Here is a 57,671-nt window from a genome sequence, read left to right on the forward strand (position 1 = left end):
TACTCAACTCAACTGCACGTTCTTTAAAGGTGCGATCATATTTTTTACGGATTTTAGTCATCGTTTCAAAATTAAGATATTTATTGTTCTTAACTTACACTGCCGACTAAGTTAGCAACTCCACATATTATTAGTTGACCTTACAATGCCGGGGCTACCTGGCGATCAATTAATTAAAAAAGTAAGGCATCATAACATTTTGAATCATTTGTTTATCATTTGTATGTCGGCTAATCTGGATGGAAAAGAGATTGCTATTGCTGCTGGAGCCAACATCTTTTTATCAAAGCCCTTTGACCTTGATGAACTTATTGATGCAATATATGGGTTTGAAACTTATAAAGAAGAAAAAGGAATTTCAATTTAAAAAGTTGCAGTTTATTTTAGTGATCAATTAAGTGGAGAAATTTGTTCGGTTACTTAAACAGGCCGTCAAAACGAAAATTACTTTTGACGGATAGAAAAGTATTATATTGATGGATATGCTTAATCTTTATTTACTTTCAATATTACTATTAAAATATTAATTAGGCACTTCAAAAGATGATACTATTTAAAACTTATGTTTTGCTTTAATTATTTCAACTTTTATTTTTTAGTCTTCATCTTGATGGTTCGCTACGTTGCATCACTTCGAATAAAAAAGAAATAAAAAGCCCTAAATTCCCATATTGTTTTCTTATTTTAGAGTCTTTTCGAAACTATCAAGACTATTAAATTATGCAGCAACTCATTGATCTTATCTATAAAATTGTTTGGTCAAACGCCTTAGTATGCCTTTGTCTTTTAACGGGTGTCTATTTTACGATTCGATTTAAATTTCCGCAGTTACTGTACTTCAAACAGATGTTACAGCTATTATTTGTTAAGAATAATGAAAAAAAAGGAATTTCGTCTTTCCAAGCTTTTTCACTAGCGATATCGGGTAGGGTTGGCACTGGCAATATTGCTGGTGTTGCCACAGCTATAGGAATGGGAGGGCCAGGTGCCATCTTTTGGATGTGGGTTATTGCTTTTTTAGGAAGCTCATCAGCGATAATTGAAGCTACTTTAGGACAGTTGTATAAAGAAACTAAGGATGGAGAGTTCCGAGGAGGCCCTGCTTATTACATTGAAAAAGGGCTGAATAATAAAATGTTTGCATGGATTTTTGCTTTAGTAACCATCATCAGTACAGGTTTTTTACTGCCAAGTGTACAGAGCAATAGCATTGCTGTAGCCGTAAAAAGTGCCTTTAACTTATCTCCGGTCGTTATTGGTATATTCATCAGTTTTGTTTTAGGAATAATTATTATAGGGGGGGTAAAACGAATCAGTAAAGTAGCTGAATATGTTGTACCGTTTATGGCCGGACTTTACATTTTGATGGCTGTAGTTATTATAGGTTTAAATTTTCAGCAGATCCCTGGTGTTTTACGCCTTATTTTTTCATCTGCATTCAGTACAGATGCAACCTTTGGTGGAATTGTAGGCGCAGCTATATCTTGGGGAGTGAAGCGTGGAATCTACAGTAACGAGGCTGGACAAGGTACAGCCCCTCACGCAGCTGCTGCGGCCCAAGTATCTCATCCCGTTAAGCAGGGTTTGGTGCAAGGGTTTTCAGTTTACATAGATACGCTGTTTGTGTGTACTGCAACTGCATTTATGATCTTATTCACCGGAATGTATAATGTACAAACAACTGATGGCTCTTTTATCGTTAACAATATCCCCGGAGTGGCTATAGGTGCCGAATTCACACAGTATGCAGTGAGTGCTCATTTTCCCTTATTGGGTAGCGGTTTTGTAGCAATAGCACTTACTCTGTTTGCTTTCACTACGATCATGGCTTATTACTACATCGCAGAAAGCAATCTTAGTTTTATGTTGCGTAGTAGAAGATCAAAAACGCTATTGTGGTGTCTTCGATTGATGATTTTGTTTTCAGTCTTTATAGGATGTTTAACAACAGCAAAAATGGCCTGGGATCTAGGTGATATTGGTGTCGGTCTTATGGCTTGGCTCAATCTTGTAGCAATTATACTGCTACACCATAAAGTGTTGTTGCTATTTAAAGATTATGAAGAACAAAAAAAGAGGGGTAGAGATCCTGTTTTTGATAATACAAATTATAAGATGGAAAATGTCAGTGAATGGGATAAGTAATTTTTTTGTTTTTCATAGACATAGTTTTTTAAAAGATAAGCGCTAAAGACTGGAAAATTAATGTAGAAAAAAATTCGGTCTACGCTTCTGCTATTAGAAACATAGACCGAGATAATAATTTTAAATGGATTGCCGTCTTATTGTCTAAGATGTACATCCTGTTGCGGATACGGTATTTCAATACCTTCTTTATCAAGCGCGTCCTTACAGTCGATGATTAATTGCTCCTGCATCGCCCAAAAATTCTCATTGGAAGTTGTTACCCTTATGGATAGATTAACAGCCGAGTCTCCTAAATTTGTCACGACAACATCTGGAGCCGGTTCAGAGTAAGCAAATTCATTATTACGGATAACTTCCAGTAATAGAGTTTTTGTTTTTCTCAGATCGGCATTGTAAGAAATTCCAATATCAAACCAGGTTCTGCGTGTTTGCAGTTCGGTATAATTGGTAATATTACTATTGGAAAGTTCTCCATTTGGTATAACAATGAGTTGGTTTTGAGGAGTTATCAACCTAGTGTTAAAGATGTCTATTACTTTAACTGTTCCCGATACCCCAGTGGAGGAAGAAATATAGTCACCAGCTTTAAAAGGTTTGAAAAGTAAAATCAATACTCCTCCTGCAAAGTTCGAAAGAGAACCTTGTAGCGAAAGACCAATAGCTAGACCTGCAGCTCCAATAACTGCTATGAAAGTTGAAGTTTGTACGCCCAATTGACTTACAACTACTATAAATAAGAGAATTTTTAATATCCAATTGACAATGCTCCCCAGGAATACTCGAATACTTGGATCTACATTTCGTTTGATGAAAATTTTATCGATTAATTTTTTAATCATTTTGATTAACCATAGACCTAGGAAAAGAATTAGGACTGCCGATAGTATAGCACTTATGATGCTGGGAGCATAGCTGATGGCACTATCAACAAATTTTTCTGCTTTATTTTCAAAAGTATTTAATTGTTCGTTTTGCATAGTTTATATTATATTTTTAATGTTCACCGAAAGAGCGATCCTTACTGGACGACACTTTTCTCTAATTCTTTGACAAAGTCATTACCCCAATAATGTATATCATAGTACTTAATTTGTTCGAGCGATCTGCTAATTCGTAACCTTGCTTCTTCTTCATCCATCATCAGAGCTTTTAGAAGTGATTCGATCAAACTTTTTCTATCGTACGGATTGGTAAATATGGCATAAGGTAATTCTACGGATGCTCCGGCAAATTCCGACAGGACCAATATGCCACTACCTTGGAGTATTCCCTGTGTAGCGACATATTCTTTCGCGACCAGATTTAATCCATCTCGGAGCGGGGTTATCCAAGCGATATCACTAATTGCGTATTGGATTAGAACTTCTTCAAACGGTAATGCCTGAAAAAAATACTGGATAGGAGTCCATTCTAACGTGGCATATTTACCGTTGATCTCACCTATCGCTTGATTTACTTTATCACGTATTTCATTATAGATTTTCATTCCTTGAGACGGTGGTGTACATACGTTGATCAAAGATACTTTACCACGGAATTCTGGGTAATTTTCTAAAAATTCGTCAAATGCCTGTATTTTTTCCAACGGTCCTTTGACATAATCTAACCGCTCGATAGAAACAATCCTTTTAATCTTATTTTTCTGTTTTTCCTGCAGGTATTTTTCAATCTTCTCCTTGACAGGTTCTCGGTTTAGTGTGTTTTTGATGTGATCATAGTTCACACCTACAGGTTGTGCTCCTAAACGAATCTGACGACCATCAACTTCAATAATTTTTGTCATTTGTTCAATACCCAGCGCACAGCTATATGTCAAGAATTGCTTAGCCACATTTATTTTCTTGATGACCTTAAAAGGAGTATGACTTCGTAAAACATCAATAAAATTTTCTACATAACGAGGAATGTGAAAGCTAATAAAATCGCAGAGTAAAAGGCTGCCAATAATCTCTCGACGCCAGGGAATGATATTAAAGATATCAGCGGCAGGAAATGCAGTATGGTGGAAGAATCCGATTTTTAGATCAGGTCTTAAAGGCTTCAGGTAGGCAGGTACCATCCACAGGTTATACTCATGAATCCATACCAATGCACCCTCATCTGCCTCTTTCGCAATTCGCTCCGCAAACATTCTATTGATCTTGAGATAATGATGCCAGTCAGCATGATTAAATTGTGCTTTATCAATAAATGAAAAAATAGTAGGCCAAAAGGCCTCTTTACAAAATACCCTGTAAAAGCGGTCGATGTCTTCTTTAGGTAAAGAGATAGTGGCTGCGACCAAGTTTTTATAACGCTCAGCGTCTATTAATTCGTTCTTAACTTCTTGACCGTCTCCACGCATAATCTCTTCTCCGATCCAAATCCCCGAGCGACCCTCTTCAAATAATCCTAAGAGTGAAGGGATGACACCATTGGGACTAAGAGGTTTGGTTCGGATCACTTTTCCATTTATTTCCTTAAAATCAAATGGAAGTCTATGATACACCATTACCAATTGGTTTTTATTCTCTCGAGCCTTGATTTGCTCCAAGGGTTCTATATTGTTTATGTAGCGTTTAAAATGGCTGATTTTTGACATGCACTCAAGAATTCCTCCTGCGCCCGCACTTTCGGCCTGATATACCAGTATATTCGATTTAGTTGCTTCTAATAAGCTCTGTTCAGACCTGCCAACAGCAACTGCCTGCGAGCCTATCTCTAATAGAGACAGGTCGTTCATTGTGTCTCCGGCCGCTAAAACTTGATCTGTTTCTATATTAAGATACTGGATTAGCTTAAGCAAACTGGTCCCTTTATTGACTTCGCGAGGTAATATATCTAAATATTTATCTACAGAAGTAATGATATCGCATGAGAATTCTTCTGCAATAGCAGTTACCTGATCTAGATCCGTGTCTGTTCCGTAATAATAAGAGCATCTTCGTTGCTGAGGCACACGTTGATATTCTATATGTTCGACTTTTGAAATCGCTCGTTGGATATCATATATGGAGGGCCATTTTTTTTCAATTTCTCCCTGTAATGGTTCAATAGATTCTAATGTATGTCCATTGACGATAGTTGCACCTACATCTGCGATAATGTAATCTGGACGCGGTATAATCGGATCATTCAATAGTGGGATGACAGATTCTAATCCGCGACCAGTTACAAATACTAATTTGATTTTTTTTTGATTCTTGATGATTCGATATAATTTCAGCCTATCTGCCATTTTTCCACCTAAGAATGTGCCGTCTAAGTCTGTTGCTAATAACATCATTTTATATTTCTTTCTAATAATTTAAATTCTGTCTCTACCGGCATGTGTAAAAAGAGTATCCGGTATGACGTGTAAAGTATTGGCATCATTAAATTGATGCTTTTGGACAGTTGATAGAGTCCTTGAGTCGCAGTATATCCTTCAACAACCATAGACATTTTGTTCATGGCTTGTTCAACTGATAAGCCTTTTCCGATCAATTCTCCAAAAGTCCTATTTCTGCTGTGATCTGAATAACCGGTAACCAGCATATCTCCTAAATAACTGGAACTCGCTAGATTTTCGGTGGCTATGTTTATATTTTTTAAAAACATCTGTAATTCATTGATCGCATTGGACATTAAAACAGCGATGAAATTATCACCATAGTTTAATCCTTTGGCAATACCAATAATGATTCCGATAACATTTTTATATATTGCGGCATATTCAATACCTATTAGATCTTCACTTGTACCTACGCTGACATAAGATGTAGAGAAATAGGGAATCAGCTGTTTTATTATAGGTTGATTTTTACTGCATAATGTCATGTAGGTTCGCCTATTGTTTGCGATTTCTTCGGCGTGACATGGGCCTGCTATAATTCCGATATCGATTTCCGGAATTGCAAAATAGTTACTCAGAAATATACTTGGTAGAACTTTGTCAGTACCTACAAGACCTTTAATGGAAGTAATTATGAATTTGTTTTTTAGATTTTTGATTTCTATTTGCTGGGACAAATGTGCGAGTTGCGAGCTCGGGACCAAAAAGACAATTGTTGCAGAACGTTTAATGATTTCATTCAGGTCTGTACTGATATATATGAAATCACCCCGGAGTTTGACAAAACTTAGATAATCTGGGTTTATGTCTTTTTCTTTGATATGATCAGCTTGGTTTATGCGCCTGACATACCAGTTTACCTGGACTTTGTTTTCTGTTAAAATTTTGACAAGAGCGGTTGCCATACTTCCGCTCCCAATAACACTTATTTCTTTCAAATTTTTTTGTGTTTTTTTACAGAATATGAGTTTTATTCTGCCTTTTGAAGATGTTTATATCTCAAATATACATAAAAATAAACCATTAAGCAAATTTATGGCGTAATTTTTTGTTTTCTGACTGTCGTCTAAAGCCCATATCAATAGCTTTAGCGCCATAACAGGACAATAAATACGACTGTACAAGAAGATTTTTCTATTTGTTAGACTGAGTTTACTAAATTCTCTTTTGTGATTTTATAAAAATGGTTGAAGATTATCATTTCTTGTTAAGAATATATGATTATATAGTATTATTAACAAATTGTATCACATGATATCTTTTTAAATATTATCCTACTGTTGTCTGGACTTTTTCGCCCGTGATTAAATGCGTTTGTTTTAATTTAGTTGCTAACTACTAGCGTGTTTTCTACTTTTTAAACTGCCCGTTTCATATATTTTTAATGCCTGTTGTATGATATCATCAATTGTTTCTTTGGGTATATCTATATTTGGATTAATACGTAAAATCTTCATGCGACTTCGGTTGCCTGTTTCCAGCTCAGGGTGTTTAAAATATTTTCCTTCAGCAAAAAGAATATAGGGTTCGTCTGTTTTCTTATCTGTCCATAAAAAACAGACTATTTTTTGTTTAAAACAGAAGCAGGGCATTCCCCACTTCTGTGTTTCAGTTATATTTTTATGCTGATTAAGTATAATATGCCTTAGTGAAAGTAAACAGCCCCTTATTGGTTCTGCTTTGGTCAGATAGTAGTTATAAACATGCTCGATCATACGCCCTATTTTACTGCAATAAAAAAGTCAATTTCTGCATCAGTTGGATCTAGTGCCTTTTCTCCAAAGATTTCAAAATCTGTTGTAAATGCTCGATCTAAATCTAAATTCCAGATTTCCTGCCATTTGTTGACAATCAAACCCTTCATTAAATTTCCTTTGGCAGTTAATTTCAGATACTTTCCGCCTTCAATTGATTTTCCTATCATTCCTTCCGGAATTGTCGATAAATTTTTCACTTTACATCCCAGTACTGCTGTATATGGTTCAGTATGGTCACTTACATAATTTGTGTATACAGAATATATCGTGTCGTCAATCTTATTTGGAATTGCCTCCAACACATTCTCCTTGATAAATCTATTCCATAAATCGGTAATATCTGTAGCGGCCAGATTGTTTTCGTTTGTTGTTCTGATAGAAATGCCAATTAATTTAAAGGGCTCGGTAGTAATTTTTTTCATGTATTAATTATTTGGTACGTTACAAAACTACTATGGTCCTGTGACAGCCTTATGTCAAGGGCTATGAATAAGATTTCTTTTTGCAGCTTTCAAAATATTGTTGCAGAGTTATGTCATGTGGCTCAAACTGTTCGTTTAGCGTTAACAGATCTAAAATTCTATCAAGACGGAATGCTCTAAAATCTTTTCTTAAACGGCAGTAAGCAATAAGTAACCAGTTTTCCTGTGTGCTGTAGATTGCAAAAGGTTCAATAGTTCTTTCAGTAAATTGTTTGTTTTCTGAAGAAAACCGGTATTTGATTTTTATAAGTTTAAAATTCGTCATAGCCAGCTGTATTGTTGACAGATAATTACTGGTACTGTCATTGTCGGAATTTATTCTGAATACCACGCGATCGGAAAGTAAGTTTGCTTTATCTTTCGTATTATTTCTAAGTACAGATTTAATTTTATTTATTGCTTCCGAATACTCCTTAACGAAGGAACTTTCTTTATTTTTTAGGATCAGCTGTTCTGCCGTAATCAAAGCATTGGCTTCACTTTCAGTAAACATTATAGGTGAAACCCGATAGCCCTCCATTAAAGAATAACCTTTTCCCTCCTCAACCAGAATAGGTACACCAGCCATTTCTAAAGCTTTTATATCCCTATATATCGTCCTTTTTGTTACTAGGAATTTTTCGGCTAATTCAGAAGCTGTAATAAGACGTTTGGTTTGCAATTGGGTCAGGATCGCCGTTAGTCGGGAGAGTCTTTTTATATCTTTACCATTATCCATTTCTAATTCTGAGCTTACTATTATTAATTTGTCAACATTCATCTATGATTAAATCAAAAATATACAATAGAATAATTGAAAAAGTATAGATTCAAATTAAATTTAAGTACTGAATTTTTTATGAGAATAATGTAACGTTTCACTGTCAAAATTTTTAAAACAATGTTATCCTGATATTGTTTTAAAAATAAGATTACATTTTTGATAAACCGATTGTATAATTTAATAACATGGAAACAATTATATTTTTAACCGACTTTTCTGTTGCTGCACGTCACGCATTTGATCAGCTACTTACCATCGCAAAACGGACAAAAATTAAAAATGTGATCATTTATCATTCTTTGGCCTATTTTAATAGCAAATTTTATAATACCGGAGACTTCATGCTTCCTCCTCCGGTAATTGATGAAATGGAAATAGACGATGTGAAAGGAAAATTGCGCCTTCTGAAACAAGAACTTTCGACAGTATCTCCGATGACAGCGATAAGTGCACATTACGACTTATTGACCGTTATGGATGGTGTTCTGCGAATTTCTGAAAATGAGAAAATAGACCTTATCATTGTTGGTTTGAGAGGAAGTGACGATGGCGGGAAAAATAGTGTAGGATCAACAACCGTTGATCTTATCGAATCGCATGCCTTTAATCTGTTACTAGTTCCAGAAATGAATCTGGCACATCTTTATAAAAAAGTACTTTTAGCTGTAGATTTATCACATTTGCATGAAAGGCTACCTGTAAAAATGATATTTCAGATGCAAGAACTCCTTAGTTTAGAATGGCATGTAGTCAATGTTAGTATCCAAGGTCAGCATTCTGCCGCTCAACTTATAGAAGAGCAGTCATTTTTACATTCAAGTTTAGACAGTCTTGAGCCGACTTATTCCTATCTGGAGGGAGAGGATATAGTTGAAAAGATTAACACCTATGTAGAAGATCATCATATAGACCTCTTAGTTACAGCACCTCGAAAATTAGGCTTTTTAGCCACTTTATTTCGTAAAAGTGCTTCTAAAAAGTTAGCTGTTCACACCAGAGTACCAATATTGATGTTGTTTCCATAGAGGTCGCATTACCTACTGGAGGTTTGGCTACGTGTATTAGTCTATTCTTTAGTGTTTATTATATTTGATTTACTATTATTAGAGACTAATCTCGCTATCACCACTGCAGGGTATAATATCCCAATAACAGATAACATAACTGATAGCATTCGGGCCGACATTCCATCTGGATAGATATCGCCATATCCTACAGTGGTAAGGGAAACTAAACTGTAGTAAATATACACAGAATAGTCCATGTCATTATTTACTAACAGCACATTTCCTGTAATAGATTTTCCAGTCTGTATGTTTAAAATTTCAAAAGTAAAAGCTCCCATCAAAGCAAATAATAAATACACATTTATAGCACCAATAATGCGGTACTTATTGGTATTACTGTCTCTGAAAAGTAACCTGATATTAATGAGTATAAATTGACTCATATTGATAAGCCCTGCCAGTCGTTCGATCAGGTAGTATTCCTTTGGTGTATCGTCAAATCTGATCAACTGTAGGATTAAATGAGCACAAAACAAGAGTGATGATAGGTAAATACTCCACTTTTCTTTACTGGAAAAAATTCCAATAAAATACAATACCAAAAATAAAACATTTAAGATGATGATATTTGCAAAACCTTGCTCCAAGAGAACAGGCATTACAAATACCATAAACATCAACATCACCAGCAAGGTGACAAAACTAGCATCAGAAAGCCAGTAGTTCTTTATTTTGCGTAGCGTATGTTTCAAAATTAAGTAGTGTGATTTTTTTATAAATATCGTCTCAGTCAAATCATGTATTAAAGCTGTTAAGCGGCTCTTTTATTGCTTAAGCTTTTTAATAAAAAATATCCAAGTAATCCAGCTAAAATTGAAGAGATCAGTATAGATAATTTTGCTTCATTAACATATAAAGGGTTATCAAAAGATAGTATGGAAATAAAGATAGACATTGTAAAACCAATACCCGCTAATAATCCAATTCCTATTATGTGTTTAAAATTACTACCTTCGGGTAGACTGCTAATTTTTAATTTAGAGCAGATGAAAGCCATTAGAAATATCCCTAAAGGTTTCCCTAATAAAAGTCCAAGGCTGATACCGAGACCCAAAGGAGCTATTAAGCCATGAATCATTTCACTTTCAATAGTAATATTGGTATTTGCAAAAGCAAAAATGGGAATAATTAAAAAATTGACAGGTTTTACCAGAGCATGCTCTAATCGCTCTAAAGGCGATTCGATTGCCGTATCGTTGGTCGGTATCGTCATAGCAACCAATACTCCGGCAACAGTAGCGTGAATACCAGAATGGTGTATGAAATACCAAATAAATATACCTGGTATTAGGTATAAGTAAGGATTTAAGATATTTAATCTATTCATGATAACTAGAATAGCAAGACCAATTCCTGCATATATCAGATAAGTTATTTCAATGCCAGAGGAGTAAAATAACGCAATTACTAAAATTGCGATCAAATCGTCTACAATTGCAAGAGCTGCCAAGAATATTTTTAAGCTTGCTGGTATCCTGTTTCCAAGAAGCGTTATAACAGCTAAAGCAAATGCGATATCTGTAGCCATCGGAATGCCCCAACCCGAAACAGTGTCTGTTCCTGCATTTATACTTAAATAAATCAGAGCTGGAATAACTGCTCCACCTATCGCGCAGAGCATTGGTAATGAAGCCTTTTTAGGAGAGGACAATTCGCCTTCAACAATCTCTCTTTTAATTTCTAAGCCTACCAGTAAGAAGAAGATCGCCATTAAACCATCATTAATCCAAAGGAGCACGCTATATTTCAAATGGATGGCAGTTGATTCATATCCCAGTTCCCAATCTAAAAGAGCCTGAAGAGATGATCCAAGTGATGTGTTTGCAATGATTAATGAAATAATGACACAAATAAATAATAGTATTCCGCCAGCATTACTAGATTTGAAAAAATCTTTAAAAACGTTTAGATTAATTCCTTTTTCCATAATTTCAATTGTAAAAGTTCAGTACAAAAATACAAATCAATGGAACCTATAACTAGTAAAAAAGAGACATAAATACAACCATATCGTTTCTTAATTTGCTTAATTAGTTCCAAGAATAATGCTTAGGAGAAACACCTAAATATTGTTTGAAATCCTTAAAAAAATGATTGTAATCATAATATCCTCCCTCAAAAGGTACAATATTTAATGGAGTAGGCATTTCTTTTTCATACCTTTCATAGGTGTATATGAAGCGTTGAAGTGAGATGTATTTCTTTGGTGTAATTCCAAAATATCGCAGAAAATTTCTTTGTAACCATTTTTTATTTACATTTTCACCTAATAAACTTAGCAGTTGAGAAACAGTTACATTGCCCTTATATGTGTCTATAAAGCCTATTGCAGATTTCAGAATAGGCGGTAAAAAATCATCTATTTTTACTTGTTCAAGGGCGCTATTCCAGACTTGAAGTTTATCTTCTACTTTATTCTTGGTATACATCTCTGTAATCACAGAAGACCATTTCGTATCGGCGACATCTTCAAAACTGCAAACAGTATTATTAATTAGCGCGGTGCTATCGATATTAAAGATGGAATAAAATGATGCCGGATCAAAACGAATAACAGTAATATATGCTAAACCATCTGGTATTTCCCACTGCATATCTTTAATTATTCCACAACATAACCAAACGGATTTTAATTTAATGAGGTTGCCATTTTTTCTTAGTATAGTTTCACTCGATAAGCTAGGCATAAAAATAAGCGAAGGAATACCATCATTGAATAAGGGCTGGTTTTTTTCTAGATCTTCGCATGCAAATACATATATTCCTAATATATGTTTATTAGAGCAATTTTTAGAAAGTAAGCTGTCATTTAAAGAATGTCGTTGACTTAGCTCATTTTTTTTGATTCGATTTAATAATTTTATTGGCATATATATACGTTTTATCAATTGCTCGCTTACTTTGGTAGGTTCGATATTTACTGCTTATTTATAGCAATAATCATACCTATAAATGAGTATCCAACTTATATTTTAACAAGGTTTATTATACTACAGTTGTAAGTAATAAGAGTATTACAAAGTAATTTTTGTGTCCTTAATATAGTCTGTAATTCAGTATATTAATGCTTAACATGTTTATTAAATTTAGACCACACATGCTTCTATAAGTCATAATTTACGATACTTGAAAAAAAATATGGTTAAATTGGAACCTTAATTAAACAAAAGGCATGATGAGTGAATCGATCAAATCTATCATTGTTGGCATTGTACAAGGATTAACAGAATTTTTACCCGTTTCATCTTCCGGGCATATTGTTATTGCCCAACAGTTACTAGGTTTACAATTTGATCCTGAGGAGAATTTATTGTTCGCTATTGTATTACATTTAGCTACAGCTTTGAGTACTATTGTAATCTTTAGGAAGGACATTTTGAAAATAATAAAAGGGATATTTCAATTTAAATGGAATGAGGAAACAAAATATTCTTGGTACATCGTACTTTCAATGATTCCCGCGGCATTGGTGGGAGTTTTTCTAAAAGATATGTTAGAAGAGTTGTTTTCCAATTTATTAATTGTGGGAATGATGCTTTTAATTACAAGTTGTCTTCTATTTTTTGCAAATAGAGCTAAAAATACAACTAGGTCGATAGGTACTAAAGAGGCCATCCTTATAGGACTTGCTCAATCGTTCGCTGCACTACTTCCTGGTTTATCCAGATCTGGCTCTACTATTTCAACATCTATATTATTGGGGGTTGATAAGTCTGCAGCTGCACGTTTTTCATTTCTTATGGTTTTGCCTTTGATACTTGGAGCTTCAGCCAAGATGGTATTAGATTTAAATGTTGAATATCAGTCCTTAGCATCTTTAACGATTAAACCATCTTCATTGTTATTAGGGTTTATAGCGGCATTTTTTTCTGGATTGTTTGCGTGTACGTGGATGATTAATATTGTGAAAAAAGCTAAATTAACCTATTTTGCTATTTATTGCTTTACAGTAGGAATTACAGTCATAACTTATGCGTTTTTTTATTTGTAATATTTATACCTGTAATTCAGTGGTCGGGTATGACTTCGCGACGTAATTCACTCCAAATAAGAATTAAAAGACAGTTAATAACCGTATTGAAAATGGATATTCAAGTTATAAAGTAGGATAGGGGATTGTATGGGGGAATTATCATCTGAAGAAACATTAAGTGTCAATTTGTTTTATCGAATTAAAATCAACAATGTAATGCTAAATGAACCAAATTCCCGCTTAGCGCCCCCAAATTTAGTTCATTTAGCAAAGGCTTATTTTATTTATTTGTCATCACTTTGTATGTTGGATCATCCAGAATATTGACGACGATAACGCTTTCTGCATTTTTTAATAATTTAATACAGTCCTGGCTCAAATGGAGAAGATGAATTTTCTTTTCCAATTTATGGTACTTTTCTGTAATCTTATTCAATGCATCGATAGCAGACATATCGACTACCTTGCTTTCTTTAAAATCAATAATAACCTCCTCCGGATCATTCAAGGTATCGAATTTCTCTAGAAAGGCTGCTGTAGAACCAAAAAATAGAGGGCCGAATATCTCATAATGTTTTATACCGTGTTCGTCTACATATTTTTTTGCACGGATACGTTTCGCACTTTCCCAAGCAAACACTAAAGCTGAAATAACCACACCGATCAAAACTGCGAGGGCTAGATTATGTAAGATAATAGTTATTAGCGCTACAAGCATTCCAATAAAAATATCGTGAGGCGGCATTTTATTTATAATTCTGAAACTTACCCATTCAAATGTACCAATGGCTACCATCATCATGACACCTACCAACGCCGCCATTGGTATTTGTTCAATAACAGGTCCAGCGACTAGAATGACGATCATTATAGCAACAGCTGCTACTATAGCAGAAAGCCTTGCGCGACCACCTGCACTGATATTGACAAGCGTTTGTGCTACCATCGCACAACCTCCCATTCCTCCAAAAAAACCATTGGTTATATTAGCAATACCTTGAGCAGCGGCCTCGCGGTTCGATTTACCCTTTGTATTGGTTATTTCATCGACCATGTTAAGTGTTAATAGAGACTCAATTAAACCGACTCCAGCCATTACCAGAGCATATGGAAAAATGATCTGCAAGGTTTCAAGACTGTATGATATCTCGGGTATATGAAATGAAGGGAGAGAACCGCTTACCGATGCGATGTCAATTACTTTCTTAGTATCAATATTAAAAAAATAAACAATACCGAATACAACAAGTATAGCAACTAGTGAGGCAGGAACTGCTTTTGTTATTTTTGGTAAAATCAAAACGATAACTATTGTTAAGAGTGTCAGTCCAAGCATTAGATACAGTGCAGGTCCCTGCATCCAACTCGTTATTCCATTTTCAGTAATCTTAAACTGGGCAACTTGCGCCATAAAAATAATTACAGCAAGACCGTTTAAGAACCCATACATAACAGGCTGCGGTATGAGACGTACAAATTTACCTAGTTTAAAAACGCCTACCATGAGCTGTAATATACCTGCTAAAATAACTGCGGCAAATAGGTATTCAACACCATGACTAGCTGCTAATGCGATAAGCACTACGACGGTCGCGCCCGCACCTCCGGATACCATGCCGGGTCTGCCGCCAAGTACAGCGGTGACAATTCCCATTAAAAAAGCTGCGTATAGTCCGGTGAGAGGTGATAATCCTGCCAATATGGCAAAGGATAAAGATTCGGGGATCATGGTCATAGCTACAGCCAGACCAGCCAAAATTTCATTTTTGTAGTTTACTTTCTGTTTGAAATCAAACAGATTTAGGATTTTATACATATTATGTAGAATTAAAATTTGACAAATAGAATCGAGCCGAAAGTTTTAAAAAACCTTCGTGTAGGGAGTACTTACCAATAAATATGAATTGGGGAAAAGCAACAGGTTAGCCTTTATCTAAGGCGGGGTAACTTGGGATGATATGTGTGCTGTTTTCTTCATTAATATTGCAAATGTAATATTTTCAAATTATTTAAAAAAAATTTTAGCCATGAAATATATTATGTAGTTTGAATTTTATTACGTGTGGATAGATAATCTTAGGAGAGAGAATTACTACCCATAAATTCCTTTTATACTACTCAAATTCTTAAAAAACTGATATCTGTTGATTGAAGGGTGATATAGACTTCAATCCTTATGTGTTACAATAATGTAAGCATTCCAATTTAAATTATTATTGAGGAAAATTCCTTCTGTAAATACGATTCAAAATAGTTCGAAAATTGTTCAAAACCGCTTATGTGCATTAGGAATAGGATTGTTTAAACTGTTATTATTTCGATTTAAAGTTGTATTCAATATTAATAAAAACCACACTTAACATTAACTTAATATATGGATCACCTTTTGTTCATACCTTTGCAAAAATAATAACTATGGACAATTATTTATATCTCGTAATTATTACGCTGATCACTTTAGGGATTATCGACCTCATGGTCGGCGTAACCAATGATGCTGTCAATTTCTTAAATTCGGCTATTGGCTCCAAAGCTATTTCTTTCCGCCTGATCATGATTCTCGCTAGTGCGGGTATATTGTCTGGGGCGGTTTTCTCAAGTGGAATGATGGAGATTGCACGAAGTGGAATTTACGTTCCTGGTATGTTCAGTTTTAATGATGTTATAGTTATCTTCCTCGCCGTCATGATTACAGACATCATACTCCTTGATGTATTTAACTATTTCGGACTCCCGACCTCTACAACAGTATCCATCGTCTTTGAACTCCTAGGGGCTGCGGTCTGTCTTGCACTCTATAAAATAGTAAGTACTACAGGCGATTGGTCGACGCTTTCGCAGTATATTAATACAGAGAAGGCCTCCGAGATTGTCATCAGCATCCTCTTATCCGTGGTGCTGTCCTTTACTGTGGGTATGGCGGTACAATACCTTTCTCGACTCATATTCACCTTTCAGTACGAACGTAAGATCAAATCCTTCGGAGTTATATTTGGTGGTATCGCCTTAGCCTCCATTAGTTATTTTATCCTGATTAAAGGAATGAAGACCGTTTCTTTCATCGATAAAGCAACGAAGGAGTGGATTAACACGCACGAGCTGCATTTGATATTGGGAAGCTTTGTGCTGTTTACGGTCTTTAGTTTTATACTTATCAGGTTAAAAGTGAACATCCTTAAGGTCATTATCGGTGTTGGTACATTCGCTTTAGCTTTATCTTTTGCAGGAAACGATCTGGTTAACTTTATCGGAGTACCCGTAGCAGCCATTCAGGCCATCGGTTTCTTTCAGACATCTGGTGGCAATCCGGACACCTATATGATGTCAGAATTAGCTTCTGCGGATATTGTTGCCCCAGCTTGGATATTATTTATCGCGGGTGGTATCATGATGATTACCTTATGGACATCCAAAAAAGCGAAGACTGTTATTGAAACCGAGATGAGTCTCAGCAGTCAAGACGGCGGTTCCGAAAAATTCGAACCGAATATTTTATCGCGTTGGATAGTACGCGGTTTTGTAAATATTGGAGGAGCAATTAGCTATCTGATGCCACGCACCTTAAGATCACGTTTAGATAGCCGTTTCGAAAATACTTCGTTAGGCAAAAAGAATCAGGAGGAGGAGCCAATGTTTGATATGGTGCGCGCATCTGTCAACCTAATGGTGGCCAGCAGTCTTATTGCTTTAGGAACATCGATGAAGCTTCCGCTGTCTACAACCTATGTTACATTTATGGTTGCGATGGGAACTGCTTTTGCCGACAGAGCTTGGGATAGAGAAAGTGCAGTATACCGTGTCTCTGGTGTATTCCATGTCATCGGAGGCTGGTTTCTTACTGCTGCTACTGCTTTTGCGGGTGCATTTATCATCGCTTATTTACTTAAAATAGGAGGGATTATTAGCTTTGTTGGTGCACTTATATTCTTGGCCATACTCTTGGTATTTAATGCTAAAAGCCATAAAAAGAAAGTTGCAGCACAGGCAGAGCGTAAATTAAAACTTGGTAGAGAAGATATCCATACCTTACAGCAGGTTTCTGACGCTAGTGCCAATCAGATCAGTGAAGTTTTTGCCAAGTCCAATATCTTCTATAAAGAGATTGTAGACGGTCTTATCAAGAACGATTTGACGACGCTTTCGATGAACAAGAAATTGATTAAGAAATTCTTGCGTGATCTGGATTCGACCAACGACAACCTTTACAACTTTATTCGCAATCTGGATGACACTTCCGTTAAAGGAAGCAGATTCTACATTATTTCCTTAGGTTATCTGCAGGATATCGTCGAGAATCTTTATGTAATTGCTGGCAATGCACACAATCACGTCGATAACAACCATAAACTGCTTAAGGAATATCAGGGGAATGATCTGAGGTTAGTTGCTGATGAGCTGGGTAACTGGTACGCTGAAGTATATAGTTTGTATAGGCGCCGAGACTTCTTAAAGCTTGATTCAACCATGAAACAGCGCGATCAGCTTCAGAAGGTTATTAACGATCTTTTGGACAAGCAGATTGACCATATCCGGACAACCGAAAATAGTCCTAAGAACAGTAAACTTTACTTCTCTATCCTGTTAGAGACAAACGAGCTGATCAGCTCTACATTTAAACTCTTACGGTTATTCAAGGAGTTTGAAGAGTTCAAACTGAACAATAAAAAACAAAACTAACATCAGTTAGTTATCAAAAGCCCGAGGTTCCTTCGGGCTTTTCTTTTTTTAACAATTTATTCTTTTTCATTTGCCATAAACCTAATGGGGGCAATATTTTGATGAATGATAAATTATTGTAATAAATCTAAAAGTATCTAACTGTAGATTGAATATTAAAGTGTTTTTTGTATTTTTATTCTTCGCCGTTTGAGCCTAGTTGGTCAAAGGATTAAAATCTGAAAATTGTAAGAATATCTATTGTAACGTAGTGCAGAAGTAATCAATTAATTATTGAAGCACATATTAATAGACGAATTTATTATGTCTGTTATCCCAGCTTTGTTAAGTAACGGAACAGGGCAATTTAAAGACAGAAGACCTGAGCAGGTACTTTGAATTCATCACAATAAAGACACCTGAAACAGAATTAGTAAAATTATATTATAAAAGAAAGAATTAAAATGAGCAAAATCATATTTGACAGCGGAATATCACTTGATGGATATTTTGCAGGCGATCATAGAAGTCCTAACAATCCAATGGGAGGTGTTTCAGAAAAACTACACCAATGGATGTTTAACCAAAAAGCCTTTTGGAAATACTTGGGGTTTGAAGGAGGCAAAGAAGATGGGCCTGACGGTAAATATATTAGAGAGACAATTGAACGAACAGGTGCATTCATTATGGGGAAGAGAATGTTTGAAGAAGGGGAGGTAAGTTGGCCCAATGATCTCTATAAAGCAGATGTTTATGTATTAACACATGAAGAGCGAAAGCCTTGGATTCAGGAAGGAACGACAACTTTTTACTTTATAAATGATGGAATAGAGTCTGCTTTAGACAAGGCAAGACAATCAGCAAATGGAAAAGACATAAGAATACAAGGAGGTGCCAACACTATTCAACAATTTTTAAATGCAGGACTAGTGGACGAATTTTTGATTCACATTGCACCTGTATTCTTAGGTAGCGGTATCCGGCTGTTTGACGGAATTGATAAAGATCGATATGATATACAAATTGAAGAAATAATACCTTCAGACCTAACGACCCATTTGAGATACAAGCTGACAAAAATATAATAATAACCAATTAATATAATAAATCATTTGGTATTCAGAGGTTATAGATAAAATTATTTAAAAGATAAAGTGTTAGTCTTGAAATATGCAATAACGATGGCAACAAGATAACTGATTGCTCAACATTCATGTGTTTTCATCCTGTTGAATATTGGATTAAAGAACGGTGGGGTATAATACGGTATTATACTCAGTAGAAAGCACTCATAATTAAATGCATCATTTGCTAATAATAAAAAAACTCCTTTAAGGACAATGTGATATTAATTTTACTTGTTTTTTTGTTTAGCATAACAGTTTAGTTAAAGCCTTTAAAATAAGATTTTTGGTAATACCTTATATATAGTATTATACAAGCTTTTTAATTCAAATTGTAAGTGTTCTAAGCAATAATGCGAATTTATGTCTAATTCCTTTTCATTCACCATATATTTAATATTCTTGTCATTTAGACAAGAATAGGCATTGTTCTTTCTTTAAAGAATCTTAATTGTATTTTTTTTGCAGGGTAGTCTGTTCAATTTTGTGAAATAATCAAAATAAAACTGTTATGATTATTTATATATTTCCTACTGTTGTGATGAACTGTAAATTTTGAACTCACATATGATTAAATCCGATCCATAAATTGATTTAACGTATGTAGTTCATTATAGTAAATTCATAGAGATAATTATATTTTCGCTTTATAAACATTTACCTTATTGCCGTCAATTATTTCAGTGCCTGAAACAGATACATACTCACTATTTCGCACCATTGCGCTAGATATGTATGAACTTGAATAATACCATCCAAAAGATTCAAAAAAAATTTTGATTTTTTCTACAATCATACCTGCTGAACAAAATTGTTCATTTTTCAATAAGTAAAAAGTTATTGCATAAGTAATGCTTGGCCGCTTTTCTAATAGGCTATAGTAAGCGACATTGTCTTTGTGGATTTGTTTAAGAATATTACGAGAATTTCCCTCAATCGCAATTTCTGGACTGTTAAACTCTATTAGTGTTTTATTAAAAAATGAGCTTGCTATGTTAATGTCCTCGATATTAAATAAAGCTTTCTCTTTTCTTATTCTAGCTAATGTTCTAGTTGATTTGTCAATAAGATTTGCAAAATCCGTATCATTAATACCATTACTATCAATTAGCTTAAGAATATTTTTGGTTATTATTTTTCTATCAATATTCATCATAACCAAATATGAAACCGACGAGAATTACAAAAAGTGACATAATATTCTTTTTTTGTAATTTGTTTACTTATCTTTGATTTAGAAAGAGAGTAATATGTGCTTTCTTGAAGAACTTAGGTGTTTAAACTAAGAGTCTTGCCGTCACAATATTCTCACGCCACGACGCAAGGCAGCAGATTAAACACCCATGTCTATACTTTTATGCTATATTTGCATAACAGGTAGATGTGGGTCTGCTGTAAATCCGTGTCGTGTAGGGCGTGAGAAACTTTATTGTGACGACGGTTAGTAGACCCACATGTATCTTGGATCTTTCTCGCCAACAAGACTCGTTAACCAATAGCGAGTATGAACAAAAAACAGACCACCAAAAATATCATCAAGCCGGCAGATTAGATCTGTTGCGCAAAGTCACTATGGTGACTATCCATTCAAAATGCAATACTGAATACCAAATTATAACCTTTGACGAAGACTATTAATTGCATTTTTTCCAATTTATTTTTTAACTATTGAAAGTTGAACAGGGGGCTTCTTGCCAAATTTTTAGCTCCTGATTCACTTTCAGTATAAACCTTAAAAAAATGCAAAAAACTTGCTACAGGGAGAGCTATGCGCTGTCCCCAGGGAAAGAACTGTCTTCGTTTTTGAGCGAAAAACGTGTCTCTTTTACTAAAAAACCAATTATGGTCACAGATTTACCCGAATGTTTATTTAAAAGGTTCGATCCAAAATTTAGATATGTAACGACGCTGTCAGCATTGAGATATGTGAAAGGTGAACGGCCATCACAGCGTTATTATTCGCTGTTGATACACCTTTCAGAACCTTCGGATTCCTTTAGTCTGGTCGTGCGCAATGAAGCTATCGATGTCCTGCGAATCTCGCTGATCAATATGAAGATCTATGAGATTTACCTTTTCGCCTTAGCGCTACCAGCCGACTTTCCTGTCAGCCAGATAATGGTGCTAGGAGAGGACCGTGAACGGTTTATTCCCAATGAAGAAAAAGAAAATACTCCCGGATACTGCTATGAATTAACGGTGCCTGCGAAGACAGAACGGGAGGAATACCAACAACGGATACTGAACGATCTGAATAAACACTTTAAGCTTGATGTAAGAATCGAGAAGCTGACCGTCGTAAAAGATAGCCGAAAGGTCGTTAAAATGACTGGTGAATCGACCGAACTGATCTGGGCTGAACAACTGACGATGGTTATGAAAGCTAAAGCTGCAGTAGAAAAGAATCAAGAATTCATATTACAAAAGAATTAAATAAAGTTTCACTACCTGTGGACGCCGATTCTGCCGAGGAATAGATTGACAACCTGGTCAACCCTCGGTAAGAAACGGTGATAGGGGAAACTTTGTCCAAAAATTAACAATAATGAACACATATATATTCTACATAAACAAGCTCTGGAGTTATCTCCGGAAGCTTCTTAAGCCACAAGGAGCAGACATACTGCTGATAAGTAAGGTGCTCCTAGTGTGCTTATTCATGACTTTTCATATGTTAAGTAATGCTCAGACGCCCCGCAAGGACAGCGGGGCTGATGGGCCTATGAATCATGTGCTACACGGTACAGTTGTATCTGCCGTAGACAACAAACCTTTAGATGGCGTATCTGTCCGAGTCGAAGCCGAGAAGGCTAGAACCTCAACCAAGAAAGATGGAACTTTCAGCCTTTCCGTCGGGAGTCTTAAAGGACTGGTAAAATTCACTTATGTCGGCTACAAAAGCCAAGAAATCAATTATACCTTAGGAGTATCAATTGTTGTAAAATTGATACCTGAGGATAATAAACTTGACGAAGTAGAAGTTGTGTCGACTGGATACCAGAAGATACCGAAAGAACGAGCTACCGGCAGTTTCGAGTTTGTCGATAATAAGCTTTTCAACAGAAAGGTGTCGACAGATTTTGTAAGCAGGCTGGAAGATGTGGTGCCGGGGATATCTTCTCTAAAAGTGTTTCCTGAAAATAAAGGTAAACTTTTAGGGATAAACATTCGGGGCGTAAGTACAATGCGATCAAATGTCTGGCCTCTAGTTGTCATTGATGGAGTGCCTTATGCAAATAATTTTGATATGCTGAACGGTTATTTTATGAATATCAATCCCAATGACATAGAAAATGTTACTGTATTAAAAGATGCGGCTGCATCATCTATATGGGGAGCTCAATCTGGTAATGGTGTTATTGTGATAACAACAAAACGTGGAAAATATAATCAGCCTTTTCAGTTATCAGTGAATAGCAACGTGACTATTGGAAACAAACCTGATCTTTATTACTATCCTCAGATGAATACGTCAGATTATATAAATCTGGAAAAGGAACTTTTCGACAAAGGCTACTGGGATAGCCGTATGTATGATTATTCTCAAAATTTAACACCAGTAATTCAATTGTTGAAAAGGCATAAAGAAGGTGATTTGAATGAGGCTGATTTGAACAGACAATTGGATGTCTTAAGAGGAATTGATATGCGCGATGATTTCAATAAGTATATCTATAGAAGATCAGTGAACCAACAATATAATGTACAATTAAGGGGTGGATCTGAAAAGATGAATACCTCTTTTTCCATAGGTTATGATAAGAATTTGGATAATCTGGTTACTTCTTCTTACAAGCGGTTCACAGCAAAGAATAATACACAGTTGCGTCCGATTAAAAATTTGACTTTAGATTTAGGGGTCACTTATACAGAATCTAAGCGAAAAGAAGCGCAGTCCAATATGGCCGGATATAATGCTATGGGCAGAGGAGTCGGAAACTTTCCTTATATGCAAATGGCAGACGCTAACGGTATTCCTTTAGCCGTAGATGCTATTGGATTTAATCCCATATTTCGTGATACTGTGGCTGGCGGACGATTGTTGGACTGGAAGTATCGACCTTTGGAAGAACTGGATGAATCGCACCTATTAACGAATATTAGGGAAACGTTTTTGAATCTAAAGGGGACTTATCAAATCTTACCATCCTTATCAACTTCCATCCTTTATGCGTATCAGAGAGCATCGCAGCCTTCGGAAAACTGGAAAGGAATAGGTTCCGCCTCGCAACGTGAGTTTATCAATTATCATGCATCATGGACTGAAGATGAGGTTATCTGGAATCTCCCGGTTGGTGATCAATTAAATATTCTGAACCGTAATAACAGTACGCATCAGATGCGTTATCAGATCGATTTTCAGAAAAATTGGAATGAGATACATGATTTTAACATGATCGCAGGGGCGGAGATTCGGCAGATAAAAAGCGATATGACTTCATCTGTATTTTGGGGATATGATAAGGAGGTACTGACCCATCAGCCAGTTCAATATGGAAAGCTGGTTCCTGCTTTAAATGGTATAGCAGGAGGGATGTATCTTGAAGATATTTCGCAGATGGAAGCTTATACCAATCGGTACACTTCTTATTTTTCTAACGCCTCTTATACTTTTAAAAAACGGTATATCTTAAGCGGGAGTGCTAGAAAAGATGCATCGAATCTCTTTGGTGTAAAAACCAATGACCGTGGTCAGCCGTTCTGGTCTGTTGGTGGTGCATGGTTATTATCCAACGAGCCTTTTATCGATAATAGGCTATTCCCAATGCTCAAGTTTCGCGCTACCTACGGATTTAATGGTAATGTGAACAATAGTACCTCCGCATATCCCATTATTAATATTCAGACATCTCCCAATTATATAACTGGTCAGCCTTATGCGAATATGCAGTCACCACCTAACCCCAGTTTACGATGGGAGCGTGTTGGAATGCTGAATTTAGGTTTTGATTTTGCTTTTAAAGACAGGATATCAGGATCTGTAGAATATTATATCAAAAAGCCAAAAGATCTCATCGCTGCAACTAAGATTGATCCAACTACCGGATACAGTTCTTTAAACATTAACAGCGCTGATCTACACGGCCGAGGAATTGATATTTCTTTAAATAGTGTGAATGTGAAAACTCCTGCTTTTCAATGGGTTACAAATTTGGTCTTTGCTTATAACCGAACTCAAGTATCTAAGTCATATTTAACAAGCAATAGGGGTAAAGATTATATAACCGGTGCTTACGGTATGCTCTTGACACCGATAGAAGGAATGGATCTATATAGTTTATTAACCTATAAATGGGCAGGACTGAATCCTGAAACAGGGATGCCGCAAGGTTATGTAGACGGACAGGTGTCAGAAGATTATGCGGGTATTGTTAACAGAAGTACGGTTCAGGATCTGGAAAATCATGGTACATTGAAACCTCCTTATTTTGGTTCTTTTCGCAATAGTTTTACTTATCATAAGTTGGAGATATCCTTTAACATTTCATATCAGTTGGGACATAAATTTTTAAGGACATCTTTTAATAACAAATTATTTATCGATAACGGGGTAGGGCATTCAGATTATGCACTGCGCTGGCAGCAAGCAGGAGATGAAGTTAGGACCAATGTGCCCGTTTTCACTTATCCTAACAATTTATATGCGAGTGATTTTTATCGGATTTCATCACCATTAGTAGAATCTGCTAGTCAGATTAAATTGCGCGATTTACAATTGAGTTATTCATTGGGAGCGTTACATAAAATAGGATTGAAGAATATGCGCGTATATGGGTATGCGCAAAATCTGGGCACAATATGGCGGGCAAACAAATTGGGACTTGACCCTGAGTCTGGCAACGCTATACCTGATGGATTATCCATTTCTCTTGGCCTTAACTTTAACCTTTAAATCAAAGATCATGAAATTTACAGTTTTATATATATTACTTGTCCTGTTCTTGGGAACATCCTGTTCCGGGTTTTTGGATTTAAAACCGGAACAAAAAATGGCTGTTCCGAAAACACTTGAACATTGTGAATTATTGCTCAATGATTACAGTGCAATGAATACGGGATACCCTACCCTGGGAGAAATCGCTGCAGATGATTACTACTTGAATACTTCTGATTGGAAATCACTTTCTAATTTTGATGAACAGCAAACCTACAACTGGTCACTGGAATTTATGACGCTAAATACCCATTGGCAAAATCCATATAAAACAGTATATCTGAGTAATCAGATTCTGTCCATATTAGCGCAACTGGATCAAAATTATGATAAAGTAAAATATGGTAAAATACTCGGAGCAGCACATTTTTTTAGAGCTTTTGCTTTCCATCAAGCAGCTTCTGTTTTTACAATGCCCTATCAAGCAGAAACTGCGGAAACTGAAATGGGAATTCCATTGCGTCTGAAACCAGAACTTGATTATAAATCAACCCGGAGCAGTTTAGCAGAAACCTACACACAAATTGTATCGGACTATAAACAGGCGATTCGCTATTTACCTGAGGTCGAGACTTTAAAGGGAAGACCGGGTAAAGCCGCGGCATATGCTGGCTTAGCAAGGGTGTACCTGGATATGCAGGCTTATGATAAAGCTTATGCTAATGCAGATTCGTGTTTGAGATTGAGGCCTGAACTGCTCAACTATAAAGACTTAAAAGCTTCTGCTTCTTTACCCATTACTAAGTTTAATGTAGAAGTTATCTTTCCTGCAACAAGTATTTTTAGTAGTCCCCTGGGGCAGTCATTCGCCCGTATTGATCCCGATCTTTTTAAATCTTACGGTGAACATGACTATCGTAAAGGGGTGTACTTTAAACCTAATACATCTGAGGCGGGGACGTACGCATATAAAGGTTCTTACGATAATTCTACAACAACTCCTTTTATTGGGTTAACAACCAGTGAAGTTTATCTGATTCGGGCCGAAGCTGCTGTACGAACAAATAAAATTGGCCAAGCATTAGGTGATCTTAATATCCTTCTGAAAAATCGGATTAATCCTACTTTTTTTACGGAAATCGCAGAAACTGATCCAAATGAGCTTTTAAGAATTGTCTTACAGGAACGGAGAAAGGAATTGGTTTTTAGAGGTAGACGCTGGTCTGATCTGAGAAGATTAAATCTGGATGACCGTTTTAAAAAAACTTTAAAACGTAGTATAGATGGACAAAACTATACACTTGAACCAAATAGTTTGAAATATGCACATTTAATACCTGATCTCGTCATATCAGAATCAGGAATAATACAAAATAAACGCTAAAATCATGTTGAAAAAATATATTACACTATTAATATTTCTATTTTTGAGCTCATCTATGTGGGCTCAAAATACGGAAATATTAGATCGAAGTCTAGAATTGCGAGTTGGACAGCCAATTCCTGATACCCAAAAATTATCCGTATTAAATAGCGCTAAAAATCAAATTTCACTGGATCAATTATTTAGTAAGATCATCATCCTTGATTTTTTCGATACGTTTTGTACAAACTGTATCGCAGCAATGCCTAAGTTGCAAAAACTACAAAATGAATATGCAGATAAAATGCAGGTCATTTTGGTCACTTGGCAGGATAAGGCCACTATTGAAAAATTCTTTAAGACAAATGTATTTCTGAAAGAAAATAAGGTGAAACTCATTACTGTATATGCAGATACCTTATTACGGAAATATTTTCCTCACAAAGGAGTACCGCATACCGCATGGATTTATAAAAATAAAGTTCAGGCAATTACTTTTTCGGATTTTGTGAAAGCTGAAAATATTGAGCATCTATATGCAAATGGTTATATTCAGTTGCCTGTTAAGTCTGATTTTAATGATGGTCTTAAAAATGATACCATAAATGAGAGGGGCAAACAATTGGGATCTGTTTCTATTTCAGCATATAAAGATGCTGTAGATCCAAATGGAATTATAATCAAATACGATTCTATATCAGGTATGCAAAAAAGTTCTTTTTACAATATTGATATTTTAGGTGCTTATACTGGAGCTTTGAGTAAAATCAAAAAACCTGAGTTTTTATTAAAAGATGAGCGTATAGTTTGGAAGGTAAGAGATTCATCATTGTATAAGTATCCAAATGGAGAAATTGCTTTTAATGAGTGGCTGTTGCGAAATGGAATTTGTTATGAACGTTATGATCATGTTGTAAAACCTGATTCGGTACAAGCTCAGATCATTTTAAATGATTTAAATGGTTTTTTAGGATTGCATGTTTATTGGTCTAAAAGAGAAATGCCTTGCTTGGTTTTACAGAAAACTAATTTTGAAATTTCAGAGGCAAACTTAGATAAAAAAGAAGGTGGGATGGACGGATCCAGTGTGGTTACATTTATGATTGATTACCGTGGAAATTATCCTCCTGTGATTGATGAAGCACATACATCGGAAAAAATCCATTTGAAAAATTATTCGAGTATTGAAAGTATGAATAAGGAACTATTAAATTACGGCTTACTATTACGAAAGGAGAATAGAGAAGTGGATGTTCTCGTAATTGAGGAAGTCCGATAATGCATAAGGGGTTAGTTTTTGCTAACCCCTTTATAATAAAGTTATGTTTTGCGGTTAATCCGATTAACTTTTCAACTTAACATTCGCAGAAGGAGTCCTACTGTGTAGGGCCAAAATCATTTGATCTTTCAATGCTTCTGTAAGCTCCGGTTTGTTATTTGAGTCCGGGTTTGCTTGCACTGCGCAGATCTGATTTGCTCCAGCACAAGAAGGCGTTGTGCTTTGGAATGTATAGTCTTGAGAATCTGTTGGATTACCACTTGGGTCTAATGTGAACCAATTCATAATTACTTATTTCTTTAGATACTATCATAATTTAGTTAATTGATCTCGAAGACATTTTTATACGCTTCGGCCCCCTGCAAATTCCGAAAGGAAGATGCTTTTTTTGGCTTTAGGACTCCTTATTTGACCAAAAACTTTTTCCATGTACCATTTTCTGGGGAATGTCGTAAATCTACGTCCATGTGCATCGCGCACCGGACCTGCGCAACAGCAGTTTCCGAATAAAGACCTGCGGTTTACCATAATCTGTCCAGCAGTTCTGCAGCTCATAGCTGTAGACTCGTAGCTCATCATGGAGCTAGCGTAGCGTCCGTTTTTTGGCTGCCTTCCAGATTGTCCTTTACTTGTCTTCTTTTGTTGCATGATGATTCTGTTAATATTCCTTTTTTCTTCTTTCGTATATTTCAAAGATATAATATCGATATTGGCTAAAACCGGTCATATGGTGACTGAAAAATGTTGTAATTTTGATGATTTGACATTTTTTTACGACTATCCGCTATCTCTTCTTGTAACCAGTTTTTTCTTAGCACGGTATATGGAGCTTTCAGATACATGAAGCAATCTTGCAAGTTCGTTATAGGTTAGATTGCGGTATAGCTCGGGTAACTGATCGGCAAGATAGAATAAGCGATCTGTGGCCAGGGAGATTGCATCCATAACCCTAAAGTGATCCAGTTGGTATTTCTTTTTATGTATTAAAAGCTGCAATAAGGTATCGATACCTTTATCATTGTTGCGGTAGGATTTTATTTTTTTGTAGGGGATCTGCAGTACGATTCCTGGCTTGATAGCAACAATATCTCCCAGTGCCGGGCTTTGGCTGTAATAATGCATGGTCGTGAAAAAGCCCATATTGGGCAGGGCAACTGTCAAGATCTGTTTATTGTCGTTACATGAGATGTACCGTTCTTTAACCAAAAAACCACGTAGTACGATATACAGATTTTCTTGTTGACCGTCCGATTCATATAATACTTGCCCTTTTTTAACATGTAGGATCTGTGCATTTTTCTCCAACCAGTTTCTATGGAAATCTTCAAAAGGTGGATATATCTTTCTCCAATAGACATAAAAGTCTTGCAATGCTTCTTTTTCTGTGTAATAGATTCCCATAGTTTAGTCTAAAGTTTTATAAAGCACAGCGGTATTGCGTAGACGTCGCAACTGTGCGTCGCTAAGATTCGTAAATACAGCAATTTCATTGTCACTCAAATAGTCGATATAGGGTGCGTACTCTTCCAAGAAGTAATGTAACCTTTCATGACGATCGGAAAGCTGTCTCAAAAATTCTGATAAAAAGTGTTTGGAACCATATAGAAGATCAATATTTGCTCGCCACTGATTGAATTCCGCGACATCTGTGCTGATCATATGCAGTTTGTCTAGCGGTATTTCGAGCAACCAGGTAGGTGCCAGCGCTTTTGTATAAAACCGAAAATAGATCTGATCATAGATCCAGCAGGTGTCGGGAGTCAAGAGTTGGATCAATGATGAGGGCTCAATACTCCGTTTGGTACGATGGTATTCTTTTATCAGTCCGTGAACCAAAAAGAAAAGGCTGGCTTGGGGGTGTTCTAATCTTTGACCAGGTTTCAAATAGTGAACCTGAATACTTGCTATTAATTCCTGTTCATGCGAACAGCATTGGATACCCAATTCTTTTAACCGGAGAAAGAAATAGGGGAGTAACCGCGCTTTAATTTCAACATCATTTTTCATATCTATTAAGATTTAGAGATCAACCTATGTAGCATGTTGGTGTTATATTTTTTTATAATAGGTCGCGTCAAATAACATATAAATTGATCTATCATAAAATTAAGGCCTAATATGATAGTCTGGAAGGTATCTTTTATTCCACAGCTTGCTCTTTGGAGGTATTTATTATGCACTTGTATTGTTTTGGTTTATAAAATGTTTCTAAATGAAATGTTTGAGTATATTTTATACCATTTGCTGTATTTTATATAAAATTTGGTAAAATAAATTTTTGTTTAAAACGATATTTTAATACATTTAAAGTTTCTGTTATTTATAGTGTTAAATATGTTGCTATATATAAAGTAGTTTTATGAAAGAATTCCATGATAACCTATTTGAACTGATCGTTAGAATTGAGCCGGATCCAATCATCCGTGCCGAGAAATTGATAGCGGTATTTGGCGTTGGAAAAAGGTCTATTATCAACAGGGCGAAAGGATATACGGTGCTCCGGGTGGATGAAATACAGAAATTGATGGCAGTTTTTAGTTTCAGCTGGATAGATATAGCAAAGCTAAATGGTGAAGCTTATTTTGACAGTTCATTATATGATTATGTCAGGCTTACAAAGGAAAATTTTTTTCGTGAAATCTCCAAATATGTGCGTATTTACCGAGACCTTCTGGAAGAGATGTTACAGATGGAGAATCCCTGGATTAAGATCAGCTGCTCGGATGTACCGATGTTTCATATCATGAGATTTGAGCATTTGACCTATTTTAAGCTCTATATGTATTATCATCATAAGTTTGATAAAAGCATCACTTATGAAAAATTTAAAGAACAGTTAAAATTGCTCTGCCTGGATGTATCTTTTGAAACTATAGCACAAGCTTATGCTTCCATTAAAAGTTTTGAAATTTGGGATCGTAAAACTTTTGAAGAATTGCTGTTGCTGCTTAAAGAATGCAACGATTACGGCAAATTTGAAGAAAATGATTCACTGCGCATATTAATGAAAGAAACGAATTTACTGGCCAGGTACCTGAATACGTGTGTAAAGTCTGCCCAAAAAAGTGATCGGGCGGAAGTGAAGTTTTACGAGTATGAATCCATTCTGAGGGATGGTTTTGTGGTTTTTGGAAATGGAGAGCGTCCGTTTAAATTGAGCAAGAATGAATTTATGCTGCAGAGTTTTGTAACCAGTGACCCGATACTGATGGCAGATTTTAATGATTCATTTGCTGCATTGATAGGCCGTTCTAATTTTCTGATCAAAACTTCGGTGCGAAATCAATGTTCTTTTGGTACACATTTTCAGCAGCTTTTCAAGCTGTACAAGAAATGTATTTTCCATCACAAATAGCGCTTTTTCTTTAAACCTGTCAGTTGCTGACTATACAGCAGTTTAGAAGGGAATTGACGCTAACATGAATCATATGGAGGAAAACCAATCGTGTCGTTGTCTCGGACAACCATCGGAACCAAAGGGCTGCCAGCATAATTGCTGGCTTGTTTTTTTAGAGTCCTTGAGAAAAGAGATCCTGGATTGCAAAACGGAAATCAAAGATCTGATCTGCCGTAAAATTCCCGATCAGCCCGTGGTATTGGTAAGTAGTAGAGAGGTATGCCAATACGCAGTCATCACTCCTAAAACACTCTACCGCTGCGAGAAAAAAAACATGATCAGCTACCATAGCAGGACCAGTAAAGGCAAACTGTATCGCTATGAGGATATGGTCAAACTGAAAAAAATATACCACAATCTACCTGATTGAGCATACCATTGATAGATCTATATTCCGCCCGGAATAGCGACCTTATTTCTTCTTTCGTATTTCCGTTTCTACTTCAATTTTTTTTAACTTTTGCTAGGGTTTACTAGCCATTGTATTCGCACACTGTTCGGGAAGGCTTCGGCAATCCTCTACCGTTTTCCTTCTTTTTGTCTACTTTTTGTCTACCGTTTGTCTACTGTTTCGGTATAGGCGAGGTATAGGAATGGTATAAGATCGGTATACTTTTACCGAATAAAGGGCGAACAAGTCCCGAGCAAGTCCCAAACAGCTCTCGAACAAATGAGCTTTAAAATTGGCCAGTGACGGAGTAACAAAGTGATCAGTGGCAGAGTGAAAATAGACGTTCATTCTAACGTTCTAACCTTATAATTATTTAACCATCGAACTCATTAAGAAAACGCATAGGACAGCAACTGGACAATTTACTTTTCTTATGGTTCTTATCCCCAATTTGGATTGGTCAGCAAGTGGACAAAGGTGTTTTACCTCTTGATTTTGAGCTGTTTCATGTCGTATGTTTGCTTTTGTAAAGTGAGCTATACCGGTATGCATCAATGCTTTATGATGGTTTAATTTTTAAAAATAAAAACAATGGGAACAATTTTGCACGGAGCGCTAGGAGGATTTAGCGGTAAAGCGGGAGCTATTATAGGTTCTAGCTGGAAAAGTATTAATTATATTAAGGGATTGTCTAAGAAGCGGACAAAACCTGCATCGGAGGAGCAGCTTATACAGCAGGCGCGTTTTTATACGATTGCCAAATTCATCATGCCGATAGCACCTTTTGTCGAGCTGGGCTTCGGTCAGATCAATGCCGATACCATGACACCTACCAATGTGGCACTGCAGACCAATATCAAGACCGCGGTGGTGGGTACATATCCCAATTTTACGCTTGACTATAGTAAGATCTTGATTTCAAAGGGTAATCTGCAACCTGGTGGTACCATCGGAGCCAGCGCTTCGATCGGTATCCTCTCGGTTACCTGGTCGCCCGAGGCTATTGAAATACAGAAAGGCGAGTTAGATGATGCCGTACATATTTTGTTGTATGTACCTGCTATCGATGAGTTCTTAACGGCTCCTGTTCCACCGACTAGAGGAAGTGGGGCAGTGGATATCGAATATCCTGAACATTTCATGAGTGAAAAGGCACATGCCTGGATGTTCTTTGCCGATAGAAAAGGAAAACGCATAAGTAGAACGAATTATCTTGGTGAACTTGATTTAACGTAATGGTTTAACCTGTAGCCGGTGTAAAATGCCGGCTACTTAATCGATGTAAGATGAAAAAAAATCAAAGTGAAAATGGTAGTCAGACGGTACGCTTAAAATTTCAAAAGGCCCGTCAATTTTTAAATCCTGTCAACGCAGTTATCCAGCTGGGGTTCAACCGCAGCAAAAACAAAGGTACTGCTATAGGTAGAGCCATGTCGTTTACCTTGCATAGTGCAATGGAGGGAACGTACCCTGATATCACGGTGAATCCGGCCAAAGCTAAACTAAGTGTGGGCACTAAGGGTGTTTTAACAGATGTACAGGTTGACCGGTCGTCGAACACTATCCGTATGAATTGGGATTCGACTGTCAGTTCAGGAAATAGGAATATTGCTGCAGATGACCGGGTATTGCTTTGTGCTTATGCGGTAGAGCAGGAACTTGCAGCGGTCAACGAGGGACAGGTGTGGCGCAGCGCTGGCCAAATGGATCTACAGTTGCCTGACGGGATGATGCACATGCCAGTTCACCTTTATTTAGTTGTGTACGACAGGAATAAACGTAACTGCAGTGACAGTCAGTATCTGGGGTTACTTAAATAGGCTCATGGTGATGAAATCTGTAGTAAAAGTATTGCGTAAAAAGCATGGGAAGAACAGTACCCTGTCTGAAATCTACCTGAATAATCAGTTTATCTGCTATGGTCTAGAAGACATCCCTCGGGAGAAAAAGATACCAGGAAGTACGAGCATTCCTGCAGGAAGATATAAGCTTGGTTTCAACTGTGATGGCGGTATGAACGGTAACTATTATGAGCGTTTTCCTAAACTCCATAAAGGAATGATCGAAATCAAGGATATTCCTGGGTTTAAATATGTCTACATCCACATCGGAAATACGCACAAAGAAACGGCTGGTTGCCTGCTCGTGGGAACGGGTTATGTGTTTGAAAAAGGAGAGTATCGTTTGCTACAGTCGGTGATGGCGTATAAGAAATTGTATGCATTGCTGGTGGAATTGATGGTTAGCGGGGAGGTGTTTATTAAAGTTGGTGAGTAACGTAGTGATAGATTAACCAAATAACTAGTGAACGATTTGTCACTCATGCCGTGACAGGCAATTACTTTTTTTCGTTAAGGATTTGATTTTATTGGCACTCAAGATTCTCTTCGAGGTTTTCCTTGATGAAAAAAGTAATCAAAAAAATCAAGGTTGCATTCCTTAATGCTATTTCACCTTAAATAGGCTAAATGAATTTAAACTCGTTTCACTCAGACAGAAATTCATTTTTAACGCCTCTTTTTCGGTGCAATTACGCAGTCGGAACGCTAGACCTTTTAATAATTAAAAATATGAAAAAGATAATTCAAAAAATAAGCCGTGCGCTACAGGTGGTGCTGATGGCGCCAATTAAATTGCCGGGCAAGGCATTAAATATTATTAAGTATTTAGCACTGGGTCTAGGTGTCGTGGAGACGGTGCTGGATGATAAAGATAAAAAAGGAGAGGAGGAGTCACCTCCGGCAGACCAGCTTTTAATTGATAAAGAAAAGGAGGTGCAGGATGAAAGGCAATGATATCCGTATCGGTACTTTAGGGGGTACCCTCTGTTCGATATGGGCTAGCTTTTCTCTTGGTGATGTTGTGCATACAGCTTTAATGGCCGTAGTCGGGACAGTCGTAAGTTATGTGACAAGTCGGTTGTTGGGGAAATTGCGAAAGAGAAAATAATTCATGAATGCGCTCCTATTTTAGGAGCGCATCCAGATTATTAACCTGAATTATCGCGGAAAATTTGACGATTTATGTGTGCTATTTGAAGCCCGGAAATTTGATCCGAGATATGAAATATTTAGGTTTGAGCCACTTATTGTTCTAAATAGGCAGCTTGCCTCATCAGTAATGCGCGATATTTATTAAAGACAGCAGACTTGGATAAAAAGCCTTTGTATTTTCCTGTTTCATCGATTACGGGAAGCATCCACACATCTTCTTTTTTCATTTTCTGCATAACCACTTCCATATTGGTGCCCATTTTAATAATGTCTATAGGTTGCTGTGCCAGTTCGCTCATTTTCATTTTTAAACCATCGACATTCTCACCTAGCAAAATTTCCAGTAAGCGCTCACTATAGATAAGTCCTATAAATGTTCCATCATAATCTACAACAGGAAAAATATTTCTTTTGCTGTGGATAATGTCATGATTTCTATCTTTGGCAAATTCATCAGGACGCATGATTGTGAAATTATTTTCAAGTAGATGACGTAGTTTCATCATACTTAGAACTGTTCTGTCTTTGTCTTCGTACGTTAATAAGTCGCCCTGTTCCGCTAATACCTTGGTGTATATCGAATGTTTCTGTACTGCACGGTTAATGAAATATGTTGTGGCAGCGACCAGCATAAGTGGAACCATCAGTGCATATCCGCCCGTGATTTCTGCGATAAGAAATATCGCTGTAAGAGGGGCATGCATAATACCGCTCAATGCTGCAGCCATACCAACCACCGTGAAATTAGCAACATTTAGATCTACAAGACCCGTTAGATTCATTCCATATGAAAAGGCAAATCCGATAAGGCCACCCATGATAAGGCTTGGGCCAAATATGCCCCCATTGCCGCCACTGTTTAAAGTAACCAAAGCTGCAATAGATTTCGCAAATACGGTAACGATAGTAAATGCAACAACAAGCCAGCCTATATCGCTATATTGAGAAAACATACTGTTGCTCAGGATGTCCTGATGACTTCCGTCTAATATTTTTTGTATTGTGATATAGCCTTCGCCATAAAGTGAGGGAAATAAGAAAATTAAGATACCAAGACTTATTCCACTTACCCATACTTTACGGTATGGATTAGTTATTTTTGAATATAGATTCTTCAGCCAAGTTGTTAATCGAGCAAAGTAGATTGAAAATCCTCCAATAATAGTTGCTAATCCAAAGTAATAAATTAGGGCGTGAAACTCCCAGTCATCTGTTACCAAGTGGAATAGGGGTTCGCTGTACAAGGAACGCGAAACAGCTGCTGCTGTTGCCGTAGAAATTAAAAGTGGAATAAATACGGGTATTGAAAATTCAGGAAGGAGAATTTCAATCGCAAAAATCATTCCGGCAACCGGGCTGTTGAATGCTCCAGATATTCCAGCGGCCGCACCACAAGCTAGTAAAAGCGTTACTTCCTTGTAATTAAGACCGAAAAAACGTCCCGTATTTGAGCCTATTGCTGCTCCGCTATATGCTATCGGTGCTTCAAGACCTGCAGACCCACCGAAGCCAACCGTGATCGCACTGGTAATAATTTGAGAATAGATATTGTGTGGCTCAATGCGACTTGATTTGCGGGAAATAGAATAAATAATCGGAGTGATACCATGCTCGAATTTTCCTTTTTTAATGAACCGTCTTACATAAATAACACTTAATAAGATACCTATTAAGGGGAATAAGAGGTAGATGTAATATTTATATTGTGATTGAACTTCGTTCTGTAGCGACGAAGCGATCCAGTGAGTCATTCCTTTAAGTGTTGCCGCGGCAAAACCACCTATAAGACCTACTAAAAGAGCAACAATGACTAAAAAGTTTTTATTTGAAATCTTTTGGGTGCGCCATCTATTAAAGCGCTCAAGCTGAAGATATAATCTTCCTATCATGACATTTTTAATTTGCTGTTCACAAGTGAAATTATTGTGACTGTGCAAATGTAAGATTTCAAGATAAATCCTGGCAAGTATTTATAATTTTTTTATTAGATGTAATCGGTTTTTTAGTATAGCAGTGATCATGAAGATTTTAAGTTTATAATCAGATGATTGATAATCCCAGGATTTTGATATCATTCAATGATATACTTTTTTTATAAATCATTGCTTAGTTCATCTTGAAACAAACAGTCATATAATAATTTGCTTTTATGATAGTTTATGGTTCATCTTAAAAAGATTACGTATTGGAGTGGATTGCAGAAAACAAAATGTGCTGTGAATTGTTTCTTATATGCGATCAAAAGAGTGTACCACTACACTCTTTCTTTAAGTTAATAGTTTACGAATAGCGGTTTGACCGTTATTCGTATTTTTTATTACTGAATGTTAAAAAATAAATAGTTTAATAATAATTCGGTTATTAGATAAACCATATGAGAAGGATAAAGGGTTCGATAATATAATTTGTCGAACCCTTTTTATTAATCTAAATTAATCAGCTAAAGTAGAGATATCCATATCTGGCTTTGGAAGATTAAGTTGTTGAATTTCTTTTTTGCACTTATCAACCATTTCTTGTGTCATTTCGTATGTATAATTACCATAATCATCATAAGTAAATTTTCCAACATGGAAGAAGCCATAAAGATCAAAGAAATCTGTGAGATCAAGTTTTGCGACCTGTGATGCTGTTTTTACAAAATTCAATTGGTGTACAGCAGGGTTGTTTCCACGATCGCCCATTACTTGACCGCCACCGCGTCTGCTTCTACGTTCAGGATTCTGTTTGCGGAAGGCTTCAAATAAATCGGGGTAAAAATTAGGATTTTTACCTTGATTTGCGAAATACAGTTGAAGTTGCCAGAAAGGTACTAATCGATTGAATACATCCGGATCCTGCAGGTAACTTATTTTACCATTAATGATACTTTCTCTGGATTTTTTGTAATTACCTTGTTCTGAAAGACGGCTTTTATTGCCATAAGAAGTTGTTACATAAAGGGAGAAAATATTATTACTTACTTCACCCAATCCTCCCCAGTTCAAATAAGGTCTTAATTGATGTACGTGTCCTACTTCATGTGAAAACCCCCAACATGGATCCCCTTTGATTACGCGGGCCGGGTCTACAACAAGCGGCATTGCATTGCCAGGATCCGTACCCATATAAGCAACTCCATCTCCGTCACGGAACATGTAATAATTATAATTTACACGCGAGAGAATTTTGTTTTCAGGGACTTTGTTATATTTAATAAGTCCCATAATACGATGCTGTCTGTAAATAAGAGAATCATAATTACTGATCAGCTCGACACCTTTTCCATAAGCATACTTTTTAATATCGGCAGCAGGGTAGGCAATCTGAATGTGTCGACCTTTGGCATCAATAACCGGATATACAGCCTGATCTACCAATTTGTTCCAATCTTGATCATTGTTTTTCGTAATGTCAAAGTAACCATTAACTGGGCTACCAATAAAATGTACACTGATTGCTTTTTCTTTTTTAGGATTTTCGGAGAAATAATCGATATAAGCCAGGCCGTCGAAATCTTTGACATCAATGATGTTGATACCATTTTTGAGTTTAAATTCTTGCTTTACAATACCCCATCCCTTTGGGTCTTTGGTCGGATCCATTCCTTCGGGAGCTCGGCGGTTCCAATTTGGAATGATCAATTTAACTTCATTATCTGCAGCGATATGATCGACAGATATGATATGGCGACCTATAGGCAGATAAATTCCGGTTATATTTTCATATTTGCTGTATCCATCACCGATCATTAAGTTATGACCTAAGGTTGAAGGGCTAAGGATAGCATTGTATTCTGCAAACCTGTACTTTTGATCATATTGATTATTTAATAAAGAGGTGGCAACCTGTTTGACCTGTGGATTTTTAATTTTATCAAGATCAGATTTTTTGATTCCTTTTTTTAGCTTAACGGCTAAAGGAGTTTCGAATACTTGTAAGTCTTGATAAGCGTCTGCATAGTCTTTAGCAGATTGCGCATGTAGACTACTTATCGTACCGGCAAGCAGTAATAAAGTAATGAATTTTAGCTTCATATTTAGATGGTTAGTTGAAGTGCTAAAATATCAAATTGTGCTAACATTAAAGCATTTTTCAATTGTAAGATTATTGTTAAGATTGTAGCTTCAACTGGCAATGTTTTTAGCGATTTGAAATAGCTTATAATCAAGAAAGCCTTTCAAAATGAATTGAAAGGCTTTCTTGATTATATTGAGATAAATTTTAATGTTTAGTGGGCAGATAAATTTTTAGCTTTTTCTTCATCAAAATTAGCTTCTAACTCGGCTAATTTCTTTTTACCATAAGCCAGTCGTGTGATCACAACGAACAGTACTGGAACGATAAAGATTGCTAAAACTGTCGCTGCAGACATACCACCAAATACTGTCCAGCCAATTGTTTGGCGAGAAATGGCTCCGGCACCAGTCGATAACATCAAAGGAATAATACCTAAGATAAATGCAAAAGATGTCATGATAATAGGACGTAGACGAAGCTTAACAGCATCTAATGTTGCCTCATATAAGTTCATTCCGATATCTACACGTTCTTTAGCAAACTCAACAATTAGAATCGCATTTTTAGCCGCTAAACCAATAATCGCAACTAAACCAATTTGTGCATAAATATTATTATCTAATGCTGGAATCAATGTTAATGTTAAAATTGCTCCAAATACCCCTAGTGGTACCGATAATAAAATTGAGAATGGAACAGACCAACTTTCATAAAGCGCAGCTAGTAGCAAGAATACAAACAGAATACATAATCCAAAGATCATAATAGTCATATTTCCAGATTTTGTTTCTTGTAAAGCCAATCCTGAGAAATCATAACTATAACCGTTCGGCAATGTTTCTGCGGCAACTTCCTGAAGCGCTCTGATAGCATCACCGGACGAATAACCAGGCGCAGCACTACCACTGACCTCTATACTTCTAAAGATGTTATAGTGATTGATAATAGCTGGATTCTGAACAAGGTTCCAAGTAACCAATGAACTTAAAGGAACAGATTCACCGCGAGCATTATTAACATATAATTTGTTGATGTCCTCAATGTTCATACGGTAATCTTTATCCGCCTGAGATACAACCCTAAAGTTACGTCCGTATCTTGTAAAATCATTAATATAAGAAGATCCAAGGTATGCAGATATAGTGGTATATATTGTCGAAACAGGAACCCCCATTTTCTTCGCTTGCTCTCTATTAACAGATAACTTGTAATTTGGAGTTTTTGTGTTAAATAGGGTATAGGCCATACCGATTTCAGGTCTCTGATTGGCTGCAGCTAGGAATTTACCAACTACACCTTCGAAGACTTTGATATCTACGGTCTGTTGATCTTGAATCATTAAACTGAAACCACCAGAAGTACCAAGACCAGGAATCGCAGGAGGAGTAACAGCGAGTACACGTGCTTTACTATAGCCAGCATATTTACCCATGATACCACCCGTAATTTGGTTAGCAGTACGCTTTCTATCTTTCCAAGGTTTTAGAGAAACGAAAACTGTCGCTACGTTAGGCTGGAAAGCTCTGTTCAAAATATTGATACCGGCAATAGCCGTAATATCTTTAATCTCTGGATAATCTTTACGTAATTCTTGCTCTACTTCATTTAAAATTTCTTTTGTACGTGTTGTAGACGAACCTTCTGGCAAGGTAATACCGGCAAAGAACATCCCATTATCTTCACCAGGAATAAATCCAGTTGGTTTTTTATTAAACATATATCCTGTACCAATGAAGATACAAAGTAAGATGATTAACGCCATAGGAGCCTTTTTGATACAGTATTTTACACCATTCGAATATTTGTTCGTTACTCTTTCGAACCAGATATTAAACTTGTAGAAAAACTTATTAAGACCTTTCGCTTCCGAGTGAACTGCTGTTGGTCTTAACATGATCGAACATAATGCCGGTGTTAATGACAGGGCAATAAATGCAGACAACATAACCGAAACGGCAATTGTTATGGAGAATTGTTGATACAATTGACCCACCATACCCGGGATAAATCCTACAGGAACGAATACTGCAGAAAGAATCAAAGCAATGGCAATAACCGGAGCTGTAATGTCTTTCATGGCACGACGCGTTGCATCTGCTGCCGACATCTTATAATGATCTATGTAATGCTGCACAGCCTCAACCACTACAATCGCATCATCGACCACAATACCAATAGCAAGCACGAATGCTAATAAAGTTAAGTTATTGATCGAGAAACCGAATAATAAGAAGAAAATAAATGTACCAACAATAGATACAGGAATCGCTAATACAGGAATTAGTGTTGCTCTCCATGACTGTAAGAAGAAGAATACAACTAAAGTTACTAATAGTAAAGCTTCAATCAAAGTGTGAATAACTGATTCAATGGAAGCATTAACAACAGAAATTGTCTCATAACCGACAACATAGTCAACATCATCAGGGAATGATTTTTTTAATCTTTCCAATGCGGTATAGATACCCTCTGCAGATTGCACAGCATTACCTCCTGGAGTTTGAGAAACCATCATACCAGAAGAAGTCATACCATTTACACGCGTACTTGTTGCATAACTGAATTGACCCAATTCTATTCTCGCTACGTCTTTTAATAAAACAATTGATCCATCGGTATTTGATTTCACAATGATTTCTTCAAAATCCTGTACCGAAGATAAATCTGAATCCGTGATCACTGGGTATTCAAATACCTGATCTGATTTTTGCGGAGTAGAACCTACCGATCCTCCCGGAATTCTTAAGTTTTGTTCAGCAATTGCTGCAGATACATCTGCAGGAGTTAGATTTAAATTCGTTAATTTATTGGCATCTAACCAAACGCGCATGGAGAATGGCTGTCCAAAAGCGGTAACCTCACCAACACCAGTGATACGTAATAATGCATCTTTGATGTATAAATTGGCATAGTTATCTAAAAACTTAGCATCGCGAGTACCTTTTGGTGATACCAGTGAAACAAGCATTAAGATATCTGTATTCGCTTTACGTGTCGTTACTCCTAAACGTTTAACAGCTTCGGGTAACGCAGGTTCAGCAATACCCACACGGTTTTGAACGTCTAATGTAGCAATATCAATATCAGTACCAACTTCAAAAGTTACGGTAATCTGTGATTGACCATTCGATGTACTGTTCGAGGACATGTAAAGCATGCCCGGTGTACCATTAATTTGACTCTCAATAGGAGTCGTTACTGTTTGTTCAACAGTTTGAGCATCCGCGCCAGTGTAGTTTGCTGTTACTGAAACAGTTGGTGGGGCTACGGATGGATATTGACTGATCGGCAATGACACAATTGAAATTCCACCTACGATCATAATCAATAGGGAAATCACAATGGCAGTGACGGGTCTTTTTATAAAAACTTCTGAAATCATATGTTTTTTTGTATCTTATAAAGTCTGTGAAAATTATTTTTTTGGTGCAGCGGCATCAGGTGCAGCAGCAGGAGCCTCAGCAACTTTTACACCTGTTTGCACATTCATGATACCATCAACAACAATTTTCTCACCGACTTTAAGGCCTGATTTTACAACTACTTTATCTCCTAATTTTAAACCTAGATCAACTTTACGTTGTTCAGCTTTACTGCTATCACCAACAACATACACGTTAAATACTCCCAACTGATCTTGAACAGCTTTATAAGGAATAACAATTTCTTCAGTTGCTGAATTCGTCTTGATATTTAAAGATAGATTCATTCCAGCTCTCAAGACATTACCAGGGTTGTCAAAATTAGCACGTACTCTTATCGTTCCTGTCTGTGGATCAACTGCACGGTCAATAGTGGCAATTCTTCCTGGAGCTGTATACTCCGTTCCATCCGGTAATACTGCGCCGATCTGTGCTGCAGAACCTGATTTTTGTAAGTTTACAAATTGAGGGATATCACGCTCGCTCACTTGGATTTCAACTGCCACAGGATTGATTGAAGATACCGTATTTAATCGTGTAGTTCCAGGATTAACCAAAGCCCCAAGACGTACATCTGATATACCTACAATACCCGCGAATGGCGCTCTTATAGTTGAACGATTTAAGTTTGTTTGTGCTGTTGTTACAGCAGCTTGTGCACCTAAGATCTGCGCTTTTTGATTTGCCAGATCTGTTTTAGCATAATCTAAAGTTTGTTTTGCGATCGCATCTTTATCTGCTAATGCTTGGTAACGGTTTAAATCTGTTTGCACACGATCCAAATTAGATTGTGCAATTTTAAGATTTGCTCTGGCTTGATCTAAAGCCGCAGTGTAGCGAGTGCCGTCAATTTCATATAATTTTTGACCTTTGGATACCGATGCTCCATCAGTTACAAATATTTGCGTTACATAACCAGAAACTTCAGCAAATAAATCAGCTTCATTTAAGGGTTTTACAGTAGCTGGATATGTTTGGTTTCCTGTGACAATTTCTTCTGTGGCAGTTGCTATGGAAACAGGTACAACACGTTCTGCTTGCTGTGCAGCCTGTTGTTTCTGAGCATCTTTATTGCCACATGACTGCCAGATTAGCGTAGTCCCAATAAAAAAAGCTGCTAATAAATGTTTTTTATTCATGATATTCTTGGTTTCTTAATGTTGTTTATTTTGTATCTACAGTTCCTAATGCTTTTTGAACATCTAGCTTACTCGATAGAAGTGCATAAAGTGCATTTAAATAATTCAATTGACTTGTTTTAAGATCAGTCTCAGCTGTCATTAAGTCTAAGTAAGTTTTAATACCTTCATCATATTGTAACTTAATCGTATCATAGACTTCCTTAGATAAGTCAACATTATCTCTTGATGTTTTCCAATCAATTAGGTTGGCATTATATGAAGCTGTTGCAAGTGCATATTCTGTGTTGACTTGATTTTTCAAATCTTCCATGCTTAAATCAATTCTACTTTCGCGTAGTTTGGATTGATTGATTTGATGCTTTCTTTTAAAACCTTGAAAAATTGGAATAGATACAGATAATCCAGCTACAGAGCTTGGGAAATTGTCATTATACAAATCCTTAAATTTGTTATTTCTGTAATTAAATGCATAGTTATAAAATGCGCTTACATTTGGGAGGTAGGTCCATTTATAGTATTGCGTTTCTAATTCTTGCATTTTTTTGGACGTTTCCAATTGTTGGAATTCAATTCTATTGGTTACGCTAGCAGATGAAGTTGTGTCAATCAGAATCTGATTTTCCATATTCGCATTCTCAAAAGATAATGTAATATCAACTTTATGATCAACTGCTATTAAATTTTTTAAATAATCATATTTATAACGGCGTAATTCAATAGTCCGCTTTTCGTCCGCATTTGCATTGCTTAACGCAATTTGAGCTCTTTTGAAATCGGTTTTGTCAACCATACCAACTTCGTAGCGTACTTTAGCGTCGTTATATTGTTTTTGAAGTCTAGCAATGTTTTCACGAACAATTTTGATCTGCTCTTCACTTGTTAAAATATCATAGTAAGCTTTACTCACTTCAACCACTGTGTTGATTTTTTGACTTTCAGTGTTTTGCTTATTGGATTGACGGATAAGTGTTGCCGCTTTTGAAGCTTGCATAAGTGCCGGATTCAAAATCTGTTGATCAGCCTGTAAGGTTAAAGCACTAGCATTCTTCTGTCCTAACGCAATGTTCTGTCCACCTATAAAAGAGGTGGGAACTTTAACATTGTAGTTGTAAGAACCATTAGCGTTTACCTGTGGCAACCAGCCAGACAAGGCAATGTCGATATCTTTTTCGCCAATTTCCTCATCAATTGCAGCCTGTTTCAGACTTATCTTGTTGCTAAGGGCATAGTCAATGAGTTGCTGCAAATTTGCTTTAGCAGGTAACGTCTCATTGCCTGTTTGTTGGGCATAACTAACATTGTATATTGTAGTCATGGCTGCCAAAGAAAAGGCTATTTGTCTAAACTTCATAAAATTATTTATTTTTAACTCCATCCCAAATGATGTTTACAACATCTTCGATGCTTTCATTTGATTTTAATTTGTTGTGTTTCACTCCTTTAATTGCTGATACAGCAGTTCCAAAGAAGACGCAAGCTAATGCTTCTACATTGGTGTCTTTTAATTCGCCTTTATTGATTCCTGTTGTTAAGAATTTAAGTATATTACTCTGACCACTAATAGATTCATTTGTTTCATAACTGTTCACCTTATAATAAGGAGATGAGTAAAATTGTTCAAAAAAACTGAACATTTCTACATGTTCTCTGTAAAATTTTACAAAGCCTTTCCATATATGAAAAAAAGTGTCTTTATAAGTCAATTTATCATCCAGCGATCCAAAGATTGCTTCATTTAAAGTGTCGCCACAGTATTGAAACAGGCTAACGATCAAATCATCTTTCGATGGGAAGTAATGATAGATTGTACCGATTGCGACATCAGCTTCCTGAGCTATCTTGCTCATCGCTGTGCCATGAAATCCATGATCTTTGATCAACCGAAGTGTGGTCTCAAATATGGAAATCACTTTAGAATTATTTTTTGTGTATTGAACGTTCATTCGGTTCCAAATGTAGAAATTTTAATCAAATCTAAATGTCAAAATATTGTAATGAAAAACTATATTTTATTCATTGCAGACATCTATTTATTCGCATTTCCAATGTTAACATATTTTAACATTTAGTTGGTTTGCTAATCAATTTGCATGGCCTATATTTGTACCATCATAATTTAGGTTTATAATTGGTTAGTAAAGGTTTTCATTCTCCCCGTTTGAAAACCTTTCTTTTTTTACCTAAATAGGTACCAACACAAAAAAAGCCTAGTTGATTAACTAAGCTTTCTTTAAATCATGGAATGTCCTACTTGCAATTTTTTAAACTCATCTGAACTTCTTCTAGACTGAATATTTTATCTTGCTTACCAAAATTTGTGGTAATATAGGTTAAAACATAGGCGATATCGATGTCGGTCAAGATTTCATTCGCTGGCATTTTAGTGTTAAATGTTTTGCCCGCAACTACAATTTCTTCTTCTAGTCCATTCTTAACAATACAGGATAAATGATCTCTATTTTTTGTTAAAAATTCTACATCGGTTAATGGTGGATATAATAGGCCTAAGCCTTCACCCTTATCGCCATGACAATTTTTACAATGATTAATATATATTTTTTGTCCATTTACGGCATATTGTGCTGTCTTTATATCTTTGCCTGACTGGCAACTGCTTATCGAGCATAAAGAATATAGAGCGATCAATACTCCTAAAAGATATAGTTTTATCATTTTACTTTTCTTCGAGTAGGATAGCAAGTTCTTTTTGTAGTTTCGCAACTTGCTCATCATTAGTACCGTCATAAGCACCGCGTATTCTTTTTTGTTTATCTACTAATACCAGATATCCTTGATGATCATATCCTCCTGGCGCATTTTTGTCTTCTGCTGTGTAAACTAGGTATTGGTTTGCAATTCCATAGATATCGGCTTTTGATCCCATTACAAAATTCCAATGATCATTGCTAACACCCAATTTATTGGCATATTCTTTCAAGACATGTGGCTGGTCATATTTGAAATCAATGCTATGTGATAAAAAGTAAACTTGATCACTATCCTTATATTGCTCGTATACTTTCAACAGATTTCTGTTCATAGTAGGGCATATACTTGGGCAATGAGTGAAAAAGAAATTAGCGATATACACTTTGTTATCGAAATTCTTATCCGTTATATAGACACTATCTTGATTTAGAAATTTGAAAGGTGGGATGGTATGGTATAGGGTATCAATAACCGTCTTACCATCTATAATTTTCTCTACTGGTTCACGTTGACCATAAATAGGAAGTGTAACTGTATTGGACTGACAACTAGATATTGTAAATGTTGTTAGTGCAATAAGAAAAGAAGCACCAATCTGAATTGATTTTAACATATTAATACTTTTTTAAGATTTCTTGTTTCTCTTTTGATACACGATCAAAGACTGCTTTCATGTCTTTTACTTTAGTCAATTCGCGATTAGCATAATCTACTGTCGTTGAATCGGCACTATAGTCTTTCATCCAATCCATCATATGATCTGTTGCATCTTCGAGATTGCTTTTTAACTGAGACAATTCTTGTCGAGTATTTGTTGTATCTAGATTAGGTTTAGCTGTTTTTATAGCACTAAGGTTTGTGAGGATGGAATCGATAGTAACTGCATCTTTATCAAAAATACTTACTTGCGGCATGATCTCATCATGAATTTTCATGGTTTCTTCTTGTGTTTTCGCTAAATCATTTTGATTATTTGTATTTGAGCTATTGGCACATGAAGTTATTGCAAAAGCTGACGCAACTAAAAAAGCTAATTTTTTCATATTGAAATATTTTGTCTGTTACCGACAAAGATACCAAATAGATAAAGAAGATAATAGCTTATTATACTCTGGTGTATGTAAAATTCAGGTCACGAATATAGATTTCATTTTTCGCAATGGCACAAATTTCATTTTGATCGTTCACAATTTCTACAGAAAATGTCTTAATAATCCGACCTCTGTTTTTAAGTGTATCCATGCATTCATTAAAATCCTCGTCAGTTATTTTGATCGAAAATCTAAGATTGGTCAAGCCAGGCTTTTTATATTCAATGGATGCTGATTTGAGCCAAGCTACAGTTTTTTTAAATCCATGCGATTGTAAGCGCTGATCAATAAGAATCGCATAAAAAGGATCAACTGCTGAAAAAATTGTTCCACCAAATATGGTACTATTTGAGTTTTTATTGAAAATACTTTTGATAATTTTTACATCCACACCTTGAAAGTCTGTATGAATATTTTTGACCCATATGCGTTGGAATAAAAATGGCGGATAAATTCTTAATAACCACTTTAGGGATTTGGGACTATACAACATGGTGCAAATGTAATACAATAAATTAAAATTCGTTTGCTAATTGATTTGTAAAAATGGTTCCACAATGATATTTTTATAAAAAAATAAAATATGGCTAACCAACCCGAAATGTCCTCAAACAAGAATGTTTGGATTATTATTCTTGTTGCCTCATTGGGGTATTTTGTTGATATATATGACCTCATTATCTTTTCGATTGTTCGTGTTAAATCTTTTGAAGAAATAGGTGTTTCTCCTGCGAATATGCGTTCCGAGGGGGAGTTTGTATTAAATATGCAGATGGGCGGATTACTGATTGGAGGTGTGATCTGGGGGATCATTGGTGATAAGTTTGGGCGATTGAAAGTCTTGTTTGGTTCGATTTTGCTGTATTCATTGGCGAACATATCGAATGGTTTTGTACATGATGTGATGACTTACGGTATCATTCGTTTCATTGCCGGTATTGGTTTAGCGGGTGAATTGGGAGCCGGTATTACCTTAGTTAGCGAAAGCATGCATAAATCAAAACGAGGGTATGGTACCATGCTGGTTGCTACAGTTGGTGTTTTAGGCGCCGTTTTAGGATATTTTATATCTGAACAATATGATTGGAGAACTGCCTACTTTGTTGGTGGCGGTATGGGATTGTTGTTACTGTTAATGCGGGTAGGAGCACTCGAGTCTGGCTTGTTTAAAACAGCAGAAGAGAAAACAGTAGTGAAGGGCAAGTTTAGTATGCTTTTTACTGATAAACGTCGTTTTAAAAGATATTTATACTGTTTGTGCATCGGATTACCAATTTGGTTTGTGGTAGGCGTACTGGTTACTCAGGCTCCAGAGATTGGTAAAGCGCTACATGCGCCAGTTGTTCTTAGTGCTGGAAAAGGAGTTTTGTTCACCTATCTGGGGATTTCTTTAGGGGATTTACTGGCAGGTTTATTAGCTCAGGTTTTGAAATCACGAAAGAAAGTCGTTTTACTGTGTCAAATAATTATCCTCGTAAGTTCTTCATTGTACTTATTAAGTGATGGTTTGTCTGAGACTAAATTTATATGGCTTTCCTTTTTTATGGGACTTGGTATAGGTTATTGGGCAACTTTTGTCACCATATCTGCAGAACAGTTCGGGACGAATTTGCGAGCTACAGTGGCCACTACTGCACCTAACTTTGTTCGTGGAGCACTGATCCCTTCAACAATATTGTACGGTGTTCTTGTCAATCACTTGGGTATTATTACAGCCGCATTTATGATGATATTTTTATTATCAGGAATTGCTATATATGCATTAACACAGCTCGAAGAGAGCTTTGATAAAGATCTGAATTATCTGGAAGAAGAGTAGGCAAAAATTAGCGCTTTGGACATTTGCCGCAACGATTCCCTTTTTTATATTTCTTACAACATTTTTTGAAACAAGCACATGAAAAAGGAGAAAACGGACTTGATGCTTTTGTATCAGCACAAAAATCTATTTTCTCCTTTGAGAATGTATCTTGAAGTTCTGTTCCTTGCAATTCTGAAGTATTCATAATGCAAAGATATATATTATTTATAAGTAGTCTAAATAAAAAACGTTAAATTACATCTTTTTTAGTAAGTTGTCAATTACTTTAGGGTATTGCTGATGTTCTAATTGTTGTCCTTTAAACTTAATTACCTCTAAAGTATCATGAGGCTCTACTTTAAATCGGCCTTGATAAATTACTTCTCCTTCATCAAAATGCTCATTTGCAAAATGAATTGTTATGCCATGCTCTGTTTCTTTATTTGCCAATACGGCTTTATGAACATGATCACCATACATACCTTTGCCACCATATTTAGGTAACAGCGCTGGATGGATATTAATAATCTTATTGGGAAAAGCTTGTAAAAGATTATTAGGAACTAACCAAAGGAATCCTGCAAGTACAATTAAGTCAATGTTTAAGTTTTTTAACATTTTAACAATTTCGTCCGATTTGAAAAATTCATTTCGGTCAAATACGTGGACAGGTATTTCAAAATTATCAGCTCTTTGGATAACATATGCATCAGCATTATTGCTCAATACGATAGCGATTTCGGCATCTTCAGAATATTTAAAATACTCCATTATTTTTTGGGCATTGGAACCAGAACCTGAAGCAAATATGGCAATACGTTTTTTCACAGTTTAATTGTGTTAAGTGACGTTCTAAAAAAAGTTAATCAACCAAACTTACGTTATTTTTTGTAAATAAACTAACAGCTTGGTGTTATGTGTACAATTTGACTCGTATATTTAACCTTTGGCAATACTGTTTTATTTTTAAGCTTATGAAAACATTTACATTAATACTAATTACTTTTTTACTTATACCAACAAAGCGGGTCAGTGCTCAGGCGCCTACACAGATCCCATATTTTTCTCTTCAAGAGGTATTTACCGGTAAATCTTTTAAAACGTCCGATTTACCAAAGGAGGGACTTATTATTTTTAATTACTACGATACGGGCTGTAGTCATTGTCAGAAAATGGGGGCGGGGATAGCGGAACAGCTACAGGCGTTTAAAAATATTAAATTCTACTTTGTTGCCATGAATGATGTCGAATATGTGGAAGGATTTATAAATATGTTTGCAAAGAAATTGAGACCTCATCCTAACGTATCTTTTATTTTGGATAAAAATGGACAGTTTATCAGCTTATTTAAACCTACACAAACACCTTCACTGTATATCTACGATGCAAAAACACACAAATTATTAAAACATTTAGATGGTGTTGATGATGTTAAGGTATTGCAAGTAGCTTTGCAACAGCTAATCAAATAGTTTTGCTTGTCTTCTAGTTGTAATTTTTAAATACAAGAGTCTTTTTTTGATACAACTAATTATAAATATTTGCTATTTTTGCGACATCAAATCAAGATATGAGCGACTCAATTAAACACGAGTGCGGTATTGCACTTATTCGACTGTTAAAGCCCCTTTCTTATTACCAGGAAAAATACGGTACGCCTTACTACGGCATAAACAAATTGTACTTATTGATGGAAAAGCAACACAACCGTGGCCAAGATGGTGCGGGTATTGCGACCATAAAATTCGACGTAAAGCCAGGAAATCGGTACATTTCTCGTTACAGAGCGATGGGATCCAGTGCTGTGGCTGATATCTTTGAATATGTACAAAAGAAGTTTGCATCTGTACACAAGGCATATCCGGAGGAATCTAAAGATACACAATGGTTAAAAGATAATGTTAGTTTTACCGGAGAGGTATTATTAGGTCATTTGCGTTACGGTACTCATGGTAAAAATAGCATTGAAAGTTGTCACCCTTTCTTAAGACAGAACAACTGGATGTCTCGCAATTTGGTTGTTGCCGGTAATTTTAACATGACAAATGTTGACGAATTATTGCAACAGTTGTACGAGCTAGGTCAACACCCAAAAGAAAAGGCAGATACAGTTACTGTATTAGAAAAAATTGGACATTTCTTAGATGACGAAAACCAGGATTTATTTGACAAGTTTAAGAAAGAAGGTTATTCTAATATTGAAATCAGTTCTCTGATTGCAAAAAACTTGGATGTTCCTAAGATCTTAACGCGTTCAGCAAAAACTTGGGATGGTGGTTATACGATTGCAGGTATATTTGGTCATGGAGATGCATTTGTTATGCGCGACCCTGCCGGTATCCGTCCTGCTTTCTATTATAAAGACGATGAAGTGCTTGTTGTTGCTTCAGAAAGACCAGTTATTCAGACTGCATTTAATATTCCAATTGATAAAGTGCAGGAAATTAAACCTGGACATGCGTTGATTGCAAAAAAAGATGGGACAGTTACCGAAGAAATGTTTAGAGAGCCTGTTGAGCAAAAATCATGTTCTTTCGAGCGTATCTATTTTTCAAGAGGTTCAGATGCTGATATTTATAAAGAGCGTAAAAAATTAGGCCGCCTTTTATGTCCGCAAGTATTAAATGCAATTGATAATAATATTAAGAACACGGTATTTTCTTTTATTCCAAATACGGCTGAAGTATCTTACTACGGTCTGATGGATGGTATCAATACCTACGTTAGAGATTTTCAAAAGGATGCCTTATTAAATAGAGCGGATAAGATTGATGACGGTGAGTTAGAAGATATTTTAAGCATTCATCCTCGTTTTGAGAAATTGAATGTGAAAGATGCTAAGTTACGTACATTTATTACGCAAGATGCTGATCGTACTGATATGGTACAGCATGTATACGATACAACTTACGGAATTGTTAAAGATCATGAAGACACAATCGTTGCGATTGATGATTCCATTGTAAGAGGAACAACCTTAAAACAAAGTATCTTAACAATTTTAGATCGTCTGAATCCGAAGAAGATTGTAATTGTTTCATCAGCACCGCAAATTCGTTACCCAGATTGTTACGGTATCGATATGTCTAGAATGGGTGAGTTTGTTGCTTTTGAAGCGGCTATATCGTTATTAAGACAACGTGGTTTAGCACATATTATTGATGAAGTATATCAAAAATGTTTGGTTTCAATAACAGCAGATATTGACGAAATAGAAAATTACGTCAAAGCTATCTACGAACCCTTTACAGATGATGAAATTTCAAATGAAATTGCGAGAATCATTACGCCACATCATTTGAAAGCTGAAGTAACAGTGATTTTCCAGACTTTAGATAATTTACATATTGCTTGTCCTGATCATAAAGGTGATTGGTACTTCTCTGGTAATTATCCGACTCCTGGAGGAAATAAAGTTGTCAATAAAGCATTTATGAACTGGGTAGAAGGTAAGAACGTAAGAGCTTACTTCAGTAGTTAATAAGAGCGAAATACATATTATGGAAAAGGCCCGATATTTATATATCGGGCCTTTTCTATAATATGTATTTTAAGTCAATTTTAATCTAAAATAATCGATTGTATACCTATTCGTTAGAACTGCTACAAACGTTTCAAAACAAAGTAAAATCCTACTGCTGTACACGCGAGAACGGCAGAGGTAGCCCACCAAAGTGTTGTGAATCCAAAGGATCCAACTATATTTGTCCCTAAAAGCGGTGAAAAAATATTCGCAGCAGAGAAGGCTAATGAATTGAAGCCCATATAGGCTCCCTGTGTTTTGGCTGTTGACCTGTTTATGGTTACAGTTGCCATAAAAGGCAGTGTTAACATTTCGCCGATGCCAAACACGAAAAAAGTAACATAGAGCATGAATACCCCTGCATGTATATTGAACATGGCATAAGATATAGAACAGAAAAGCGTTCCGATTACCAATGTTTTTGTGATGGTCAATTTGTTTTCTGCAATATGTACAATAAACATTTCTAGAAGAACGATAATTAAACCGCTCCAGCCCATTAAAAATCCGATCTCATGTTCATTTAAGTGATGCACTTCACGATAGAAAATAGGAAGTGTCGATATGAGTTGGAAAAAACATAATGAGAATATACAGCAAAGGATATTAAAGATGATAAATGGACTATCTTTATATGGATTTCGTTCTTTTTTATGCTGCGATGTTGTGGTAATAGGTGCTGTTTTTAAAGTTTTTAAATTGTTTTTTTCCTTCTTATAGAAAAATAGAAAAAAGACAACCGCTGCCACTGCTGCCGCCATTGCATTTCCGTAGAATATCCAGTTAAAGGATATCCCTGCTAAAAAGCCACCAACCGCAGGTCCAATTGAAAACCCCAAATTAACCGCTAATCGATTCAATGAAAAAGCACGTGTTATATTTTCAGGTTTAGCATAGCTTGCGACCGAAACCGAGTTGGCAGGTCTGAATGCGTCAAAGACAGCACTCAAAATAAAGATCATAATACCTAAAGACTCGACAGTCCTGAAGTAAGGAGTGATCAGAAATAGGGGAGCTGCTAATGTCAAACTGAGTAGCTGGACTTTAAAACTCCCAAATCGATCTGTCAGCCAACCTCCTACATGTGAACCGCAAACAGATCCAAAGCCGAAACACATCAGAACAAGACCAACCTGCTTAATGTTGAAATTAAGAGCCTGGGTCATGTAAATTCCTAAAAATGGGATTACCATGCTTCCCATTCTGTTGATAAGCATTACAATTGCGAGCAACCATGCGGAGCGCGATAACCCTTTGAAGGATCCGATATAGATGGATAAAAGTTTTTTCAAGTGAATATGTAAAAAAAGCCAAAGGAATAAATCATATCCCTTTGGCTAGATAAAAATGTTATTTTTAAACTAATTGGGATGCTTCGATAGAATTGTTAATTTCATAAGTTGAGGCTAACATATTCTTTTTACCTGTCGAAGGTTCAAAAATAATATCAACTCTTCCTAAGTTTATTCCTGCAAAACCCACTTGGTTAACGGCTGTCTTTGTTCCCTTTAAGTTTGTTACAAAAGTAGGTTCTTTCAAAAAGGTATGCGTATGTCCACCAATGATTAAATCGATATCACTAGTCTTGGAAGCTAATACGAGGTCGGATACCTTCTCACTTTCGTATTGATAACCTAAATGAGATAGACAAATGACAAGGTCACATTTATGCTTTTCCTTTAATTCTTTGACCACGCGGTTTGCAACAAGAATTGGATCCAGGTATTTCATGCCTTTGAAATTATTCGGATCAACCAGCCCTTCAATATCTACCCCTAAACCAAAAACACCAATCTTCACTCCACCTTTTTTGAAGATGGTATAATCTTGTGTTTTTCCTTCCAGCACTGTTCCTGTGAAGTCATAGTTTGCCGTTAAAAAAGGAAATTTGGCATGATCCAGATATTTGATAAGCCCATTTAACCCATTGTCAAATTCGTGATTACCAAATGTACCCGCATCATATCCCAATTTGGTCATTAAGTCAAGCTCTAATTTCCCTCCAAACAGATTAAAATAGGGAGTACCTTGGAACATATCGCCTGCGTCCAACAAAAGAACATGATCTTCCTCAGCCCTTACTTTTTTGATAAGTGTACTTCTGCGTGCAACTCCTGCCAATCCTTGATATCTACCGCCATCCATAGGAAAGGGTTCAATTCTGCTGTGAACATCATTGGTATGTAGAATGGTTAATTTTATTTTTTTTGAACCTGCAAATGATGAGAATGGTAACGTACCAAGGGTTACTGCTGCAGAAAGGCCTGCGGCAGTCTTTATAAAGCCTCTTCTATTTAATGATTTTAACTCTTCCATCTAATTGCATATTAATTTTTTGACCATTTTTTGTAAAGCTGGAAATATAGTCCATCAAGCTTTCCCTTACTTTTTGAGGATAATCAGTTCTTTTAAGCGCATGTGTAAATAAATCTAAATTGTCTCCTCCATTCGCTAGGTAATCATAGGTGACTACTTTATAGGTTTTATTTTTGTCTATATCTTTTCCCTGTACCTGAATATTTATTGGCTTTTTATCTTGGATAGATAAGGTAATTCCTGAAACAGGTTGCCCCCCTGTTGCCGCTATAAAGTTGGCGAGTTGTTCAATTTGTTCACCGCTCAGCTCCATCACTGTAAGCTGATTTTCAAATGGCATAACCTCAAAAACACTCTCTACAGTAATATCTCCCGCTTTTATTTCATTGCGAATACCGCCCTTTGTTGCAAAAGCGATATCAGCCTTGTTGTTGATTTTTTCACTGGCAACCAATAGCGCTTGTGTAAAGAAATTTCCCATTAAAGTTTCAGGAGTTTTCTCTTTAGTCAATGCAACTTCCGAGAAGCCGATTACCCGGTTCATCTCTGCCTGCATTTGCTTTTTATACGGACTATAAATAGCTACGATCGCGGTATCCTCAACGGTGCTTTTATTGATCTCGTATTGCTTAAAGTCCTTTTGGACAGGACTTAATTTTTTGCTGCAAGATGTGCTAAGTAAAATAGCTAAAAACCCGAAGGTTACATATTGAAGTTGATGTATAGTAAGTTTCATCATGTAATAAGTGTTTTCGGTACAAATGTAGATAATAAAAGCCTAACATTTTTGTTAAGCTTTTATTATCAATATGCAAAAGAAGGCGCTTTTTCTAATTGGCAACCTCTGGTTTTTTAATGTCTTTTCTGACCACAGCATCTCTTTGATTTCTCAATCGTATTGATTTCCGACGATCTGCAATGGTAGTTTTTGTGATTTTTGCAACCATTTTATTATTCTTATATAATTTCCAGTTCATCAGCAATACGGAAACCAATATAATAACTAGGCCTATTACTTGTATGTATGTCACGGCATGGCTACTGAAAAAGTAACTTAATACCAATGCTACAATAGGATTAACATAGGCATATGTACTTACTTCCGTAGCAGGTCTTACTGATAGCAACCAGATGTAAGAACTGAATGCTAAAATAGATCCAAAAACAATTAAGTACGATATATTAAACCAGTCGATAGGCGTTACCTGTTGAAAACTAAAATGAGCAAATTCACCATTTAAGCTGGCAACAATTGTAAATAATACACCTGCTGTAATCATCTGCCATGCAGTCTTTACGGAGACATGTAAATCTTCCGTCTCTTCTTGCTGACTTTTCTTCTGGTATTTGGAATATAATGAACCTGCGGTCCAGGCGATAGATCCAAGCACCATAATCACTAAAGCAATAACGGTTATTTCTTTATTTGCAGAAGATTTGCTTGCGATGATTTGCTCTACAAAGAGTAAAACAACACCAGCAAAACCTAAAATCAAACCAGCGATGGTAGATTTGCTGCTGAAATTTTCTTTCCATTTTGGTTTATCAAGAATAACAAACCAAATCGCCGCTGCTGCCGCAATAATCGCTGCAACACCACCTGAAACATATTGCTCTGCCCAGATAAGACCACCCATATCAATAAATAAGAGTAAAAATCCGACAACAATAGAATCGCGGATTGCTCTCTTGTTGAATATTTTATAACCCTTCAATACACAGTACCCCATCAGCAAAATACTTGCAGTAATAAACCTAAAAGATCCTAAAATGAATGGCGGGAAACTGTGTAGCGCTTTTTCAATAAAGAAAAAAGTCGACCCCCATACAATGTATACGACAGCATACGCGAGTACGATCATTAAAGGGCTTGCTTGTTGTACTTTATTATTTAACATCTCTCTATTCCTTTCCTAAATTATTCCGGTATAACTAATTGTTGTTCTTCTTTCACTGTTTGCAAAACAATTGTGGTTCTTGTTGAAATTATTCCTTCAATTTTTCCCAAAGTGTTACGCATCAAATCGACTAACGCAGTAGAATCAGCCGTCCGAACTTTGATTAGGTAACCATCATCTCCAGCAATATCATGCACTTCCTGCACTTCGGGTATCTCTGCTAGAAGAATACCGACTTTCTGTTCTCCAATTATATCGTTCGCTTTGATAAATATAAACGATAGTAATTTCTGATCAATTGCCGCTGGATTTATCTTGGCGTTGTATTGTAGGATTACATTTTTTTGCTCTAATTTTTTAACACGTTCTAAAATCGCAGAAGGAGCCATACTAAGCTCTCTTGCTATATCAGCATTATTGATTCGAGCATTATCCTGCATTAAACGCAAGATTTTGAAATCTACATGATCTAAATTATATTCTACTTTTGTCATATCGAATGCAAAGGTAGTGATATTTCGAATAATATTCAAATTATTTAGTTAAATTCAGAATATAATTCTATTTATGAGGTTATTTTTTTTAGAACAAATAGCCTTTTCACTAGCCTGAGTACTAGTTTTTTTTATTTAATAATCTGATTATTAGGGTATTTGTGTTCTGTGAATTATCTTTGGTATTTTAGGTGTCTCATCGAATATTATTCGCTAAAGGTTTCCATCGAGTACTTTTCACGTAATATTTTAATGATATAACTGGTGCTAAGAGTGACAATCAATCCTATGAGACAACCAATAGTGACACAGGCAAAACGATCGAGTGCGGCAACATATGACTTTAATTGATGTTCATGAACCACGACAATGATCATGGCTACCATTGCTGTACGGGCCACACTTAGGATATTGAATAACCTGCATATAGCGACGGATGTGATGACGCCCAAAAGCATAGACCACATCTGGGGAAGATTGGTAAAATAAAACAGTATACCCGTCGCCGAACCAATAAAATTAGACTTAGTTCTATCAAAAGCAATTTTTGTTGCTTCATTATCATCCGGAGAAATCACTAAAACAATAGAAATTAAAGCCCATATTGCTGAATATTCAGGAAAGCTGATATATAAAAAGTAACCAATAGAAAAACCGATCAAAATACGAATCAGATAGATGACGAAGTCGGAGTG

Annotated in this window: 53 protein-coding genes (1 of these 53 cut by a window edge); 20 read left to right on the forward strand and 33 right to left on the reverse strand. The window is 36.1% G+C overall.

Features of this window, described 5'->3' with window-relative positions:
* The first annotated feature begins 124 nt into the window (after window positions 1–124).
* The gene (locus tag JAZ75_RS16295) at window positions 125–367 is read left to right on the forward strand and encodes a response regulator (protein WP_346600832.1); all 243 of its coding nucleotides are present in this window, start codon (window positions 125–127) and stop codon (window positions 365–367) included.
* Window positions 368–720: 353 nt separating this feature from the next.
* The gene (locus tag JAZ75_RS16300; protein ID WP_208696717.1) at window positions 721–2,145 is read left to right on the forward strand and encodes an alanine/glycine:cation symporter family protein; all 1,425 of its coding nucleotides are present in this window, start codon (window positions 721–723) and stop codon (window positions 2,143–2,145) included.
* A gap of 137 nt (window positions 2,146–2,282) precedes the next feature.
* Here the strand turns inward: JAZ75_RS16300 and JAZ75_RS16305 are convergent, their stop codons facing one another.
* From JAZ75_RS16305 to JAZ75_RS16330, 6 genes are all read right to left on the reverse strand, one after another.
* A complete protein-coding gene (locus JAZ75_RS16305; protein ID WP_208696719.1) occupies window positions 2,283–3,125 on the reverse strand; it encodes a mechanosensitive ion channel family protein in 843 nt (280 codons plus the stop codon).
* Window positions 3,126–3,166: 41 nt separating this feature from the next.
* Complete coding sequence (gene ggpS / locus JAZ75_RS16310; RefSeq protein ID WP_232789230.1) at window positions 3,167–5,413, reverse strand: glucosylglycerol-phosphate synthase; 2,247 nt, start codon at window positions 5,411–5,413, stop codon at window positions 3,167–3,169.
* Window positions 5,410–6,399: an NAD(P)H-dependent glycerol-3-phosphate dehydrogenase gene (locus JAZ75_RS16315; RefSeq protein WP_208696720.1), complete on the reverse strand. Its 990-nt coding sequence runs from the start codon at window positions 6,397–6,399 to the stop codon at window positions 5,410–5,412. Before JAZ75_RS16315 ends, ggpS begins: the two co-directional genes overlap by 4 nt.
* Window positions 6,400–6,792: 393 nt before the next feature.
* A complete protein-coding gene (locus tag JAZ75_RS16320) occupies window positions 6,793–7,176 on the reverse strand; it encodes a DUF1801 domain-containing protein (RefSeq protein ID WP_232789231.1) in 384 nt (127 codons plus the stop codon).
* Window positions 7,177–7,181: 5 nt separating this feature from the next.
* Entirely contained in the window at window positions 7,182–7,640 is a 459-nt protein-coding gene (locus tag JAZ75_RS16325; RefSeq protein WP_021190373.1) for a GyrI-like domain-containing protein, read from the reverse strand.
* Between the two features lie 61 nt (window positions 7,641–7,701).
* Window positions 7,702–8,460, reverse strand: coding sequence for a helix-turn-helix transcriptional regulator (locus JAZ75_RS16330; RefSeq protein ID WP_232789232.1), 759 nt, complete (start codon window positions 8,458–8,460; stop codon window positions 7,702–7,704).
* Between the two features lie 188 nt (window positions 8,461–8,648).
* On the opposite strand from JAZ75_RS16330, the gene JAZ75_RS16335 reads away from it, so the two are divergent.
* Window positions 8,649–9,488, forward strand: a complete 840-nt coding sequence (locus tag JAZ75_RS16335) for a universal stress protein (protein ID WP_208696721.1) — start codon at window positions 8,649–8,651, stop codon at window positions 9,486–9,488.
* A 41-nt stretch (window positions 9,489–9,529) separates the two neighbouring features.
* Here JAZ75_RS16335 and JAZ75_RS16340 read toward each other — a convergent pair whose 3' ends face one another.
* The 3 genes from JAZ75_RS16340 to JAZ75_RS16350 all read right to left on the reverse strand — a co-directional run bounded on the left by JAZ75_RS16340 (window position 9,530) and on the right by JAZ75_RS16350 (window position 12,400).
* Window positions 9,530–10,222 carry a potassium channel family protein gene (locus JAZ75_RS16340; protein WP_031288502.1) on the reverse strand — a complete coding sequence of 231 codons (693 nt, stop codon included), beginning with the start codon at window positions 10,220–10,222 and terminating at the stop codon, window positions 9,530–9,532.
* 59 nt (window positions 10,223–10,281) lie between these two features.
* Window positions 10,282–11,457 carry a Na+/H+ antiporter NhaA gene (gene nhaA, locus JAZ75_RS16345; RefSeq protein WP_208696722.1) on the reverse strand — a complete coding sequence of 392 codons (1,176 nt, stop codon included), beginning with the start codon at window positions 11,455–11,457 and terminating at the stop codon, window positions 10,282–10,284.
* A 103-nt stretch (window positions 11,458–11,560) separates the two neighbouring features.
* Window positions 11,561–12,400, reverse strand: a complete 840-nt coding sequence (locus JAZ75_RS16350; RefSeq protein ID WP_208696723.1) for a helix-turn-helix domain-containing protein — start codon at window positions 12,398–12,400, stop codon at window positions 11,561–11,563.
* A gap of 302 nt (window positions 12,401–12,702) precedes the next feature.
* Between JAZ75_RS16350 and JAZ75_RS16355 the strand changes: the two genes are divergently transcribed.
* Window positions 12,703–13,521 carry an undecaprenyl-diphosphate phosphatase gene (locus JAZ75_RS16355; protein WP_232789233.1) on the forward strand — a complete coding sequence of 273 codons (819 nt, stop codon included), beginning with the start codon at window positions 12,703–12,705 and terminating at the stop codon, window positions 13,519–13,521.
* Between the two features lie 262 nt (window positions 13,522–13,783).
* Here the strand turns inward: JAZ75_RS16355 and JAZ75_RS16360 are convergent, their stop codons facing one another.
* The gene (locus JAZ75_RS16360; RefSeq protein ID WP_208696724.1) at window positions 13,784–15,319 is read right to left on the reverse strand and encodes a SulP family inorganic anion transporter; all 1,536 of its coding nucleotides are present in this window, start codon (window positions 15,317–15,319) and stop codon (window positions 13,784–13,786) included.
* A gap of 599 nt (window positions 15,320–15,918) precedes the next feature.
* Here JAZ75_RS16360 and JAZ75_RS16365 point away from each other — a divergent pair.
* Together JAZ75_RS16365 and JAZ75_RS16370 are read left to right on the forward strand one after the other, a co-directional pair.
* Window positions 15,919–18,180: an inorganic phosphate transporter gene (locus JAZ75_RS16365; RefSeq protein WP_208696725.1), complete on the forward strand. Its 2,262-nt coding sequence runs from the start codon at window positions 15,919–15,921 to the stop codon at window positions 18,178–18,180.
* Window positions 18,181–18,623: 443 nt separating this feature from the next.
* Window positions 18,624–19,244, forward strand: a complete 621-nt coding sequence (locus JAZ75_RS16370; RefSeq protein ID WP_208696726.1) for a dihydrofolate reductase family protein — start codon at window positions 18,624–18,626, stop codon at window positions 19,242–19,244.
* A 673-nt stretch (window positions 19,245–19,917) separates the two neighbouring features.
* Here JAZ75_RS16370 and JAZ75_RS16375 read toward each other — a convergent pair.
* Window positions 19,918–20,439: a hypothetical protein gene (locus tag JAZ75_RS16375; protein ID WP_208696728.1), complete on the reverse strand. Its 522-nt coding sequence runs from the start codon at window positions 20,437–20,439 to the stop codon at window positions 19,918–19,920.
* Window positions 20,440–21,023: 584 nt separating this feature from the next.
* Here JAZ75_RS16375 and JAZ75_RS16380 point away from each other — a divergent pair.
* From JAZ75_RS16380 to JAZ75_RS16395, 4 genes are all read left to right on the forward strand, one after another.
* Entirely contained in the window at window positions 21,024–21,716 is a 693-nt protein-coding gene (locus JAZ75_RS16380) for a hypothetical protein (RefSeq protein WP_021191085.1), read from the forward strand.
* A 112-nt stretch (window positions 21,717–21,828) separates the two neighbouring features.
* Window positions 21,829–25,176, forward strand: a complete 3,348-nt coding sequence (locus tag JAZ75_RS16385; protein WP_208696730.1) for a SusC/RagA family TonB-linked outer membrane protein — start codon at window positions 21,829–21,831, stop codon at window positions 25,174–25,176.
* 10 nt (window positions 25,177–25,186) lie between these two features.
* A complete protein-coding gene (locus tag JAZ75_RS16390) occupies window positions 25,187–26,542 on the forward strand; it encodes a RagB/SusD family nutrient uptake outer membrane protein (protein ID WP_208696732.1) in 1,356 nt (451 codons plus the stop codon).
* 4 nt (window positions 26,543–26,546) lie between these two features.
* A complete protein-coding gene (locus tag JAZ75_RS16395) occupies window positions 26,547–27,800 on the forward strand; it encodes a TlpA family protein disulfide reductase (protein WP_208696734.1) in 1,254 nt (417 codons plus the stop codon).
* A gap of 63 nt (window positions 27,801–27,863) precedes the next feature.
* Here the strand turns inward: JAZ75_RS16395 and JAZ75_RS16400 are convergent, their stop codons facing one another.
* From JAZ75_RS16400 to JAZ75_RS16415, 4 genes are all read right to left on the reverse strand, one after another.
* The gene (locus JAZ75_RS16400) at window positions 27,864–28,085 is read right to left on the reverse strand and encodes a hypothetical protein (RefSeq protein ID WP_021191364.1); all 222 of its coding nucleotides are present in this window, start codon (window positions 28,083–28,085) and stop codon (window positions 27,864–27,866) included.
* A 57-nt stretch (window positions 28,086–28,142) separates the two neighbouring features.
* Window positions 28,143–28,448, reverse strand: a complete 306-nt coding sequence (locus JAZ75_RS16405) for a hypothetical protein (RefSeq protein ID WP_208696736.1) — start codon at window positions 28,446–28,448, stop codon at window positions 28,143–28,145.
* 129 nt (window positions 28,449–28,577) lie between these two features.
* On the reverse strand, window positions 28,578–29,201 hold the full coding sequence (locus tag JAZ75_RS16410; RefSeq protein WP_208696738.1) for a Crp/Fnr family transcriptional regulator: 624 nt from the start codon (window positions 29,199–29,201) through the stop codon (window positions 28,578–28,580).
* Window positions 29,202–29,204: 3 nt separating this feature from the next.
* Window positions 29,205–29,807 carry a hypothetical protein gene (locus tag JAZ75_RS16415; protein ID WP_021191360.1) on the reverse strand — a complete coding sequence of 201 codons (603 nt, stop codon included), beginning with the start codon at window positions 29,805–29,807 and terminating at the stop codon, window positions 29,205–29,207.
* A gap of 352 nt (window positions 29,808–30,159) precedes the next feature.
* On the opposite strand from JAZ75_RS16415, the gene JAZ75_RS16420 reads away from it, so the two are divergent.
* From JAZ75_RS16420 to JAZ75_RS16450, 7 genes are all read left to right on the forward strand, one after another.
* A complete protein-coding gene (locus JAZ75_RS16420) occupies window positions 30,160–31,155 on the forward strand; it encodes a hypothetical protein (RefSeq protein ID WP_208696740.1) in 996 nt (331 codons plus the stop codon).
* Window positions 31,156–31,318: 163 nt separating this feature from the next.
* The gene (locus JAZ75_RS16425) at window positions 31,319–31,567 is read left to right on the forward strand and encodes a hypothetical protein (RefSeq protein WP_156169801.1); all 249 of its coding nucleotides are present in this window, start codon (window positions 31,319–31,321) and stop codon (window positions 31,565–31,567) included.
* Between the two features lie 612 nt (window positions 31,568–32,179).
* Window positions 32,180–32,824 (forward strand): DUF6266 family protein, encoded by a 645-nt coding sequence (locus JAZ75_RS16430; RefSeq protein WP_021191356.1) that lies wholly within the window; start codon window positions 32,180–32,182, stop codon window positions 32,822–32,824.
* Between the two features lie 50 nt (window positions 32,825–32,874).
* Window positions 32,875–33,408, forward strand: coding sequence for a DUF6266 family protein (locus JAZ75_RS16435; RefSeq protein WP_232789234.1), 534 nt, complete (start codon window positions 32,875–32,877; stop codon window positions 33,406–33,408).
* Between the two features lie 10 nt (window positions 33,409–33,418).
* A complete protein-coding gene (locus tag JAZ75_RS16440) occupies window positions 33,419–33,865 on the forward strand; it encodes a DUF5675 family protein (RefSeq protein ID WP_208696744.1) in 447 nt (148 codons plus the stop codon).
* 293 nt (window positions 33,866–34,158) lie between these two features.
* Window positions 34,159–34,383: a hypothetical protein gene (locus JAZ75_RS16445; RefSeq protein ID WP_156169747.1), complete on the forward strand. Its 225-nt coding sequence runs from the start codon at window positions 34,159–34,161 to the stop codon at window positions 34,381–34,383.
* A complete protein-coding gene (locus JAZ75_RS16450) occupies window positions 34,370–34,537 on the forward strand; it encodes a hypothetical protein (RefSeq protein WP_021189707.1) in 168 nt (55 codons plus the stop codon). Before JAZ75_RS16445 ends, JAZ75_RS16450 begins: the two co-directional genes overlap by 14 nt.
* A gap of 136 nt (window positions 34,538–34,673) precedes the next feature.
* Here the strand turns inward: JAZ75_RS16450 and JAZ75_RS16455 are convergent, their stop codons facing one another.
* The 10 genes from JAZ75_RS16455 to JAZ75_RS16500 all read right to left on the reverse strand — a co-directional run bounded on the left by JAZ75_RS16455 (window position 34,674) and on the right by JAZ75_RS16500 (window position 47,437).
* Window positions 34,674–36,470 (reverse strand): chloride channel protein, encoded by a 1,797-nt coding sequence (locus JAZ75_RS16455; RefSeq protein WP_208696747.1) that lies wholly within the window; start codon window positions 36,468–36,470, stop codon window positions 34,674–34,676.
* Between the two features lie 543 nt (window positions 36,471–37,013).
* Window positions 37,014–38,597: a M60 family metallopeptidase gene (locus JAZ75_RS16460; RefSeq protein WP_208696749.1), complete on the reverse strand. Its 1,584-nt coding sequence runs from the start codon at window positions 38,595–38,597 to the stop codon at window positions 37,014–37,016.
* A 194-nt stretch (window positions 38,598–38,791) separates the two neighbouring features.
* The gene (locus JAZ75_RS16465) at window positions 38,792–41,962 is read right to left on the reverse strand and encodes an efflux RND transporter permease subunit (protein ID WP_132772675.1); all 3,171 of its coding nucleotides are present in this window, start codon (window positions 41,960–41,962) and stop codon (window positions 38,792–38,794) included.
* Between the two features lie 33 nt (window positions 41,963–41,995).
* Window positions 41,996–43,141, reverse strand: a complete 1,146-nt coding sequence (locus tag JAZ75_RS16470) for an efflux RND transporter periplasmic adaptor subunit (protein WP_168127459.1) — start codon at window positions 43,139–43,141, stop codon at window positions 41,996–41,998.
* A 25-nt stretch (window positions 43,142–43,166) separates the two neighbouring features.
* Window positions 43,167–44,495, reverse strand: coding sequence for a TolC family protein (locus JAZ75_RS16475; protein ID WP_031288119.1), 1,329 nt, complete (start codon window positions 44,493–44,495; stop codon window positions 43,167–43,169).
* 4 nt (window positions 44,496–44,499) lie between these two features.
* Window positions 44,500–45,087, reverse strand: a complete 588-nt coding sequence (locus JAZ75_RS16480; RefSeq protein WP_132772678.1) for a TetR/AcrR family transcriptional regulator — start codon at window positions 45,085–45,087, stop codon at window positions 44,500–44,502.
* 304 nt (window positions 45,088–45,391) lie between these two features.
* A complete protein-coding gene (locus JAZ75_RS16485; RefSeq protein ID WP_168127460.1) occupies window positions 45,392–45,817 on the reverse strand; it encodes a c-type cytochrome in 426 nt (141 codons plus the stop codon).
* 1 nt (window position 45,818) lies between these two features.
* Complete coding sequence (locus JAZ75_RS16490; protein WP_021189714.1) at window positions 45,819–46,466, reverse strand: SCO family protein; 648 nt, start codon at window positions 46,464–46,466, stop codon at window positions 45,819–45,821.
* A gap of 1 nt (window position 46,467) precedes the next feature.
* Window positions 46,468–46,896 carry a transposase gene (locus JAZ75_RS16495; RefSeq protein WP_132844755.1) on the reverse strand — a complete coding sequence of 143 codons (429 nt, stop codon included), beginning with the start codon at window positions 46,894–46,896 and terminating at the stop codon, window positions 46,468–46,470.
* Window positions 46,897–46,957: 61 nt separating this feature from the next.
* Window positions 46,958–47,437, reverse strand: a complete 480-nt coding sequence (locus JAZ75_RS16500; protein WP_208696751.1) for a DUF4442 domain-containing protein — start codon at window positions 47,435–47,437, stop codon at window positions 46,958–46,960.
* Window positions 47,438–47,527: 90 nt separating this feature from the next.
* Here JAZ75_RS16500 and JAZ75_RS16505 point away from each other — a divergent pair, with 90 nt between their 5' ends.
* The gene (locus tag JAZ75_RS16505; protein ID WP_232789235.1) at window positions 47,528–48,763 is read left to right on the forward strand and encodes an MFS transporter; all 1,236 of its coding nucleotides are present in this window, start codon (window positions 47,528–47,530) and stop codon (window positions 48,761–48,763) included.
* 7 nt (window positions 48,764–48,770) lie between these two features.
* On the opposite strand, the gene JAZ75_RS16510 is transcribed toward JAZ75_RS16505, so the two are convergent.
* Both JAZ75_RS16510 and purN read right to left on the reverse strand, forming a co-directional pair.
* On the reverse strand, window positions 48,771–48,950 hold the full coding sequence (locus tag JAZ75_RS16510) for a hypothetical protein (protein ID WP_208696753.1): 180 nt from the start codon (window positions 48,948–48,950) through the stop codon (window positions 48,771–48,773).
* A gap of 50 nt (window positions 48,951–49,000) precedes the next feature.
* On the reverse strand, window positions 49,001–49,573 hold the full coding sequence (gene purN, locus JAZ75_RS16515) for a phosphoribosylglycinamide formyltransferase (protein WP_183912049.1): 573 nt from the start codon (window positions 49,571–49,573) through the stop codon (window positions 49,001–49,003).
* Between the two features lie 146 nt (window positions 49,574–49,719).
* Between purN and JAZ75_RS16520 the strand changes: the two genes are divergently transcribed.
* Window positions 49,720–50,217 (forward strand): TlpA family protein disulfide reductase, encoded by a 498-nt coding sequence (locus tag JAZ75_RS16520; RefSeq protein WP_208696755.1) that lies wholly within the window; start codon window positions 49,720–49,722, stop codon window positions 50,215–50,217.
* 98 nt (window positions 50,218–50,315) lie between these two features.
* On the forward strand, window positions 50,316–52,226 hold the full coding sequence (locus JAZ75_RS16525) for a class II glutamine amidotransferase (RefSeq protein ID WP_021189720.1): 1,911 nt from the start codon (window positions 50,316–50,318) through the stop codon (window positions 52,224–52,226).
* A gap of 122 nt (window positions 52,227–52,348) precedes the next feature.
* On the opposite strand, the gene JAZ75_RS16530 is transcribed toward JAZ75_RS16525, so the two are convergent.
* From JAZ75_RS16530 to JAZ75_RS16555, 6 genes are all read right to left on the reverse strand, one after another.
* Entirely contained in the window at window positions 52,349–53,560 is a 1,212-nt protein-coding gene (locus tag JAZ75_RS16530; RefSeq protein ID WP_208696757.1) for an MFS transporter, read from the reverse strand.
* Between the two features lie 64 nt (window positions 53,561–53,624).
* On the reverse strand, window positions 53,625–54,584 hold the full coding sequence (locus JAZ75_RS16535; RefSeq protein WP_208696759.1) for a metallophosphoesterase: 960 nt from the start codon (window positions 54,582–54,584) through the stop codon (window positions 53,625–53,627).
* Entirely contained in the window at window positions 54,559–55,323 is a 765-nt protein-coding gene (locus tag JAZ75_RS16540) for a 5'-nucleotidase C-terminal domain-containing protein (protein WP_232789236.1), read from the reverse strand. Before JAZ75_RS16540 ends, JAZ75_RS16535 begins: the two co-directional genes overlap by 26 nt.
* A 91-nt stretch (window positions 55,324–55,414) precedes the next feature.
* On the reverse strand, window positions 55,415–56,482 hold the full coding sequence (locus JAZ75_RS16545; RefSeq protein WP_132844747.1) for an EamA family transporter: 1,068 nt from the start codon (window positions 56,480–56,482) through the stop codon (window positions 55,415–55,417).
* Between the two features lie 20 nt (window positions 56,483–56,502).
* A complete protein-coding gene (locus tag JAZ75_RS16550; RefSeq protein ID WP_021189230.1) occupies window positions 56,503–56,976 on the reverse strand; it encodes an Lrp/AsnC family transcriptional regulator in 474 nt (157 codons plus the stop codon).
* A 206-nt stretch (window positions 56,977–57,182) separates the two neighbouring features.
* Window positions 57,183–57,671 carry the 3' portion of an FUSC family protein gene (locus JAZ75_RS16555; RefSeq protein ID WP_208696761.1) on the reverse strand. 30 nt of this gene lie beyond the right edge of the window, so the window shows 489 of its 519 coding nt (coding positions 31–519); the start codon falls outside the window, past its right edge — the gene reads right to left on this strand; it ends in the stop codon at window positions 57,183–57,185.

This window comes from Sphingobacterium sp. UDSM-2020 (assembly GCF_016132525.1).
In the GTDB taxonomy this organism is placed as follows: Bacteria; Bacteroidota; Bacteroidia; order Sphingobacteriales; family Sphingobacteriaceae; genus Sphingobacterium; species Sphingobacterium anhuiense.

Coding starts and splice junctions, on each gene's coding strand:
- JAZ75_RS16300 (WP_208696717.1), top strand. CDS start 721: ATGCAGCAACTCATTGATCTTATCTATAAAATTGTTTGGTCAAACGCC.
- JAZ75_RS16305 (WP_208696719.1), bottom strand. CDS start 3,125: ATGCAAAACGAACAATTAAATACTTTTGAAAATAAAGCAGAAAAATTT.
- ggpS (WP_232789230.1), bottom strand. CDS start 5,413: ATGATGTTATTAGCAACAGACTTAGACGGCACATTCTTAGGTGGAAAA.
- JAZ75_RS16320 (WP_232789231.1), bottom strand. CDS start 7,176: ATGATCGAGCATGTTTATAACTACTATCTGACCAAAGCAGAACCAATA.
- JAZ75_RS16325 (WP_021190373.1), bottom strand. CDS start 7,640: ATGAAAAAAATTACTACCGAGCCCTTTAAATTAATTGGCATTTCTATC.
- JAZ75_RS16330 (WP_232789232.1), bottom strand. CDS start 8,460: ATGAATGTTGACAAATTAATAATAGTAAGCTCAGAATTAGAAATGGAT.
- JAZ75_RS16335 (WP_208696721.1), top strand. CDS start 8,649: ATGGAAACAATTATATTTTTAACCGACTTTTCTGTTGCTGCACGTCAC.
- nhaA (WP_208696722.1), bottom strand. CDS start 11,457: ATGGAAAAAGGAATTAATCTAAACGTTTTTAAAGATTTTTTCAAATCT.
- JAZ75_RS16350 (WP_208696723.1), bottom strand. CDS start 12,400: ATGCCAATAAAATTATTAAATCGAATCAAAAAAAATGAGCTAAGTCAA.
- JAZ75_RS16355 (WP_232789233.1), top strand. CDS start 12,703: ATGATGAGTGAATCGATCAAATCTATCATTGTTGGCATTGTACAAGGA.
- JAZ75_RS16360 (WP_208696724.1), bottom strand. CDS start 15,319: ATGTATAAAATCCTAAATCTGTTTGATTTCAAACAGAAAGTAAACTAC.
- JAZ75_RS16365 (WP_208696725.1), top strand. CDS start 15,919: ATGGACAATTATTTATATCTCGTAATTATTACGCTGATCACTTTAGGG.
- JAZ75_RS16370 (WP_208696726.1), top strand. CDS start 18,624: ATGAGCAAAATCATATTTGACAGCGGAATATCACTTGATGGATATTTT.
- JAZ75_RS16375 (WP_208696728.1), bottom strand. CDS start 20,439: ATGATGAATATTGATAGAAAAATAATAACCAAAAATATTCTTAAGCTA.
- JAZ75_RS16380 (WP_021191085.1), top strand. CDS start 21,024: ATGCAAAAAACTTGCTACAGGGAGAGCTATGCGCTGTCCCCAGGGAAA.
- JAZ75_RS16385 (WP_208696730.1), top strand. CDS start 21,829: ATGAACACATATATATTCTACATAAACAAGCTCTGGAGTTATCTCCGG.
- JAZ75_RS16390 (WP_208696732.1), top strand. CDS start 25,187: ATGAAATTTACAGTTTTATATATATTACTTGTCCTGTTCTTGGGAACA.
- JAZ75_RS16395 (WP_208696734.1), top strand. CDS start 26,547: ATGTTGAAAAAATATATTACACTATTAATATTTCTATTTTTGAGCTCA.
- JAZ75_RS16400 (WP_021191364.1), bottom strand. CDS start 28,085: ATGAATTGGTTCACATTAGACCCAAGTGGTAATCCAACAGATTCTCAA.
- JAZ75_RS16405 (WP_208696736.1), bottom strand. CDS start 28,448: ATGCAACAAAAGAAGACAAGTAAAGGACAATCTGGAAGGCAGCCAAAA.
- JAZ75_RS16410 (WP_208696738.1), bottom strand. CDS start 29,201: ATGGGAATCTATTACACAGAAAAAGAAGCATTGCAAGACTTTTATGTC.
- JAZ75_RS16415 (WP_021191360.1), bottom strand. CDS start 29,807: ATGAAAAATGATGTTGAAATTAAAGCGCGGTTACTCCCCTATTTCTTT.
- JAZ75_RS16420 (WP_208696740.1), top strand. CDS start 30,160: ATGAAAGAATTCCATGATAACCTATTTGAACTGATCGTTAGAATTGAG.
- JAZ75_RS16430 (WP_021191356.1), top strand. CDS start 32,180: ATGGGAACAATTTTGCACGGAGCGCTAGGAGGATTTAGCGGTAAAGCG.
- JAZ75_RS16435 (WP_232789234.1), top strand. CDS start 32,875: ATGAAAAAAAATCAAAGTGAAAATGGTAGTCAGACGGTACGCTTAAAA.
- JAZ75_RS16440 (WP_208696744.1), top strand. CDS start 33,419: ATGAAATCTGTAGTAAAAGTATTGCGTAAAAAGCATGGGAAGAACAGT.
- JAZ75_RS16445 (WP_156169747.1), top strand. CDS start 34,159: ATGAAAAAGATAATTCAAAAAATAAGCCGTGCGCTACAGGTGGTGCTG.
- JAZ75_RS16450 (WP_021189707.1), top strand. CDS start 34,370: ATGAAAGGCAATGATATCCGTATCGGTACTTTAGGGGGTACCCTCTGT.
- JAZ75_RS16455 (WP_208696747.1), bottom strand. CDS start 36,470: ATGATAGGAAGATTATATCTTCAGCTTGAGCGCTTTAATAGATGGCGC.
- JAZ75_RS16460 (WP_208696749.1), bottom strand. CDS start 38,597: ATGAAGCTAAAATTCATTACTTTATTACTGCTTGCCGGTACGATAAGT.
- JAZ75_RS16465 (WP_132772675.1), bottom strand. CDS start 41,962: ATGATTTCAGAAGTTTTTATAAAAAGACCCGTCACTGCCATTGTGATT.
- JAZ75_RS16470 (WP_168127459.1), bottom strand. CDS start 43,141: ATGAATAAAAAACATTTATTAGCAGCTTTTTTTATTGGGACTACGCTA.
- JAZ75_RS16475 (WP_031288119.1), bottom strand. CDS start 44,495: ATGAAGTTTAGACAAATAGCCTTTTCTTTGGCAGCCATGACTACAATA.
- JAZ75_RS16480 (WP_132772678.1), bottom strand. CDS start 45,087: ATGAACGTTCAATACACAAAAAATAATTCTAAAGTGATTTCCATATTT.
- JAZ75_RS16485 (WP_168127460.1), bottom strand. CDS start 45,817: ATGATAAAACTATATCTTTTAGGAGTATTGATCGCTCTATATTCTTTA.
- JAZ75_RS16490 (WP_021189714.1), bottom strand. CDS start 46,466: ATGTTAAAATCAATTCAGATTGGTGCTTCTTTTCTTATTGCACTAACA.
- JAZ75_RS16495 (WP_132844755.1), bottom strand. CDS start 46,896: ATGAAAAAATTAGCTTTTTTAGTTGCGTCAGCTTTTGCAATAACTTCA.
- JAZ75_RS16500 (WP_208696751.1), bottom strand. CDS start 47,437: ATGTTGTATAGTCCCAAATCCCTAAAGTGGTTATTAAGAATTTATCCG.
- JAZ75_RS16505 (WP_232789235.1), top strand. CDS start 47,528: ATGGCTAACCAACCCGAAATGTCCTCAAACAAGAATGTTTGGATTATT.
- JAZ75_RS16510 (WP_208696753.1), bottom strand. CDS start 48,950: ATGAATACTTCAGAATTGCAAGGAACAGAACTTCAAGATACATTCTCA.
- JAZ75_RS16520 (WP_208696755.1), top strand. CDS start 49,720: ATGAAAACATTTACATTAATACTAATTACTTTTTTACTTATACCAACA.
- JAZ75_RS16525 (WP_021189720.1), top strand. CDS start 50,316: ATGAGCGACTCAATTAAACACGAGTGCGGTATTGCACTTATTCGACTG.
- JAZ75_RS16535 (WP_208696759.1), bottom strand. CDS start 54,584: ATGGAAGAGTTAAAATCATTAAATAGAAGAGGCTTTATAAAGACTGCC.
- JAZ75_RS16540 (WP_232789236.1), bottom strand. CDS start 55,323: ATGATGAAACTTACTATACATCAACTTCAATATGTAACCTTCGGGTTT.
- JAZ75_RS16545 (WP_132844747.1), bottom strand. CDS start 56,482: ATGTTAAATAATAAAGTACAACAAGCAAGCCCTTTAATGATCGTACTC.
- JAZ75_RS16550 (WP_021189230.1), bottom strand. CDS start 56,976: ATGACAAAAGTAGAATATAATTTAGATCATGTAGATTTCAAAATCTTG.